The organism is Kiritimatiellia bacterium (assembly GCA_028715905.1).
In the GTDB taxonomy this organism is placed as follows: domain Bacteria; phylum Verrucomicrobiota; class Kiritimatiellia; order JAAZAB01; family JAAZAB01; genus JAQUQV01.
Genome location: JAQUQV010000018.1, coordinates 1 through 41,674 on the forward strand (window position 1 = coordinate 1; position 41,674 = coordinate 41,674).

Here is a 41,674-nt window from a genome sequence, read left to right on the forward strand (position 1 = left end):
TCCCGCCTTCCGGGCCTGCCCGTAGCGGGCAAAGCCTTCCAAATCTTGCTTCTGTTGCCCTCTAAACCGCACTCCTCTCGCCTTTTATCACTCTCCGGCTTTCTTGACGCGGCCCTGAGGGGCGCGCAAATATTCGCCATTAATTCTTGACAGCCGGCGGCAACTTGTATTGAAATATCGGAATTTGCGCGCCACCGGCGCAATTTCCGCAATGCTTATGAATATGACCGGAAACAACAAACTGAATGCCTGGATTGAACAGATAGCCGCGCTTTGCGCGCCGCGTTCCATTCACGTGTGCGACGGTTCGCAGGAAGAATACAACCGCCTCTGCGCCGAGATGGTCAACAACGGAACGTTTATCCGGCTGAATGAAAAACTGCGCGCAAACAGTTACCTCTGCCGCTCCGACCCCGGCGACGTGGCGCGCACCGAGGACCGCACTTTCATCTGCGCGCGTTCCCGGGACGAGGCCGGCCCCACCAACAACTGGCGCGACCCGGCCGAGATGAAAACCTTTTTATCCGGATTATTCCGCAACTGCATGCGCGGACGCGCCATGTTCGTCATCCCCTACAGCATGGGACCGATCGGTTCGCCCATTTCCCATATCGGCATAGAGATCACCGATTCGCTTTACGTTGTCGCCAATATGCGCATTATGACCCGCATGGGACGCGAAGTGCTTGCGGCGCTCGGCAACGGCGATTTTATCCCCTGCCTGCATTCGGTCGGCGCGCCCCTTCAGCAAGGCGACGCCGATGTTCCCTGGCCGTGCAATGCCGAAAACAAGTATATTGCCCATTTTCCGGATGAAAGGTCCGTCTGGTCCTATGGCAGCGGTTACGGAGGCAACGCCCTGCTCGGGAAAAAATGTTTCGCGCTGAGAATAGCCTCGGTCATGGCCCGCGCCGAAGGCTGGCTCGCGGAACACATGCTGATCCTGGGGCTGACCCCCCCCGCGGGCAAAACCATTTATATCGCCGCCGCCTTCCCGAGCGCCTGTGGAAAAACCAACCTGGCCATGATGAATCCCTCCCTGCCGGGATGGAAAATAACCTGTGTGGGCGATGACATCGCCTGGATGAAGTTCGGCCAGGACGGCCGGCTCTACGCCATCAACCCCGAATCCGGATTCTTCGGCGTGGCGCCCGGCACTTCCCTTCAGTCCAATCCGAATGCGATCAAGACCATGACGGCCAACAGTATTTTTACCAACGTCGCTCTGAGCCCTGACGGCAATGTCTGGTGGGAAGGCCTTACCGGCGAGCCGCCGCCGGGCCTCCTGGACTGGCAGGGAAAACCATGGGAAGCGGATTCCGGCCGAAAAGCTGCCAATCCAAACGGCCGTTTCACCGCCCCGATTGCCCAGTGTCCCGCCGCGGACGCCGCATGGAATGACCCGCGCGGCGTGCCGATTTCCGCCATCCTCTTCGGCGGCCGGCGGCCGGCGGTGATCCCGCTCGTTTTTGAGGCGTTTGACTGGAAGCACGGGACTTTCCTTGGTTCAATCCAGTCTTCGGAAACAACGGCCGCGCAAGCCGGCGCGGTCGGCATTGTCCGCCGCGATCCCATGGCCATGCTGCCGTTCTGCGGATACAACATGGGCGATTACTTCGCCCACTGGCTTGACATAGGACGCAAAACAAGTTCCGCCAGCCTGCCAAAAATTTTCTACGTCAACTGGTTCCGCAAGTCAAAAGAAGGCAAATGGCTCTGGCCGGGCTTCGGCGAAAACAGCCGGGTGCTGAAATGGATTTACGAACGCGTAACCGGAACGGGGCGGGCGGTTGAAACGCCCCTCGGCCTGCTCCCTCATCCTTCCGCGATTGACACAAACGGCCTTGATATCCCCGCCGAAGACCTCGGCGAGCTCCTGCGCGTGGACCGCGCCGGCTGGATGGGGGAAATTCCCGACATCCGCGCCCACTACGCCCGGTTCGGCGCGCGTCTGCCGCAAGAACTGTCGGACGAGCTCGCGCGCCTTGAGCGCCGGTTTTCCGGCGAAAAATACATTGCCTGACACGTCCTTTTCCCGGCCCGGAACCCGCCGCCGGAATAACATTTCGTCAAGCATACATATTCAGCACGTCCGTCCGTTGCACGCGCTCAAAGAGCGCCGGGCTGGATGGGGGATGAAACGGGAGCACGTCCGAGTAGCCTGGAATAACGACCTGGACCACCGCAAAACCTGTTGCGGGATCGGAGATGTCCACCACGATGTAATCCCTGCCCAGCGTTCTGCAGATGCTCCGCGCGCGATTGATATCCCCAAGGCAGTCGCCATATCCCCGGGAAGGACGGAACGGCCCCCGTTCCCCCTCTTCAAGAAAGGCCGCGTCGCGGTACGGCACAAACCCGAACATGAACGCTGACAGGAAATTGTCGCAAGCATTATCCTGCGCCGGCAACGCCCGGAAATCGGGCTTCAGTATGCGCGCGAGCGCTTCGGGCGCGCGCGGGCGGAATTCGTCCCGGCGGCGGCCCTGCACGTACTCGGTAAAAACCCGGACGAGCGCCTCGCCGGTATTGAAGGCGGCCCCGACCTTGAAGGCGTGGTGAAACTGGTATTCGGGAGGAACGGCGCGGTCTTTGAAATATGCCCCCACGCACGGCATGACCCCGCCGAAAGACAAGTCCTTTATCGTAACTTCAATATCCTGCGCGCGCATGAATTCCAGCTGGCCGCGGACCAGCGGGCTGGGAATCGTTTCCGGAATGATCGTGGGCATGATCATTCTGTTTCTGAGGATTGTCGCGTGAACGCGCCGCTCAAACACCTCGTTCGTGGCGTGCACCACGGCCTCCTCCAGGCAGTTGCCGGCGGCCCGGCCGTTGGGACCGTGAATCAACCTCAGGTATTTTATCGGAACTTTCAGCCGCCGGCCGTCAAGCAGGGAATACCCATCCACCCAGTGCCGCGCGCAATCCAACGACTTGATGCGCTCCAGCACCGGCGGCGTGGCGTTGGCGATATGGGGCAACAAGTTTTCAATTGGAAGGGGGCGCTCCAGCTCATCCTGCCGGGCCGCCACATAACCCGGCAACTTCTCAACCGGCAGGGAAATGAGCCATTCCGCCGTTTCGGCCAGCGCGCCGGCGCGGCTCTGCATCGCATCCACGCCTTTCCCCATGGCGCGAAAATCCATGTTATCAATGAACAACGCAGACCAAAACAGTCCGGGCGCAACCTGTTCCTCGTGAATCCAGTAATCGTATTTTTTCCCCAGAATGGATTCAAGGCGGCGCACGGTGAGGGCGGGCTCAACACACCGGCCGTATCTGTTTTTTTTGCGTCTTCTCAGTTTCATGGCAGGGCCGTCAGGGCACGGTGAATTTCCTCGGCGGCGCCCATTCCTTCGGCCACGCATTGCGGCACCGAAGCGCCGCCGTTAACAAGCGCGCCGGCCGCGTACACGCCTTCCCGGTCCGTTTGAAAAATTCCTGCGCGCCTGGTGGCCAGCAGACCGTTTTCAAGGAACCGCAGGCCGGGCAGGGCGGATACCAGCGAAGCCGCCGGTCTGAGCCCCGCCGCCTCAAACACCGCGTCAACCGCGATCGTGTACCGGCTCCCGGGAACGTCCCGCCATGATCCGTCCGGTGCGGCAACCAAAGGACAGACCCGCAGGCCGGTGAGTTTGCCTTTTGCGTTCGTTTCGTACCCGAGCGGCCGCGTAAGCATCAGCGCATGCACGCCCGGCCGTTTAAAGAAAATTTCCTCTGCGCACCAATGCATTTCCGCGCGCGGCCCCGGGAAAATAATATACAATTTCCGCGCGCCGAGCGCAAGGGCCGCGGCCGAAGAATCCATCGCGCAATCGCCCCCGCTCAATACGGCCGCGGAATCCAGCCTTGCGGTCCAGCGGCCGGCCTTCGCCCGCTCCAGAAAACACGCGGCGTCCGCCACCCCGTCCGCATCGCCCAGGGACAGGTTCCGCCAAAGCCCCGCGGCCAGCAGAACGGCGTCAAATGAACGTTGCAAGCGGTCAAGGTCCGGGCCGGTGCGGCCGAATTCCGCGCCAAACCGAATATCCAGGCGTCTCTTCTCAAGCGCGGGCTTAAACAGGGCGCGGATTTCATGCGCGGCCCCGGGAAAACGCGCCGCCGGAATCAATATTTCGGGCACTCCGCCGAGCCGTTTCCGGCTTTCAAATATGGTAACGGCATGGCCGCGTTCAAGGAGGACCGCCGCGGCCGCCAGGCCGGAAGGTCCGCCGCCTACCACGGCCACCCGGCGGCCGGACAAAGGTTCCGGCGGCAAACGAACGCCGGTCCAACCCCGGGCGCGCGCCGATTGAGAGACCGCGATCATGATGTCGCGAATCGCCACCGGGCGGCCCGAAAATATCGTCTCCACGCAGTTGGCTTCGCCCGCGCGCTGCGGCGGGGCGTATGCAAGCATGGCGCCCATTTCGGGCAGAACGTTCGCGCGGCGAATGACGGTAAAAGCGGCGCGCAAACTATCCTGCTCAAAGGCCCTGATGAAGGCGGGTATATCCAGATTACCCGGCACGGAAATGCGGCACGCGGCCTCTTCGCAATTGCGGCATTTCCGCGCTTCATCCAGCAGCCGCGGCATGGAAAAGCGCCGCGCGCGGCGGTATTCCGGACCGTAAACAAGGGCATCGCGCGGAACACAACCCGCGCGCGCGCCGGCGCGCGCCAGGCACAGGCAGGCCTGGCAGAGACTGCAGCATTTATGAAAATCCAATTTACCGGCACGCCGGAGATCGCCGGGAAGCTCCGGATATGCCAGCGCGGCGCGCCCCAATCCGATAAAATCCGCGTTCCCCGCCCGCAATGCGCCGGCGGCCGCCGCCGGTATGAATTGCCGGAGCCAGGTCCATCCTCCGATAACAACGGGCAAGCCGGGCGCCGCCGCGCGCAACGCCCCGGCTATGGCCAGATTCCGGGAAAGTATCGCCAGGGGATGCTCGTCGCCGATATCACAATCCGCGAAAGGAAGCCGGGCCCGCTCCGCGGGCGCCGCCCTGAGATTCGGACTGTTCGCCGTGATGTTAAGCAGCGCCGCGCCATCCTCACGCAAAAATTTCGCCAGTTTTCCAGGCTCGCGCAAATCCGGCTCGCGGTAATTGCCGCCGGCAACCCCGAAACCGGGCGGGCAAGCGCAAGCGGCGTAGGCGTTCAGACGAACCGCGATCAGCAGTTCCGGGCGTTTCGCCCGGACGCCCCGCACCAATTCACGCAGGAAACGCGCCCGATTTTCAAACGGCCCGCCGTATTTGCCGGGCCGCTCAAAAGCCGCCAGCATTTTTGCGGGAAGACTGTTCCCGCAACACTGGATATCCACTCCGTCAAAGCCGGCCCGGGCGGCGAAATCCGCCGCGGCGATGATTTGCCCGCGCGCCTTTACCAGGTCGCGATCGCTGAAAGCCCTGCCGCCGGCGTGGGCGAGTTGCAGGATAAGGACCGGGGCGCGGAACCGGGAATCCCGCGCGGCGCGGCGCACCGCGCGCGTAAAATCCGCAAATGCGCCGAGGTTCCTGCGTGTGATTGCCAGCCCGCCGCCGGGGCGCGAGCGCGCACGGGGATTCACAACAACGCGTTCCACCCAGATCAACCCGAACCCGCCCGCCGCGCAACGGGTATAACGCCGCAACGTCAATGGCGAGGGAGCGCCGCCGGGCAAGGCGTCGTTGCCCGCTACCGGCTGCGCGCACCAGCGGTTGGGTATCCGCCTGCTTTTCAAAACAAGCTCTTTCCAGAGCGGTTTGCTTTCTTCGGAAAGCGGCAAGGCGAGGCCAAGGCGTTCCGTCTCGGCGCGCAGTTGGGCGATATCCTGAATATAGAAGGGCCAGCAAGAGGGGCGGGGAACGGCGCCGGAATAAACGGAAGACCCGGTATGATCAGAGGGATTCATTCAACAATTTATAGTAATCCGCCACGGCGTTTCTGTACCGCTGCGGAGCGAGTTCGGGTCCGCCTCCGATAAACGAATCTATAACGCCCGGCTTTTCGTCAACGTCCATGGGCCCGGCGGGACCGGCCGCAAGCTCAATACGGGCTTTCTGCAAGGCCGTCGCCGCAAGGTTTTGAAATTCTTTCATCTGTTCTATGCGCCCCTTCGCGATCGCGTCGCCGGATTGGCGCAGATGGCGCGCGGCTTCCTGAAGCGAGTTGACCCTCACTTTCTGCAGGGATGCCTGCGCGTAGATTGCGTCGGCGCGGCGCGCCATCATGGCGGCCATACCCGCCCATGAACCCTGTTCGGTTGAATCCATGCGCTCAGCGCCCCCGCCCATCCCGTGTTCATCGGCCTTGCCCGTGGCAAGTTTCCCGCCGCCGGTGGCCGCGGTCTGGCCTTCGCCGTCCACGTCCACCTGGCCGCTCTGGGTCGCCTCCTCGGTCCGGCGCGCCTCAATATTCTTGTCGCCTTCGCTGAGCGTGCCCGAGCCGGCCGCCGTTTCGCCAACGGACATGCCCTCGCGGCCGACGAGGGAACGTCCGTCCTGTTCCTTATGGTCCGGGGTCGTGTTCCCGGACACGCCGTCCGCGGAAAAGGAGGATATATCGCCTTCCATCACGTCCCATCCGGCCGGGGTATCCGGCATGGCGTGCGTGGTGGCGCCGTCGTCGGCCTCATCGGACATTACTTTGGATTCCTTCAGCAATTCGCCTATCAAATCCTCCAACTGGCTGGCGAGAGGCCCCATGGCAATGCCGGACTCGGGCATTTCCTCCCGGTCAAATGCCTCGGTTTCAACTTTCCGGTTGTCCGGATTGCTCATCAGCCATTTTTCCATGTCCTCCACTTTTTCAAGTATTTCTTCCATCTGTTCAACCAGCTGCTGTTCCTTGGCGTACGCGAATTCAACGATGTCGTCCGCCTTCATTTTTTCACTGCCTTCAACCTGTTCTATTTCTTCAAAAACCGAAAAGACGTCTTCCACCAGGTCGTTGGCCGGGTTCAGGTCGGTAAAGACATGCAGGTCGGCAGGGACGGCCAGCATGACTTCTTTCGTGTTTTCCGCCAGTTCCTTGTATTCTTCAAGGAAAGCGTCAAACATCTCGTCGTTTTTCGCAACCTGTCCGCGCACAGCGTCCATGGCCTCAAGCATGCGCCGGTGAAGCTCCTTCGTCCTTTCAACTTTCTGCCGGGCCTGTTCCAGCGATTCAATCATAACGCTCCGGTCTTCCTCAATCTGCTGCGCGCGCACGCCCTCCAGGAGTTCCTGCAATGCCTGCAGGCTGCCGAGCGCCTTCCGGGCGAAGGGAACGGCTTCGGAGGCGGCATTGCGTTCAAGCCGCTCGGCGGCCATCAGCATATCGTTGCGAACAGCTCGTTTTTCGGCCTCGCTTGTCAGCTTGACAAGGATGTCCGCAAAATCCGGGTCATTGGCGCGCACCGCTTCGGCATCCTTTTTGCAGGTTTTGACGAATTCAACCATGTCCGAGGCAAGCGCATCCTGTTGTTCCACAAGAAGCGGGCTTACCTTGGCGCCGCCGCCCGCGAAAGACTTCGTTTTCTTCAGCACATCCCGCTGATTGCCTATCAATGCCTGGAGTATGGCGGAAAGCCCGGAAATTCTCTGGCTGACCGCCGCCTGTTCCGCGGCAACCTGGGCGGCCGTGAAACCGCGCAAAATGGCCTCCTGCAGGCGCAGGGCTTCCGCTACCGCGGCAGGCTTGACCGCGGGCGCCGCGGCCGCGATTCTATCCAGAACGTCTATGGCCAGCGGCATTTCATTAAGAAACAATTTCTTGACGGTTTCCGTCTGTCCGCCCAGCGGGCGAATAGGGTTATGCAGCAATTCGCGGGTTAAAGATTGGATTTGCGCCTGTTTGTCCAGGGTCCCCCGCCAGTCGGCGGAAGACACTACCGCAAGGTTAGCGCGCCGGGCGCGGGTCTGCTCAATGTTCGCCTTCTGCAGCCCAATCAGCAGGGTGAGGCCGGCTAGGGCGCTTTTTTCAAGATTTTCACGCGATTCGGCCTCCTGTTCCCGGGCCGGCGAATTAAAAATGATCGGCCGCGAGCGGGTGATGTTTTTAAGGAAGGGATTATTGTCGCGGGCCGCGATGCGGAAAGCCATGACCTCCCCGCCGCGCTCTTGTTCCGCGCTCCAGACCTTGTTGAACTCGCGCGCATGGCCGGTCCGCCAGGCCTGAAGGGACTCGCCGGCGGCCGCGCCGGGTTGATCCGGATTGATCCGCTCAACCTGCACTTCCGCCAGACCGTAATCATCGGCGATATGGAATACGATTTTCGGCTGTTCGCCCTTCGGCAGGACGCCGCGTCCGGCCGGCGAAATAATCTCAATGACCGGCGGCTGGTCCGGCTCAAGCTGATAAGCGACCTCCTCGCAAAGAGACTCGCCGAACGAGTCCTCGGCGTTGAACGCCAGAATGCCGGGTTCGGTCAACTGCAGGCTGCCGAGCCATACGCCCCGGTCCTGCTGGCGGCGCAGTTCCAGCTTGTCACAGCCGGGCGCCGCCACGTTTATGAGCTTCATCTTGTCGCTGCCGGTTATCAGAAATTTTACCGTGGAGCCGGCGGGCCAACGCAAATCATTGGTGCGAGCATCCAGAAATTGCGGAGCGCGCCCCGTGTATTCGGGCGCAACCACCTCCATCCGGATGCGTGTCAGCGCCGGCGGGGGACGCACAGCAAGGGTGTACCAGGGGGAGGCCGGGGCGTCGCCGGCCCTGAACCGGTAACGCAGGCGCGTATTCACGCGCGGCAAAGAATAGGTGAATTCCTGCACGCCGCTCTTGACAATCTTTCCAAGGTCATATGTTGTCTGGACGGCGTCGCCGGGATGCACATCAACAAGCGCCCTGTGTCCGGGATGGCCGTCCACGCGCGCCGCAAGGACGGCCGCGGAACCCTGGAGAATTGTTTTGTCACCCGGCGAAACATCCAGCAGCCGGGTGAGCGTGACGGGTTGCACCCGTGTGAAAGGATTGACCATGCGCCAGACGGCGGCCGGCCATGCTTTGCCGACAAACACCGCTGGCAGAACAAGAAAAACCGCCAGCGCCGCCAGCATAAGCAGTCCCCGGTTATGGGCGCGCCGGCTTTTCATCCGGGCGTAATCAAGCGTTTTTAAATCCGGCGCTCCGGCTGCAACATACGCCGCCTTGAAGGGGTCCGCCGCGGAACCGCGGGCAAACTGGATATAATTGATCAGGCGGTTGTCCAGTTCCGGAAAGGCCTTTTCCATCGCCGCCGCGACGCCCTCGGTCGTCAGCCTGCGGCGCAATGTCCTGATGATGAGCCATGCGGTGAAGCAGGCCGCGGCCAGCAGCAACCCTCCGGCGCACAGGCGGGCAGGCATATTCAGCCTGAACAAGAGATCCGCCGCGCTGAAAATCAGGAGGGCGGCCAGGAGGCATGCGGCGCCGCGGATCAGGCGCAATTGCGCCCGCCACCAGAGCAAGCCGTCCCCGATTTCCTGCAACACGCCCGCAATGTCAATCATGGCAGACATTACTCTATTCTTTCAACCAGCACGCCGTCAATGAAACCGGCGCAGAGGTCATGAACGGCTTCGTCCGAATTGTAAACATACACGTAAAGCCGGATAAACCGCACGCGGCCGAGGTGCTGGAGGCTTGCGCTGGAAGCCTTGGCGCCAGGGATTTCAAGCGAGACGCTCTGCCATGATTTTGCCGTGCCCGTCTCCGTCTTGCTGCGGTAAATCATGCGCAGTTCTTCCGGTTTTGGATTATCGTGGGGGCGAATCCCGGGCTTCCACTGGTAACCCGCGAAATAAATGCGGTACGGTCCGCCTTTCACGAACAGCGTCGCCCGGTATTTCTGCTTGATGTCAAACGGGATGACGGACGATTCAACCTTGGTGCCGGCCCCGGTCAGGCCGTCCAGGCGCATTACGTTTTTTCGGCCGGATTCATTCGGAACAATGGAAACTCTTTGGGCGTTATCAATGTAATATTCGTTGCCGCTCCAGGCGTAATCCACAACCCAGCCGCGCAGGGGATCGCCCGGAACATCAAAGTTTCCGTTTTCAATAAGGTTTTTTTCTGCGGCGAGCGCCGCGTTTAAACCGATGACAAGCAAGGCCGCAGCCATATATCCGCTGTTCATGCGCATACCCCGCCTCCGTTCATTATCACCTCAAAAGTAACTCCGGAACAACGTTTTTGCAAGGCAAAATTCACGGCATGTTCCGGCTTTTCCGCAGCGCCCACGCCCCGGAAAGGAGCGCCATGAGCAGCAGGATCAGGGGCCAGCGCTGCCACAGACTGTAAAACCGCGACTGTTCTTCCTGGATGGCCGCCGTCTTCATGGTTGACAATTCTTCGTTCATCCGGTCCAGTGTTTCAAAAAAGCGCCCGCCGCCCGCGGCGGCCAGCGTTTTCAGAATTTCCGCGTCTATAGGCCGGGGAACTGTTTCCTGGGAATGATGCCGCACGAAAAATGAAATGGGATCGCTTTTTATTTTCTGAGTCCCCCCGCCCGCCGCCGCCACGGCGGTATAATGGCCGGGGACGGGCGGCTCAAAATCCAGCGCATAGCCGTCAAAAGTTTCGCCGGCGGGCGCAACGATCTGCCGCGAACTCATGGTATAAGGAACTTCGCGGCCGTCGGGAAATGAAATCGTGGCTTCCACGGGACCGGCCGGCTTTTCGCCTGAACCGGACACGCGGGCGCTGATTTCCATCCCCTCGCCCAGGAAGAGGCGGTCGCGGCCCGCGAACAAATAAATACGGCGCGTTTCCGCCGCGTCGTCTTCCGGCAGCATCCAGGCCGTAAGCTGGGTCCAGAAACGCTGATAAGGCTGATCCCGGTCGGCGGTCGCAGACAACTGCCATCGCCAGAGCGAATCCGTGAAAATAGCGGCTACCTTTCCTTTCCCGTAACGATGGCTTAACACCATCGCCTGAGCTCCGCGCGGAGTATTGGCCTCGGCCAGAACCTCCGCGCCCAGCGAAGGAACCACATCCGGAAACACGGAAAGCACGCCCGGCAGCGAAGCCCAGTACGCCTCGTCGCCCGCAAAGGCGGGATGCGCGCGGGCGCTGTCCGTGAGACGCACGGCGAAAGGCGGGCCGGAGAGGGCGGCTTCCGCCGGTTTTGTGCCGTGGGCGGTAACCGGCATGATCTTGCGCAGGGAAGTTTTTGAAAGCCCGTTTTCGCCCCAGGCCTTGTTTCCGCCAAGCAGAATAACGCTGCCGCCGGTTTCAACAAACCGCACCAGGTTCAGCGCCCTTGCCTCGGTCAGCTCTCCGGCATCCAGATTTCCCAGCACAACCACCTTGAAATGGGCGAGGTCGGATTCGGTCATGTTGGCCGTCACGTTGCCGACGGCGTTTCCAGAGCGGGGCTTGCCGTCCGGGCCGGTATAGAACATGGCGGCCGACACATTCGGGCTGGCCAGCAGCGCGCGGCGCAGAAACCGGTATTCCCAGCGCGGAACACCCTCCACGTAAAGGAGGCGGTTCTTATCCTCGGCCACATGCACCGTGACGAGATACTCGTTATCATTCGTGTTGGCTTCTCCCGGCAGCGGCGGCAGGAACACGCGATAGGTAAAAACGCCGGGATCCGGGTGCTGCAAAGTGAAGACAAGCTCCCGCTGGCCGCCCTCCGCGGAAAACCTGGCGGGAAGCTCTTCGCCCAAGACGTTATCCTTGAAGAGCCGCACGGTTACCGTTTGCGCATTGGCGCCCTGCCCGTAGAGGAGAGCCTTCAGCTCTGTGGTCCAGTTGCGGGTTACGCGCTGGGGAGTGGTAACGGCGTCAATCCGCAGGTCGGGCGGCAGTTCCCATTTCGTCTCCGCCTCCAGACGGACGGTGTAGAGAGGAAAGGGGCGTTCTTCGCGCGCCCAATCGCCGGAGGCCTCGCGCGTATCCAGGCCGTCGCTCATGAGCAGCAAGCCGGCCACATTCAGGCCGGCATAACGTTCCGCGATTTCGCGCAGGCTTCCGCGTAACATGGTCGCGGCGCCGGCCGGACGCAATTGTCCCGCCCCGTTCAAGTCCGTAACCTGTCCCACCTGCGCGTCAAACGGCAGAACATCAATTCGGCATTCCGCATCCACGATGCGCGTCCAGGGCATGGCGAGAGCGCTCCGGGCAGTCTCCCAACGGTTGGAAACGTCTTTGTCCGGAGCTATGGACATGCTCTGCGAAGTGTCCAGCGCGACCAGAAAATAAGGCTTAATCAGCTCCGTGACAACATCGCGTTTGCCCGGCTGGAGAAGCGCCCAGAACACCAGCAGCAAAACCGGCAAAAACAGCGCGTAAAAAACCGCGGCCTGCCGGCGCGAGGGCAGAAACCGCCGCGCGCTGTACAACCCGCCCGCCGCCGCCGCCGCAAGGGCCAGCAGGAGCCAGAGCAATGGAATTGAATGTTCAAATAATATCACTTCCGGCCTCCCCCCTGCGCGCCTTGGCGCCGGCCGCGCTCTTTCCGTTCAGCTTGCCGGCGCTGGTCAGTCCCAGCAGACCGCTCAAATCCGGTTTCTTGCGCGAGAGCATGTTGGCATAGAAAAATTCAATGCCGATCAAAAGCAACGCGATAAAGAGCAAATGCTCGCCGTAAGTCCTGCCGACCCTGTGCTCCCGTATCGCGCGCTGTAATGTTTCGCGGTCGGTAACAGTGTAAAGGTTTTTTATTCCGAGAAGGGAGGCAAGACGGCCTGGGTCTACGGGGGTCAGGTCGGATTCGGCGCGCGAAAAATTCGCCGCCAGGGCGGGCGCGGACGATTCGCGGCCGCCGGAAGGGGCCAGCCGGTATATTCCCGGCAGTTCAAGCGCCGCCGCGTAGACGGCTGCGCGCCCGGCCTGCGTCACGCCGCGTATTGAAACGGGGCGGCCCTCCGGATCCAGCAGCGCCGTATCGGCGGCCGCGCCCGGCAGGATTTCATCAAGCGCCAGGGATTCGCCGCACCACACAAAAGGAGACTGAGCGCCCACTCCGCCGCTGTATTCAACAATCTGCATCACCAGCGGCAGGAAAAAAGGCGAAAGCGGGAAATTGCTCCAGGCGCGGTCCGCGCCGACGCTGAACATCAGCACGCTGCCCTGGCTGTAATCGCGCTGGAGGAGAAAAGGCCGCCCGGGTCCCGCCGAGATCAGCGCTTGTGCGCCGGAATGCGTTTTTTTCCAGGCCAGAGCGCGCTGAACGCTCAATCGCGGGGAGGCCATGCTCTCGCGCAGAGTGTGCAGAAGAGGATGCTGGGCCTGCCCCCAGTTCAGCGTCCGGCCGCTTTCCGAACTGGAAAAACTCATGATTTCCGACGGGACGCCCGGCAGGCAGTCCCATGCCCGGTAATCCTCAAGACTGCCGCGCGAACCCGGGAAAAAAACAAGGAGGCCCCCGCCGGAAACATAACGCTCAAGCGCGGTTATAATCTGGCCGGACAGCGGCAGGGCATTGACCAGGAAAATGCAGGAGTAAGCGCCGAGATTTTTTTCTTCGGCAAGTTGTTCCGGCAAGATCCGGCGCGGCGGCGTGCCGCCCGCCCCGGCCTGGAGCGCGGCGCGCAGAAATACCGTATCGCGCTCATGGCCCACGCAAAGCGCGGGCAATTGGTCCATGACGCGGATCAGGAAATGAAAGACATTGTCTATCGGAAGGTTATCGGCCGGCGATTCAACGCGCGCGGCGTGCACGCCGGCGGGCAGCGGCGGAACAACAAACGAGGTCGTTGCGAGACCGGCCCCGCCGGTCCGGCCGGTCCGGCGGGCAATTTCTTTTTCATTGATACAAAGCGACAAGGTCGTCTCCGGCGCGTCACCGCTGCATCCAATCCGCGCGATAAGCCGCGCCGGCGAGCCGGCGAAGGTTGCCGGGGGGACCAGCGCAATGTCGCGGGGCGCGATATTGGCGGGCGATGCCGCTCCCAGCAGGCCCACGAAACACGCGGTGCGTTTATCCACGGCGCCTGGGTCCCAGCGCCCGGAACGGCGCGGGGCGGAGACGGCCGCGGCCATTTGGCCCGTGGTCGTTTCCCCCGCGGCCTGCTCCGTAAACCCCTTCCAGGCCAGAGCCTGATTATCGGTAAGAATGTGCAGTTCTCGCTCGCGGCGGCGCGGAACCTTCTTCAACGCGTCATGGGCAGCCGCGAGGGCGGCGGCCAGGCAGGATGTGTCATAGCCGGGCTTCAGGCCCTCAAGTTGGGCGAGGCCGCGCGCCCGGTCACCCACGGGCTCGGCGATCAGGGCGCCGGGATTTTCCAAGGCCAGATAAATACAAAACCTGTCGTTCGCGTCCAACCCCTTGATTATGTCGGCGGCCGCCTCCAGCGCCCGCTCCCAGACCGTCTTCTGGCCGACCTGATAAAGCATGCTGTAGGAAGCGTCAAGGACAATGGCGACATCCCGCGCCGTGCGTCCGAGAAAGCCGAGTCCTCCGGCCCGCAGCATCGGCATGGCAAAAGCCAGACCGAGCAGAACCATGATAAGCGTGCGCAAAAGCCACAGGAGCAGATTCTCCATCCGGATCCGGCGTGAAGAATGCCGGTCGGCGATTTTCAGAAAGCGGAGCGTGGGAAACACCTGGGAAACCGTTTTTTTCTTCTGCAACAGATGCAGTATCAGGGGAACAAAGGCGCCGGCCAAGGCCGCGATCAGAAATAACGGTGCCCCGAACATGAATAAAGCTCCTATTTGGAGAGTTTACGGCGTTCCTGGAGGTATGCCCTGACAAAAATGTCAAGGGGCTGGTCCGTTCTGACCAGACGGTAATCAATGCGCAGCGAAGCGCAGGCTTGCCGGTGCCGTTCCAGGAAGGCGCCGAAAACCTCCCTGTAAGAAGGGGCGAGGCTCCGCGGATTCACATTGAGCTTCTCGCCCGTTTCCAGATCAATAAATTCGCAGTTTTGCTTGAAGGAAAGGTCTATTTCCGCCGGATCCAGCACGTGCAGGACGATGACGTCGTGATGCTGCTTGCGCAAGCGGGCCAGGGCGGCATGCAACGTTTTCTCGTCCCCGAGCAAATCGGATATGACAACGATCAGCGCCCGGCGACGGACGGAAGCGGCGATTTCGTGGAGAGTCTCGCCGACGGCCGTGCCGGAAGCGGGCGGATGCGCCTGCACCTGCTTGAGCAGGTCGTTCAGGTGGCGCAGTGAATTTCTGGCGCCCAGGCGGACATCCACTTTTTCGGCATGCAGAAACAGCCCGACCGAATCCCGGGACTTGACCACCACATAGCCGAGCGCCGCGGCCAGCCGGCAGGCATAGTCAAATTTTGTCAGGCCCGCGCTGCCGTAGTTCATGGAGGCGCTTCTATCCAGGGAAATGTACACGCGCAGGTTTGTTTCATCGTCGTAGCGCTTGATATAAAAACGGTCGGTGCGGGCGAGCACGCGCCAATCAATGTGTTTCGGGTCGTCTCCAAGGGCATAGGCCTTGTGATCGGCGAATTCGGAGCTCGGTCCGCGGAGCGGACTGCGGTGGGCGCCGGCCAGGTTTCCTTCCACAACATAACGGGAAAGCAACATGAGGCGGCTGAGCTTGTGCCTTTCCTCGGGACTCAGAAAGCGGGCGATACCCGCGGAGGCAGAGGGCGGCTCGCGTTTGCGGTCCTTCGCGGAGAACTTTGACATTCCGGTCGGCATCTTATCCAAGGCGGCCGGGCCGCCATCCAAAACAGACAACTCGCGGTTTATTGTTGCCCTGATTTTGCAATTTTCAATTTTCTTCGCAAAATCATCATGTTTTTAATAGTTGGAACGATCCAAAACAGGCGTTAGCTCCTTTCCCTTTTATCGGCGCGGGGTCTTCCACGCCCGCCAATGGAGCAGATCGCAGACCAAGATCAGACCGGGGCCGGCATGGGCAAGGTAAAAACCCTCCGTAAAGGCCCCCTGTTGAATCACCAAAACCTCGTTCGCTTTAGCGCCGGCCGCCGGCAAGCGGCGGAATTGAACAACCATCGGCGTTCCATCCGGTCCGGCCAGCGCGCGCACCGGCTCTATGCGGATCAGGTCCGCGTAGGGAACCTTGAGCGCGGCGACCAGGCGCGAATAATCGCCGAGTTTCCGGCTCGCGACCAGACAGCGTTGTCCTCTAAAGCCGGACATGATTTTGAAATCCGCCGGTTGATAAGTCCAGGCCTGTCCCCAACGGTCGGCCATGACCGGCCGCTGGGATGCGGGAATGCCGCGATGCGCGGCGATATCCGCGATTTTTTCCGGGTAGCGCACTTCCCTGCGGTAATATTGCTGCAGAGATTCCCGAACCTGCTCAATGTCCATGCAGGTTAGCCAGGCGCGGGCAAGTTCCCTGGCTCCCGCGAGAACCGGATCGGCGGAATCCTTGAGCCAAGGAGTCAACGCCGCGCGCGCCTCCTCCATGCGTCCGGTTTTCAGGAAATGCCAGGCGGCAATGGTTTGCGCCACGGCCGCGAAAGAATCGGACGGATGATTTTTGATAAAATTTTCGCAGGCGGCCAGGGCCGCCTCGTGGTTTTCCGGCTCGCCGGAATGCCGCTGCCACAGCGTCCAAAGCCCCCCCTCGTCGGCCGCTGCGGCGGACGTTGAAACCATAATGAAAAGCAGGCCGGCCCGAATCGCCGCAGACACCTTCCAGGTTTGCCATGAATTAAATGCGCCCGTCCTCTTCATTTCGCAATCCGCTCCCCCCGCGCGCGCGCGGCCAGTTCGCGTTCCAGAAACTCAAACCATGCCTGCGCGCCCTGTTCCTTCAGTATCCTCCCGCGGTGCCGGAGCAGGTCGCGGTCGCGGCAGCTCAAATTGATCGGCCGGGGGCCCTCGGTGAAAGAGTAAAAGGTTCCCCCGGGCTGCACTTCGCACAACATTTCCCTGCCGGCGGCCGGGCTGAGCCGGTCCTTGTGTCTTACGATCACGGGGTCAAGCGTGAGCGCGTGCGGGGCGGGATTTGTCGCGACAATCCGGCCGGTAACGGCGATGGCGTCGCCGGGCCGGGAGACCGGATTTTCGCGCAGGATGGACAACGAGACCGGCTGGGTTACATTGAAGCTTACGTCCATCAGGGAAGACGGCTCAAAAGCGGTGATGGCAATGCGCGCGCGACCGAGTTCATCAGCCGTCTCTTTCATTTCCATGATCTGGAGATAGCGGAAAAAATACTGCTGATCCGCGGCTTCCTTTAACAAGGCCCCGCGCTCCGCTTCGCTGGCGGCCTCTGAATAATAGAGGGCGAATTCGTTGCCGTTGCGCGTGCGCGCCACGGACGGCTGCGCAAGAACGGCCAGCAGGAGCGGCAGAAGGCATGCGCGCCGGAACCGGGACGGCATTAAAAAACAACGGTTCAAGATCATTTTCTGTTCCTTTCGCGGAAAAACATCCCCCGCGCGCGGCTTGAACGGGCAGTCATTTTTTTGGGCCGCGGGCATGGCCCGCGCTAGTGCGTAACGGAATACATCAAGATGTTCTGCCCTATTCTTATCGCGCTTTCGTCGTTATAGCCGCGGGCATAAGGACTTTGGGACATTTCCCACCCCCCGGCCAGCGCAAACGGGCTGTAAATCACGGCATAATAACCGTCAAGCTCAATGCCTTCAAGCCGCGGCATGATGCTGGCCGCGCCCGTTTCCTGCATCAAAGCCGGCGTGACGCCCGCCTGCTGCGCATTATTCGGCTCTTTCAGAATGCCGGCTTCGCCCGGAATCGGCTGCAAGAAATGCCGGGGCAGGACGGATTTCATCATCTTGCGAAACGCAAGGTCAAATCCGCGGCGGCCGCAACACGCCTCGCCGAACAGAAAACCGCCGTTTTGCAGGTACTTGCGCAATGCCGTTATTTCCGCCGGTTTGAGCTCAAAGTGTTCGTGGCCGGTGATGTACAACAGCGGCGCCGAAAAAATATCGGGATCAGTCAGGCGCATTTCCCTCAGGCCGAACCGCACGGGAATGCCGGTGCGCCGGTTAAAGGTCTGCAGGAGAACCGACAGTCCCGCATGGCGCGTTTTCCATACGCCATCATATTGAACCTGCGCGACCGCCACCGTATCGCTCAAGGGCTCGTCCTTGTTGATGAATTTCATGGACTGCGCGGCGTTCTTTGCCCAGGCGCGCATTGAGGATGCGTAGGTGAGAATATTAACGCCCAGTTTAAAAGCGGATTCCGGCAGATAGGCCTGATAATCTTTCTGCACATTGCCTTCCCAACCCACCGCCATACCCCAGCGGGAAACCAGGGCGACCACGCGGCAGTTTATTTCAACGGCGTCAAACCAGGGCGCAAAGCCTTGATAACCCGCCGCGGACACGGCCGGCGCATATTGCACGCGGTCCACGTCATAATAGGAGTGAAAAACAGGATGGTCCGCGGTAAGGCGCTGCAGGGGCTGTTCCGGGAAAATTTCACCGAGTTCCTTGACCGCCGACTGATAAAAGGGCAGCGAGCCCAGCCCCGTATTGAAGATCATCATGCCGCCGGCCAGCAGATAACGGCGGAGGCGTTGCCGCTCGGCGCGGGTGAATTCAAAACGGTAATGCCCGGTCCTGTAAAGTACCGGGTTTTGTTCGGGATCAACGCTGATTTCGTCCAGCGTCCGCACATCCATATGAAAATGCGCGTCCACCTGGTCTTTCATGCTGCGCAACAGGTTGTTGATATCGTTGGGCGTGGCGTTCCAGTAGATGTCCCGGCCGTATAACTCCGCGCCGGTCTGGGCCCGCGCGGCCGCGCACAGGCAGAAACAGATTATTGCCGAAGCGAAGCGCTGATATGCGCAAAGGCGAAACACCGGCGGACAAGTTTTTAATAACTTTGCCATATTTTCATCCCCCGACCGGATGCCGCCCGATGCATTGGTTGAGCGGGATGACCGGCCGGGATCAAGCAAATTACGGCGGGCCGGCCCGGATAATCGGCTTATATTTTCATAATATCCAGCGCCGAGGATACAACCCGGCGTACGGTGAAGCCGTCCAGCCTTTCCGCGCCGCCCTTTTCGCGGCTATCGGCCGCGTCGGTGGTGGCGCATTCCAGCTTGATTTCAACTGGCGTTTTGATTTTATACGGCTTGATTTTCCCGATTTTGCCGAGCGAGCATTTGGCCGCGGCGCGGATCAATTCGCGCGCTTTTTTGGGGGCCAGGCAGATGGCCGAGGTGCGCGAGCGTCCCTCTTTCACCGCGGCCGTCTCAATATCGCCCAGCAGGGCTTTTGCTTCCAGGGTGGCGGCCAGATCGCCGGTAACGCAAATGACCGGCGCGTTGAAGTGCCCGGCAATAACGGACATCTGCCCGATTTCGCCCATTTCAATACCGTTGAGAAAATAGCGGTGCCAAACAGCAGAAGACTGGGTATGATCCATAACCGCGCCCCTGGTGCCGGACATGGCATGAAAGCCGACCAGCATTACGGCGTCGGTGCTTTCATCCAGGCCGTCCAGCGCCTTTATGCGGCCGGAGCCGCTGAAGTATCTGGCGCCGGGATGGAGATTTGCCATGACAAAGTTACTGCCTCCGCCGTGGCCGTCATTGACGATAATTTCCCCCGCGCCGCCGTCCAAAGCGCCCTGTACCGCGGCGTTGACGTCTTCGGTCAGCAGGAGCCGCGCGGCCTCGTAGCGCGGTCCGGAGCGGTTGGTGTCCCGGCCGGTGTCGGTGAACGTCAGCACGCCGCTTATGCCTTCCAGGTCGGTTACGATGTATATTTTCTTTTTTTTGTTTTTCGGCATTTTTTTTCCTTTGGTTATTTTTTCAGCCTGAATTTTTAACCGGGTCATTCTTCCGCGGGGATTCCAGAACGGCGCGGATGCGGCGGACGCCGGCGCTGGAGGATTCTTCCTTCACGATTTTGAATTGGCCGAGTTCGCCGGTCATTTTGACGTGGGGTCCCCCGCACACTTCCTTTGAAAAATCACCGACTGAAAAAACCTTGACCTGCTCGCCGTATCTGGCGGTGAAGAGCGCGGTGGCTTTGGCCCGTTTCGCTTCCTCCAAACCCATGATTTCCATGGTAACCGGCAGATTTTTACCGATGATTTCATTGACCATCACTTCCGTCTTCGCGATTTCCTCGGCCGTCATTTTGGCAGGATGCGCGAAGTCAAAACGCAGTCTTTCGGCGGTGATATTGGAGCCCTTCTGCTGGACGTGCGGCCCGAGGATAATCTGCAGGGCGCGGTGCAGAAGGTGGGTGGCGGTATGAAACCGCGTCGTGGCCTCGGAATGGTCCGCCAGGCCGCCCTTAAAGGCCTTGTCGGCGCCCTGGCGGGATATCTCCTGATGTTTTGCGAAAGCCTTTTCAAAACCGGGTTTGTCAACGGCCAATCCCTGTTCGCGGCAGATTTCAGCGGTGAATTCCAGCGGAAAACCGTAAGTGTCGTAAAGCCGGAAGGCGACCCGCCCCGCAAGGCACTGCTGGTTATGTTCCCTCATTTTTGCCAGGGTTTTTTCAAGCTCCTGCAATCCCTGGCCGAGCGTTTTTTCAAATTTTTCCTCCTCGGCGTTCAGTTCGCGGATAATGCGCTCCCGGTTCTGCTTCAGTTCCGGATAATTTCCTTCATAACCGCCGACAATGCTCACGGCGATTTTTCCGGCGAAGCCGGGGTTCAGGCCGATCTGCTTCGCATGCCGCACCGCCCGGCGGATGAGCCGGCGCAGGACATATCCCTGCCCGAGATTGCCGGGCGCAATGCCGTGTTCGTCGCCGATGATGAAAACCGCGCTGCGCAAATGGTCGGCGATCACCCGGAAGGCTTTTTGGATTTCATTGTTTTCTTCCGGCCGCCGGCCGCAGGCGGCGGCGATGGCTTCCATCGCGGGGATGAAGAGCTCGGTTTCGTAGACTGATTTTTTTCCCTGCAGCATGGCGGCGGTCCGCTCCACGCCCATGCCGGTGTCAACATTGTGCTGTTTCAGCGGCGCGTAAGAACCCCCGGCCTGTTTGTCGTACTGCATGAAGACATCGTTCCATATTTCAAAATATTTTCCGCAGGAGCATCCCGGGCGGCAGGCGGCGCCGCAAGGAGGCCGGCCGGTGTCCACGAACATTTCGGTGTCGGGCCCGCACGGGCCGGTCTGCCCGGCCGGTCCCCACCAGTTGTCTTCCATCGGCAGGAACAATATGTGGGAGGCGGCGACGCCGGCGCTTTTCCAGATGGCGGCGGATTCTTCGTCGCGGGCAACCGATTCGTTGCCGGCAAAGACGGTGATGAAAATCTGCTCGGGCCGGAAATCCAGGCCCTGCGGAGAGGTTAAAAATTCAAAAGACCAGGCAATGGCTTCTTCCTTGAAATAATCGCCGAGCGACCAGTTGCCGAGCATTTCAAAAAAGGTGAGGTGGGAAGAATCTCCGACCGCATCAATGTCGCCGGTGCGGATGCATTTCTGGACGTTGCACAGCCGCTTGCCGGCCGGGTGCGGCTCGCCCAGCAGGTAAGGAACAAGCGGGTGCATGCCGGCGGTGGTGAAAAGGACTGTGGGATCGTTCTGGGGGATCAGCGAGCTGCCGGAAATCAGGGCGTGTCCCTTGCCCTTGAAAAAATCAAAAAAAAGATTTCTTAATTCGTTGGCGGTTAAAGCGCGCATAGTTAGGGGGGGCAGCCGGAAGCCGGAACTATTCTTACAGCGGCATGGCTTTTATTTTTGCCTGCACCAGTGAAACCAGTTTCTTTTCAAGGTCCGGATTGGTTTTGACCAGCTCCACGGCCGCGTCGCGCCCCTGCCCGAGGTGTTCGCCTTCCAGCGAAAGCCATGAGCCGCGTTTATCCAGAACGTTGTGTTGAATGGCGGCGTCCACCACGGAGCCGGCCCAGGAAATTCCCTCGGCGTAAAGAATGTCAAATTCGGCTTCCATGAACGGCGGGGCCACTTTGTTCTTGACCACTTTCACCTTGGTGTGATTGCCGATGATTTTCCCGACGGCATCCTTGATCAATCCTATTTTACGGATGTCAAGCCGGACCGAGGCGTAAAATTTAAGGGCTTTGCCGCCGGGAGTCGTTTCCGGGTTGCCGAACATCACCCCGATCTTTTCGCGCAGCTGGTTGGTGAAAACACAGCAGGTCTTTGAGCTGGAAATGACGGCTGTCAGCTTGCGCATGGCCTGTGACATGAGCCGCGCCTGCAATCCCATCTGCGGGTCGCCCATTTCGCCCTCAATTTCGGCGCGGGGCGTCAGGGCGGCGACCGAATCAATCACAACCACGTCCATGGCGTTGCTGCGGATAAGCGTTTCGGCGATGGTCAGGGCCTCTTCGCCCGAGGAGGGCTGGGAAACCAGCAGGTCGTCAATGTTGACCCCGATTTTTTTCGCGTAGAGTGGGTCCATGGCGTGCTCGGCGTCAATGAAGGCCGCGACCCCTCCGTTTTTCTGGGCGTTGGCGATGACGTGCAGGGTCAGCGTGGTTTTACCGGAGGATTCCGGCCCGAATATTTCTACAACCCGCCCGCGCGGCAGACCGCCGACGCCCAGGGCAAGGTCCAGGGAAAAAGAGCCGGTGGAAATGCACTGCACGGCGACTTTCGTGCTGGCGTCGCCCAAACGCATGATGGCGCCTTCGCCAAATTCCTTTTGAATCTGGGCGAGCACGCCATCCAGGATGGCGGACGTTTTTTTAACGGCACCGGTGTCTTCCGTCTTAGTCTTTTTTTCAGCCATGTTTTGCCTCTTTCGGTTTGTCAGCCGTTTTCTTTTGCATCAGGATTTTTATGCCGTCGCCTTCCATGAGGATTGACTCCGTCCGGTAGATTTCAAGGTTGTCAGCATTATACTCGGGTTTAAGTTTCACTTTTAAAAACCAGAGATCTGCTATTTTCACTCTTTTTGAAAGACCAATATCCATTCCCTCTGCATCACATTGTATAAACCATAAATCAATTTATCCACATTGATTATCAACCTCATGCCAAGCTTGCCCATTGTTTTTATGCAATTATCAACGGTGCGGACTTCGGCGCCGTTAGAGGTAACGTTTCCAAGGACAATACACGCTTTGGATGCAGGTTTTAAAACCCGGGCCATTTCGGAATACGCATTCCGCATGTCTTCTTCATAAATCTCAAACCTTTTCATGCCGGAACCTCTTACCCCGATAAAATCTTCCTTGATTCGGTTTAAATCATAACCAAGCGCCTCAAGCGAATGAGAGTCATTTTCCACATAGTTCAGCGCGATGGAATAAGGGGGGGAGGTGATAATTCCATTAACGGAAGAGTCCGGCAACGGCAATTTTCTTGCATCGGCAATGCTAACTTCCGCCGGCGTCGGCGTCAATCCGATTTCATCGCAGCCTTCTTTCATCAGGCGGATGCTTTGTAACATCTTATTGCGGTTTTGAGCTATTTTCTCAAAATAATTTTCGCCGCGCCTTTTCTCGTCGCTTTTAGCAATCATCCTTGACAGAAGTTCAAAGGATTTACACGGATTCTTATAAATTTTTTGAATATCCTCCTCGCGGGTTAACAGCTCGTCAGGAGGCTCGCTTGCGAGAGCAAATCCCCCATATTGTTCCTCAAGTTCCTCCAAGTGGTGAATAGAGTTGGCTTTTACTTTCCCGATCAGAACGCAGAGCGGGGAAATATCGTAACATATGGTTTTCAGATTCAGTAAGGCTCCCTCGACCGCGGTTGTTCCGCTCCCTGAAAAAGGGTCTAAAAGTGTATCGTCTTTTTCCAAGCCGATTATATTAGCCATAGCTCTGACCAACTGCGGGTGATACTTGCCCTTGTAAGGATAAAACCAGTGAGTTATATATTGATTGAAAGCCCGGGTAATATTTTTTTTTGTCAGAATTGAATAATCCGATTTTTTTTCACCGGCAGAGGCAACATAAGCCGTCCTGCTCAAGAGGCGATCTATATCGGTATTGCTATTCACGCTGAAAGACCGGTAATCTTCAAGCAGTTTAAAATTTCCTGAAAGTTTCCCGATTTCCAGCGAGGCCAAATGCAGTTCATAAACGAACTGCATATTGTTCATGAGCCTTAAAATATGTTCTTTCATGAGAAAAAAATTATTCCTGTCATCATTCCGCAATCGTAACCGGCGTGCCGGCGGGCACAATGAGGAACAGTTCCTCCACGTCGGTATTGATCATGCGGATACAACCATCGCTGAGCTGTTTGCCGATGGTATCCGGCTCCCATGTGCCGTGGATGCCGTAACCGCGCACCTTGGGGGTTTCGCCGGTGGGGATCAGCGACATCCACCGGGTGCCCAGCACGTTTTCCTTGTCGCCGAAGGGGATCATTCTGCCGTCCGGCCGCCACCAGGGCGGTTCCGCTATTTTATCCGAAATTACAAAAGTACCCGCCGGCGTGGTTCCGAATTTGCCGGTGCCGACCGGGTAACGCTTTAAGAAACGGTCATTGGCCGTCAGCAGGAGATTGTTTTTTGTTTTACTGACGACAATCGCAAGTCTGGCATGGAATATCCGCAGCCGGTCGCCGGGATGGATCATTTTACCCCGGAGCGAGTTGCATTTTTGGATGAGCTGCACGGTTGTCCCGTTCTTCTTCGCCAGCCTTTCCAGGGTGTCGCCGCTTTGAACGACATATTCGGTTTTTTCCGGCATCGGCGCGGGCGAGAGGAGCAGGCCGATGTTGATCCGGCCGAGCATTTCTTCCGCCTCGCCGATTGTTTCCGGACCGGCGGCATTCTGCAACAGTTCATAGCACGTTTCCCGCGCCAGCGCGAAGTTGTTGCTGGCAAGCATGGTTTTAACGGCCCCCAGTATGCCGGCCGCCGCCTGATCGCCGGCGTTTGGCTGCGCGGGCTGGATGGTTGCTGTTGTCCTGGCCGACGGACGGAAGGGAACAACGGCATAATAAACTACGACAGCAATAATCGCCACGGCCAAAAGCGCCAACAGCGGCATTAAATAGCGGGGACGGTCCTGACTGCCCATGAGGGTCAAATTGTCTTTAAAATTCGGATCAAGCGCCATGTTTTCACCCTGTAAATAAATCGCGCTTCCGGGCCGCGCGGAATGTTTAAGACGCGGGTTGCATCACAACGCGGAATATTACAAATACCAGTCCGGATTTGCAATAAGAAAGCGTTCCCTGCCGCGTTTGCGGCCCGGATGCGGACGTTTCCCGGCGGCGTTTTCCGAATTGATCGGGCTGCGGGGGAGAAAAAAACGCGCCACGGAAAACCGTGGCGCGTTTTGCATGTGCCTTGAACCTGGCGCATAATTCGCCCGGCCGCGGCAAAAAGATTTATCCGCCAATAAGCTTTTTGGCGATATCGGCGGCGGATGCGGCGTCCGGAGCATAGCCGTCAGCGCCGATTTCATCCGCGAAGGCCTGGGTCACCGGCGCGCCGCCGACGATGACTTTCACCTTGCCGGCCAGGCCGCCCGCCTTGACCGATTCAACCACTGTTTTCATATTCGTCATGGTGGTCGTGAGGAGCGCCGAGGCGCCGATCACGTTGGCGTCGTTTTCCCTGGCCAACTGCACCATTTTATCCGGCTCAACGTTGATGCCGGCGTCCACGACCTTGAAACCCGCGCCTTCCAGCATCATGCAGACGAGGTTTTTGCCGATGTCGTGCAGGTCGCCCTTGACGGTTCCCATGACAACGGTGCCGATGGGTTTTACCCCGGCTTGTATGAGGAGAGGTTTCAGCGTTTCCATGCCGGCTTTCATGGCCCGGGCGGCGATGAGCACCTCCGGAACATAAACTTCATTTTTTTTGAAGCGTTCGCCGATGTTCCCCATGCCTGCCAGCAGTCCCTTGTTAAGGATGTCAGCCGGGTTGACGTTTTCCTTGATCGCCTTTTCAACGAGTTCCTTCACTTCCTTGGCCTTGCCTTTGATCAGATTTTCGCTGATTTGCTCTAAAATGGCCATGTCATCTCCTTATGTTATTGGTTAAGCGTTGGACATGCCCAGCGCTTGCATTGGAAAAGAGCATATACATCCGCGCTTTAAGTTCTAGACAAATAATGCTTTCTTTATAACAATATTGCTGTATTTTTTTAAAACGACGGCAATATTCCGCTTTTTACCGTTTTTTGGAATATAATTTTATGACAATGCTACCATGGGAAATTGCGCGGCGGGTTTCCGCCCGCTATTTCAAAGCCTTTAAACTGCGCCCCCTTTTTATCAATGTTAACGGAGAAATTATTTCTGAAGCCCGGAAAAAGAGAATAACCGCGGACCGCCTGCCGGTTTCGCCCCAGACCAACGCCTTCAGCCTGCAGGAAGCAATCCGCTGGGGCGAGCCGTTCGTTTTTTATCCCGTCCGGGGCGTCGTCAACTGGGTCGCGGCGCTGGTGGACCAGCGCCATGTCCGCGGCGGACTGCTCGGAGGCGAAGTTCTGACCGCCGGGGTTAACCGGAAAGAAATCAGCAGCCATCTGATTGCGCAGGGGCTTGCCCCGGCGCTGGCAGAAAATATTACGGCGCGCCTGAAAGTCTGGCCGGCCGCCCGCATCAAGCAGGCCGCTATTTTTCTGCAGGAAACTTTTTACCGGACCAGCGGCTGGAAGCCGGTCCTGCTTGAAGAAAACCGGCTCAAGGCCCTCCAGCAGCGCCATATCTCCGAGGCGATGGATGAATATAAAAAAAACGGCCAGACCGGATACTCCGTTGACAAAGAGCGCATGTTGCTGGCGCTTATCAGGGCCGGAGACCAGAACGGCGCCCGCAAGGTATTGAATGAAATGCTGGGCGCCATGTACCTGCTTTCCACGAAACTGGCCGTTCTGCGCGCCCGGGCGATTGAGCTGATGGGCTATCTCACCCGGGCGGCGGTTGAAGACAGTCCCACCCTTGAGCCGCTCATTGAGCGCAATCACCGGTGGATGCGGAAACTTATCGTGGCGCCTGATTTTGAGACCCTTTCGCACGTTCTCATGCAGGCCCTGGACGATTTCATGCACGGCATTTACGCCCGCGGTTTCAACTGTTATCATCCGCACGTCGGCCGCATTCTTGATTATGTGGCCCTGCATTACAGCGAGGATTTGTCGCTGAAACAGGTCGCCGCCGGGGCCGGCATAAGCGTTTCGCGCGCCGCGCACCTTGTGAAACAGCACACCGGCAAAACGATCTGGCAGCATTTGATGCGCATGCGCATCGCCCGGGCGCGCCAGATGCTTGAAAACACAAACGAACAGTGCGACCAGATCGCGCTCTCCGTCGGGTTCTGCGACCAGAGCTATTTTACCAAACATTTCCGGCGCCTGACCGGCACCACGCCCGTCCATTACCGCCGCTCGCTTTCCGGCGTAACGCCGGAAAAGAATCAGCGCATCTCCGTCGCGCAGGCGCCGCCGGCCGGGCGGTAGTTGCAACGAACGTTCGGGCGGGCGGTAACGACATCGGCACGGACAAATCCGGGAGACGCTTGGAAATCATCAGCGTGGCCATGCGGCCGCCGGCTTACCTTACGAGTCCGGCCCAAGCAGCCGTATTTTTCAGGTTTTTATCACGATCCGGCGCCGATTCATGTCCAGAAATTCAAAAAAAACATGAATGGCGCCTTCCGGCAGGAGTTGACAGATTTTTTCCGGCCATTCAATCGCCGCGACGCCATCCCCTTTTATAAATTCTTCCAAGCCGATCTCTTCCGCCTCTGAGGCGGAATTCAGGCGGTAAAGATCAACATGATAGAGCGGATAACGCCCGCGGTATTCATTGATGATGGTAAAAGTGGGGCTGTTGACAATGGTTTGCACTCCCAGCGCTTCGGCCAAACCCTGCACAAAACAGGTCTTGCCGCTCCCCAGATCGCCATGCAAAGCCAGGACGGCTCCGGGAGAGAGCTCGCCGGCCAGGCGGCGGGCAGACGCCCTGGTTTCTTCCGGTGAATTTGTCAGAATATCCAGAATTGTTTTCAAAACCGTATCACGCCGGACATTTTTTGTGTCCGCCCGGAGCGCGGGCGTGGCAGAAGGACCGTTATCCGCGCAATCCGCGCTTTCCGCTCCGCGTTGTTTGGCCCGGATTTTCCGGCGCCCTTTGTCCAACAAAATGTTCAAAGCCGTTTTCCTGAAGTTGAATTCTTTTGCCGGCCGCATCAAGCCCTTCCAAGAGCCCCGCGCGGCGCGTTGTGCGGCCGATCTGGACACAGGCCAGCCGGAATTTACGGCGCCAGGCCCTGCGAAAAGCATCTTTCTTTTTCTCCGGCACGGTGAACAACAATTCATAATCCTCGCCGTCGGTCAGGGCCCGCCCGAGGGCGCGTCTCCGGCCGGCCAGCCGGCGGCGGGCCGCTGGCGATATGGGAATGGCTTCAAGCTTGAGCAGAACGCCGATGCCGCTTGCCCGCATGATATGCCCAAGATCGCGCAGCAATCCATCGCTGATATCAATCATGGCGGTGGCCCATTTACCGGCGGCCAGCCACCGGCCCTCGCGCAAACGCGGCTGAAAAGCGAGGTGTTTGCCGGCAAAACTGCCGCCGAGCGCGCCGGTAACAAACAACGCTTCGCCCGCTTTGGCGCCGGACCTGAGAATTGCCCTTTTTTTCGCCGCACGGCCCGCGGCGAAAACATGCAATTGCAGATCGCTTCCGGATGAAACGTCTCCGCCGACTATTGAAACTTTGAATTGTCGCGCCATTTTTCTCAAGCCGGCGTATATTCTTTCAATCCGTTTTATGGAAACTGTCGCCGGCGCGGTCAGGTCAACCAGGACCCAAAGGGGCTCGCCGCCCATCGCGGCGATATCGCTCAGGGCTCTCCCCAACGCCTTGCGGCCAACCAGCATTCCTGCGGTTTGGGGGGTAAAGTGCGCGCCTTCAACGGAGGCGTCCGATGTGAGCAGATAGTCGTACCGGCCGGACGCCGCGCCTTTTACCACGGCGCAGTCGTCTCCGGGACCGACGAGCACGCCGCCGCGCAAAGGCAGCGCCCGGGTCAGCCGCCGGATCAGGGCCAGTTCGCCGGTCGCGGAAATGGTTTCGTGTTTTTTCATCGGACAAACCGGAAGGTTTTTATTCGGCTTGTTATTTTGTCATTTAACGTTTTGGCGCACAATCAAAAAATGAAGAACCCGCAATCGGCGCACGCAGGACATTTCCGTTTCCGCTTTACGAAACGCGTCTTTGTTTTATAATGTCCGGCGGCTTGAAAATGGATTCAGGCGGGGTAATGAAAAAGTTGACCCGCGGGGCGGCCGCTTGCATTTAAAGTTGCCTGCCCGCATGATTTGCATTATAAATAAACGTCGCTGTTGAATTTAATTCGGGTTGCGGGCAAAACCCCGCCTTGCAAAGGAGGATTACAACGAGCAATGCCGACTTATGAATATGAATGCGCAAAATGCAAGCACGTCTTTGAAAAATTTCAGAATATAACAGAGAAACCTCTCCGGCAGTGTCCGCAGTGCAAAGGCCGGGTGCGGCGGCTCATCGGACGGGGCGCGGGCATTATTTTCAAAGGAAGCGGTTTTTATCAGACCGATTACCGCAGCGATCATTACCGGCAACGGGCGGCCGCAGACAAGACAAGCAGCGCCGCGCCGGCCGCCGGCGCGGAGGCCAAAAAAGGCGCCGCCCGAAAGGAAAAAAGCGCGGGTCATGAAAAACACGCAAAGTAAACGATGATAAAATGCGCACAATGCGGTGTTGACAATCCCATCGGGAGTCTTTACTGCGTTCAATGCAAGGCGCGACTTAATCTGGCGCAGATTACCGCGGAATCTTTTTTGAAAACCGGCAAAGGCCGCGTTTGCCGCCGGTTAACATTGCAACTGGCTTTTCTGGCGGCCATAGCCTGCGGCGCCCTGGCGCTGTGGCCGGCCCGGGTCGGATTTCTTGACATCACCGGGGACGCATTCGCGCAAGTCCGGCATAAGCTGGCGCCCCTGCAATCCGGCGCCGCCGCCGGTCCGGTTGAATTTTCCGAAAACGAGGCCAGCCTCCTTTTAAACTATCTTATCCTGCAAAACCGGCCCCCGCCTTTCAATGCCGGGCGTTTTGCCGTTACCGCCGGCCGGGTGGTTATCAATCCGGAAACAATAACCGTTTACCTGAGGGGCCGTCTCAAACCGTGGAGGTCTGCCCCTGATTTCATCGCGCCTTTCCCGTTTACATGCCGGATAACCGGCCGGCCGGAACGAAAGAACGGCGGCCTTTGTTTTACCGTGCAGCGCGGCGCGGTCGGCCATCTGCCCTTGCCGGCGCTGGGACGCCTGCTCGGGAAAAGGTGTTTAAAACAATTCTTTTCCCCGTTTAAAAACGCGCGTTCTTTTCTTGAAAGCCTTGAAATAACCGCGATGAAAAAAGAAAGCATTGCCGTTTTCCGTGAATGAGCCGGCGGACGGAATTCTGATAGAACGATTTTCACGAAGAAAGAAAGGGAAATTAACTTGAAACAGGCATACAAAACAACGGTGGGAACAATTGATGCCGATGCGCTCGCTTTTACCGTCGGCAAAGACCCCGCGCTTGACCGGCGGCTGGTGGCCGCCGATTGCATCGGCTCGGCCGCGCATGTTACCATGCTGGCCGCCCTGCCGGCCAGGCCGCGCGTGATGACGCTCGCGGAAAGCAAACGCGTGATAAAAGAACTGGCCGGCATAATCCGCCGGGCGCAAAAACGCGCTTTTCGGATTTCGTTTAACGACCAGGATGTGCATCTCGCCGTTGAGCGCGTCCTGACGGAACGGCTCGGCGAGACCGGCAAAAGAATCCACACCGCCCGCAGCCGCAACGACCAGGTTGCCGTGGACCTGCGCCTTTACGGCAAGGAACGGATGCTGGCGCTGGCGGAAAACGTTTGCCGGCTCGGCGCGGCGCTTATGCGGCTGGCTGCCCGCCACAAGATGACGCCCATGGTCGGCCGCACCCACATGCAACCCGGCATGCCGAGCAGCGTTGGATTATGGGCTTCGGCGTACGCGGAAGGACTGTTGGATGATATTGCATTGCTGAAAAACGCCTACGCCTTGAACGACCGTTGTCCGCTCGGCTCCGCCGCCGGTTACGGCGTTCCGCTCCCCATTGACCGCCGGCTGACGGCCGCTCTTTTGGGATTCAGCCGGCCGATCCACAATGTGCTCCACGCCGGCAACAGCCGGGGGAAAAACGAAAGCATTATTCTTGCCGCCGCCAGCCAGCTGATGGCAACGCTCTCGCGTCTGGCCCAGGATTTGATTATCTTTTCCATGCCTGAATTCAATTATTTTGCTTTGCCCGAAAGCATGTGCACCGGCAGCAGCATCATGCCCCAGAAAAAAAACCCCGATATCCTTGAGTTAATCCGCGCCAAAGCCGCGCGGGTTTTTGCCCATGCGTTCAGCGCGCTGGAAATCACCCGGGCCATGCCCTCGGGGTACAACCGCGATTTGCAGGAGATCAAGGAGCCTTTCATTGACGGACTGGACCTGACCGAGGCAAGCCTGCGCGCCATGTCTTCCCTGGTTGAAAACATCCGCGTCAACCGCCCCGCCCTGCTGGCCGCTTTCAAGCCCGATGTTTTTGCCGCGGATCATGCGCTTTTCCTGGCCGGCCAGGGCCTGCCATTCCGCGACGCCTACCGCCATGTAAAGGAACATCTGAAAGAACTGAAAAACATTGATCCCATGACGGCCTTCCGGCGGCCGCCTTGTCCCGGAACAATCACGGACCTGGGACTGAAAACGCTCCAGGCCCGCCTGACAAACGAGCGTAAATTTTTCAGCAACGAAAAAAAACGTTATTACCGGCGCATTTCCCGCTTGCTGGGAATGAAATATCCGGTCCATGAAAGGCAGAATGCGGAATAAAGACGGCGGGCCGGAAAACCAGGATAACGCCCGCCGCTCATCTTTCGTTCCGCCTCTGAATGTTTTATAACCGCAGCCATAGACATAAACGATCTGACCGTTGAATTCCGGTCGGGCCGTAAAATCGTCCCGGCCCTCAGGCAACTGAACCTGAAGGTGGCGCCGGGCGAAGTGTACGGATTTATCGGACCGAACGGCGCCGGGAAAACGACGACCATGCACGTTCTCCTGGGATTCGTCGCGGCCGCCGCGGGAACGGCGGCGATTTTCGGCGAGGACGTCCGCCGCGAACCAGCCCGCCGCCGCATCGGCTACATGAGCGAGCATCCGCAATTGTATCGTTTCCTGACCGGCCGCGAACTGCTGATTACGACCGGCCGCCTGTTTGGCATGCGCGGCCGCCAACTGGCCGCCAAAGCCGCCGGGCTCATTGAGCTGCTGCAACTTTCCGCGGCGGCCGACCGCCGGATCGCGGAGTATTCGCGCGGCATGATGCAGCGTATCGCACTGGCGCAGGCCCTGATTAACGACCCGGATTTGATTATTCTGGACGAGCCGACCGCCGGTTTTGACCCCATCGGCCGCGTTGAAATCCGCGCAATAATCGCCGGGCTCAAGCGCGCCGGCAAAACGGTGTTTTTTTCCTCCCACGAACTTTCCGAGGTTGAACGGCTCTGCGACCGGATCGGCATCATCGCCGGCGGGCGCCTGGCGGCCGAGGGCAGGCTTGACCAGCTGATCAAGACGGGCGAAAGCCTGGAACAGTATTTTTTAAGGGTTTTGCAATGATCCGCGTTCTGATAATCGCTCAAATCGTCTGGCGCGAAACCATCCGGCGCAAGGACCTTTACGTCCTGTTTATTCTCCTCCTTTCCTTTCTCCTGGTTCTCATGACGCTTAATATTTTCGGACTCAGGAGCATGACCGGTTATATCAAGGAAACCGGCCTGCTCATGGCCTGGATTTTCGCCTGGATTCTGGCCGTCGGCGGCGGCGCGCGCCAGTTGCCGCAGGAGGAAAGAAACGGGACCATTTTCCCGCTGCTTGCAAAACCGGTGAAACGTTCCGAGCTGATCATCGGCAAATGGCTCGGGGTATGGGGCGTTACGGGGGCGGCGACGGCTTGTTTTTACATCATCCTGGCCGTAATCGTTGCCGCGCGCGCCGGCCGTTTCAGCCCGGTTTTGATGCTGGAGGCGTGGATGCTGCATTTTTGTTTTATCGGGATTCTGTCGGCTTTTGTCATCCTTTTTTCCACCCGGATGAACAGCGACGCCGCGGCGACCGCCGCGGCCGTTTTGAGCGTTGCCTCTTTTCTGTTCCTGCCGCAGATTCCGCACCTGGCGGGCATCGCAAGCGGATGGAGGCGGGAAGTTCTGCTGGTGGTCTATTATGCCCTGCCGCACCTGGAACTCTTTGACTTGCGCCAGAGAGTGATCCACAACTGGGACCCGGTGGGACCGGCATCCTTTCTCATGATTGTTTTGTACGGCTTGCTGACGGCGGCTGTTTTCATTCTGCTCGCCTGGCTGGCCTATCGCCGTAAAAAATTTTCCAGGGATGTTATCTGAAAACGCTTCCGCCGCAACAACCGCGGCGGAAGCGCAACGCGGAATAAAAAAGGAGATGAGGGGAGGCGCAGAAGTGCTTGACGAACGGCGTTTCGCAGGCGATGTTTCACGCCATGCGGGCCGGCGGGCGTTGCTGCTGGTCTTGTTGCTTTGGACGGCAGCGTTTGCGCTGGCCTGCCGGCTGGCCGGCCTGCCGGAAACGGAGGGGGAACAGGGTAAGGCTTTTTTTGCCAGGTTGTTCGGAAACGTGCGGTTTGAAATCAGCGCGCAGTTTTACGAGCAGGCCGACCGCGTTTTTCACAAAGGCATCGGCCATTATAAACCGGTTGCCTTTCAGGACTGGTTTGTCCGGATGAGAAAGGAAGTTGCGCCGGGCGGCCATCTTCATTTGCACGGCGAGAACGTCCTGGAAATCATGCCCTGGTTGTATTTCGCGGCGCGCGCCAATCCCGGCAATGCGGAAGCCTGGATCGTGGCTTCCTATTGGCTGGCAAAGGAAGGAGGCCGGCCCGACCTGGCCGAAAGGGTCATGAATGAAGCCTTGCGGCATAATCCAGCCGATTACCGCCTTTACCTGGAAAAGGGATGCCTCTTTCTGAAGACGGAACAATACCGGAAGGCGGAGCGTTTTCTGGATAAGGCCCTTGCGGTCCTGCCGGCGGCAGACCAGCCGGACAAGGAACAGACGCGCATAGACCTTGCTCAAATATTGACTTATCGCGGATTTTTGTATGAAATCAACCGCGCGCCGGAAAACGCTTTGCTTTGTTACGCCGAAGTAACGCGCATGTTCCCGGGAAGGACACAGCTCAAGGAGAGAATGGCCGCGCTGGAAAAACACGGCCGCGCGCCGGTCCCGCCGGAAGAGCTTGTCAGAACCATTCTCCTGCAGCCCCGGCATGTTTGCACCGAAGAGGAACACGCCGAAACCGGCCATTGAGGTTTGCATTCATGTATCTTGAATATTACGGATTGAAAGAGGCCCCGTTTAATCTGACGCCGGACCCGAAGTTCCTTTTCTTCACGCCTAACCACCGCGAAGCTTTTAACCATTTGATCTACGGCATCAGAAACCGGAAAGGTTTTGTAGAGCTGACCGGCGAGGTCGGGTCGGGAAAAACAACCATCTGCCGCGCCGTCCTGGCCAGTCTGGCCCCCGGTATTAAAACTTCGCTGATTTTGAACCCCTTTCTGACCGAAAACCAGCTCTTACGCTCAATTTTGAATGATTTCGGACTCAAGGTAAAGGGACGGGACCGCCTTACGAACATTGAGACGCTCAATTCGTTCCTCCTGGAGAATCTGCAGTCCGGCAATAATGTGGCCTTGATTATTGACGAAGCCCAAAACCTGAGCCCGGCCGTGCTGGAACAGGTGCGCCTGCTCTCCAACCTGGAGACGGATCAGAACAAACTGCTCCAGATAGTGCTTTGCGGCCAACCCGAATTGAGACAGAGACTGGCTTCTCCCGATTTGCGCCAGTTGCGCCAGAGGATAACCGTGCGTTACCATCTTTTGCCCTTGAACGAATCGGAGACAATCCGTTATATTGAATACCGCCTGAAAATGGCGGGTTGGAGCGAGGGCCGATTATTTCTGGAAAAAGCCGTGCGCCGGATTCATAATTACGCGCGCGGCATACCGAGGCTGATTAACTCGGTCTGCGACATAGCCTTGCTGGCCGGATACGTGGCCAGTTCGGCGGCAATTGACGTTGATTGTGTCAAGAAAGCCATCAAGCAATTGGAAGGGCAGCCATGAGTCTGTTGCAGGAAGCTTTAAAAAGAAAAGAGAATGAAGAATCCCGGAACGTCCCCGCGGCGGCCGGCGCGGAAACAGCCCCGGAAAACCCGCCGGTCGGCGGCGTGAATCTGTCCCTCAAAAAATACGCAACCGGCGGCAAACCGGCCGCGGCCCAGCCCGATGCGCCGCCCCAGTCAATGCCCGCAACGGCTTCCACACAAGAAGTTGCCGCCCCTCTGCCCGCCGCTCCGGACGAAAACAAACAAGCGGCCGCGGCCATGCACCGCAAAACATCCTTTTTGTGGCTGGTTGTGGCACTGATTGCGGTCCTGGCCGGAATCGCGGTTACGGCCGGAGTCGCGTTTCTGATCAAACGCGGGGTATCCGCGCGACAAGTCGTCGTTAACCCGCCGGCGCCGACACCGGAACAAGCCGCCGCCATCCCCGCCGCGAACGCGAACATTGCGGACATTCCTCCCCCGCCGGCGGAACGGACGGTCACCGCGCCAGCCGCCGAACCAATGCCGCAACAGATAACCGCAACGGCTGGAAAGGAGTCTCCTCCCGTCGCCGCCGAACCCAAACCGGTTGCCGTTAAGCCGCCGCCAGTCATGGCGAAAAAGCCGCCAGCGCCTCCCGTTCGCCCGCCCCTCAAATGGCCGGTGTTAAAATTAACTGGCATATTGCGCGGAATGGGGCCGAATGAAAGCACCGCGCTTATCAATGGCCGCATGATCGGCACAGGACAGACGATAGAGGGCGCGACCGTTGTTGAAGTCCAGACCGACGGTGTATTTCTCAAATACGGAGATGAAAAGAGATTTTTGAGGGTCGGCACAACCCTCTATTAAACCGTTCCGTTCAAAGAGATGACAGTTTTGCGGAGAAGTTCACGCCCGGATTGGCCTCTTTTTCAGCGCCATACGTTCAGACGATTTGCTTGCTCGCCGTCATGGCGCGGGTTCTGCCAGTAATTTTTTGATTTTGAGGAGATACTCGTCAAAATCATCCGGCGCGGCAATAAAGTAATGGCAATTTTTGCCGGTCAAACCTTCAATGTCCATTTTGAGTTGATCGTCGTATGGGTTGAGAATTACCACCAGCGCGTCATCGCCGATGGTTTCAAAAATAATGGCGCCGCGGTTTGTCATGAATTCCCACGAGAGCAGCGCGCAGACCTCTTTCTGGATTTCAAAACTGGCCAGGCAGATCATGGGCGTATTGCGGGCGGTGGCAACAAACGACATAATTCCGTTTATGTCCGCGTAATGACGGTCGTGCAACGCATGGAGCGTGGAAACGGGCATATCGCCGGCCCGGCCGGAATTTTCCGAGAGATCGTGCACGATCATTGAATACTCTTCCTGGCTGAGTTTCTTTGCCTGCAGGAGATTCCAGGCCATGGAAATCTCGGCGGAAATATGGCCGTGGCGGCTCGCGGCGGTCTGCCCGCTGTCAATGACTTCCGCCATCACTTTCCGGGACTGCAGGTTTTCCAGACGGGCGATGGCCTCCTGCACTTTCTGTTCCGACTGGTCAAGCGGTTTAAGTTTCTGCAGGACGTCCGGCGCGGCGTCTTCATCTCCTTCATCAGCCAGCACATTGGCAAGCCGCAGAAGATAATCTTGGGCCCGGGTATGGTCGCCTATTTTTTCATAGGCGTCGGCCAGCGTCTCCAGCGAAAAGCGGTCGTTGGGCATCACCTCCAGGATTTTTTCAAACTGCCCGATCGCGTTCCAGACATCCGCTTCGGTCTGGCTTAATCCTTTGGCGGAATTTTTAGTCATTTTTTTGAACGTTCCGTGAAGAGATACGGATATCATGCCGCGGTAAAAGACAAAGCTATGACATCCTGCCGGCCGCAGGACGGCGGCATTCACAAATCAATAACATTGCTTTCCGCCCCGCACGTTGTATATTTTCATCCCGAACATAGATATCATAAAACAAAGAAAGACCGGCAGGCAAGCAGAATCTTGCCGGAAAAGCTTCCCCGGAAAAATCATGTTGAATTTCCAGAGATATTTAAGAAAACAAAACAGGCTGATTGAACGGGCCCTGGACCGTTTTCTGCCGGCGGAGCGGCAGCCTCCGCAAATGCTTCACAAGGCTATGCGTTACAGCGTTTTGGCCGGCGGAAAACGACTCCGGCCGATTCTTTGCCTGGCCGCCGCGGAAGCGGTCGGCGGAAAGGAAAAAGACGCTCTCCTGCCCGCGCTGGCGGTGGAAATTCTCCATACTTATACCATGATTCACGACGACCTCCCCTGCATGGATGACGACGATTTGCGGCGCGGCAAGCCGACCGCGCACGTTGCTTTCGGCGAAGCTAACGCCGTCCTGGCCGGCGATGCGCTTCTGACGCTGGCCTTTGAATGGATCGCCGCCGCCGCGCCGCCGCCGCCATATGCTCCCCGCCGGTTGATTTTGGAGCTCGCCCGCGCCGCCGGCAACCGGGGCGTCATCGCCGGCCAGGTTGAAGATTTGGCCTGCGAAGGGAAAAAGCCGAGCGCGGCCAAGGTGTTCCGGATCCATTTTCATAAAACGGCCGCCCTGATCCGCGCCGCCGCGCGGATCGGCGCCATTTGCGGCGGGGCGGATAAAACCGAATTGGCGGCCATCAGCCGTTACGGCGAAAAGGGCGGGCTGGCCTTTCAGATCGCCGATGATATTCTCAACGAAACTTCATCGCCGGAAAGCATCGGCAAGGCCGCGGGCAGCGACCGCGCGCGCGGTAAAATGACTTATGTGGCGGTTTACGGCCTCAGCGGAGCCAAACAAACAGCGCGCCAACTGGCCGCAGAAGCGCGCAAACACCTGCGTCCTTTGCGCGGCAAAACCGAACCCCTGGCGGCCCTGGTGGATTTCATCGTGACGCGGAAAGTATAATTGCAACCGCCGGCGGGATTTTCCGGGCGGCAGAAAAAATGTTGAGCAAAATCATATTGATTTATAAATGGCTGGCGGCCCACAACCTGACGCGTTTTACGGCCGGCGCCGGACTGGGCGTCATCATTTGGACTTTTTCTTCCAACACGCTGCAGGACATTATCGTTTTCAGCGCATTTGTATATGCGCTCTTTTTCGCGGAGCGCGGAAAAGCCGCCTGGCGGCAGCCGGCCGGCATCGCGTTTGTTGTGCTCCTCTTCCACCACCTTGCCAGCCTGCCTTTCTCCGTTTCTCCGGAAATATCCGTGCATGATACCGGCCGCCTCTTTGAAGTTCTGGCGGGCGCTTTTGCCGTTCCGGTTGTTTTCAACACCGACCGTAAAATTGCGCGCGCCCTTTTTTACAGCGCCGCGGCCATTGCCCTGACGCTGGGCTGGGATTTGATCCGGATGAGTTATTATCTCGGGCCGGATATTTTTGCCAAGGCGCATTCATTCCAACCCTTCATTCTGAATCATTCCAATGTCGCCAGCATGATGGCCGGACTGGCGTTTTTTGTGTTTTTAAGCTTCGCATGGCGGTGGCGCGGAGACTTCCGCCCGGCCCTGGGCTGTCTGGCGGGAAGCGCCGTCTGTCTGGCTTATTTGATTATCGCCACTTCCCGCGGGCCGCAGATCGCGTTTGCGATTGCCTTCGCCTCCATCGGCGTGATTTTACCCGGCCGGCAGAGCAGGCTGGTTTGGTTTATCTGTTTGTTCAGCGCGGGAGTTTTGCTGTTTCTGAATTATGATCGGGTCAACCCGCGTTTCGCGGAAAAGAGCACCATGACCGGGTTCAGCGAGAGGGACAAGGTCTGGAAACACACCTGGGACCTGGCCGGGAACAAAAAATGGTTCGGACACGGTTACGGCAAACGCAACTTTGAAATGCACTATTACGCATCGTCTCCCCGGCCGGCAAAATATCATTTCCCGCATTGTCATCAATACTGGCTAAAACTGCTTTTTGAATACGGCCGGGTCGGGGTTGGGCTTTACGCCGCCGCCTGGCTCATCCTTGCCGTCAGCCTTTTGCGCAAGACCTTCATGGCAAGCACATTGGATGAACGCCTGCTGCCGGGCACGATTGCCTTGATGCTTCTCTTTATTCATCTCTACGGCTTGGGCGATTATCCCGACAATATCGTGCAAACGGCCCAGATCTGGCTTGTCCCCGCCGCGCTGGTGGCGCTTGCCGGCCGGTCCGCAACCGGGCGCGACAAATATTACCGGGCAAAAACAAGGCGACACTTGCCGACCGGCATAAAAATGGCGCCCTGCGGCGCGGCCTTGTCCGGATAGACCATGCGCCTGCATTGGAACCCCCGGCGGAACTTTGACGGCCTATCCGACGCCATCCAGCACCGCGCCCTGTGATTTAAGCCGTCTGCGCAGCATGGGCACATCCAACCGGCGCGGTTCGGGAATCTGTTCAACGGCAAGGATACCCGCGGCCGTTCCGGCGGCCTGACCAACGGCCAGGCATGTCCCCATAACCCGGCAGGAGCCGTTCGCGGCGCGGTCTGAAGAAAGACAACGTCCCGCCACCAGCAGATTGTTCAATCCGCGCGGAATCAGGCATCCAAATGGAATATCATAGGAGCCGCCGCCCGGCACGGGGATGCGCGTTTGGGCGGTGCCCGCGCCGTGAAGATCAATATGATGCGCGCCGCGGGCAATGCCGTCATCATGGCGGAGCGCCTCGCGCACGTCTTCTTCGCGCAACACGGCTTCGCCGCGGATCCGCCGCGTCTCGCGCACGCCGACGCTATAGGCCGTATCGGCGAGCGCCGCATTGCCAAAACCCGGGACGCTGTCTTTCAGGAATCTGATCCCTTTTTCAACCTGGCCGGATAGTTCCGCCAGAGATAAGCTCCAGGCGGCGTTATCGGTGGCGTCAACGCCGGCCAGCCGCGTCATGTTCAGCCCGATTTCGGCGCGGGCCAGCGATGTAGGCCACATGAAAACGGCCGTGCATGGAGCCACAGCGCCGCCGGCAATCGCCGCGCCGAGCAGGCGGCCCTTGGCGCTGAGCGGCACAAAGGGCAGGCCCCCTTCGTACAGTGCGCGCGCGCATTCATGGGGTGTTTTGCCGATAATCGGATTTTCGGCAAGCATAAACTCATCGGGATTATCGCGGATAAATATCATCAGATCCGGCATGTTCACGTTGCCAAGGCGAAAGATAAGGCTTACCGGCTGCAGTTCGGCAGCCTCTGCCTGCTCGTATTCCGCCCCCGCCAAAACGGCTAAAACGCCATCGCCGCTGGCATCCACGCACACATCCGCCGCGAACTCTTCATATCCCTGGCGCCGGGCAACGGTAACCTTTGTAATGCGGCGGGCATTGACCACGGCGGCGCACACTGTATTGCCAAGCATGAGCCGGACGCGCCGGCGGGATAACTCTTCAATAATGGCCAGGCGCATGGCAACCGGATCAATGCAGACCCCGTAATTCAACCGCCAGTCAAAGAGCGGGCCAATGTAACCGTTGCGTTTCCGGCAACCGTCAAATAAAGCCTGCGCCGGTCCTCCCACCAGCCACTCGCCCCGCGCGTTGAGACATCCATCCACGGGCAGACCGCTGACCAGCTCGCCGCCCAAGAACGGGCTGGCTTCCGCCAAAACAACTTCCGCCCCGTTGTCCGCTGCGGAACAGGCCGCAGCAACGCCGGCGGGACCGCTGCCGACAACCAGAACATCCGCGCGTATCGTCATACCTTGTCTCCCATGCCTGCTATTCCCGGTCTCTATTAATTATTGTTGCCATTATTTTGGTTTTTCAAAAAACCGATCAAAACGCGCGTCCCAGAACATTTCCTCATATTGTTTGATAATGGCGTCATATTCCCGATAACAGGCAATTAAATCCAGGCCGGGTAATAGTCATATTCCGTGAATTTCGGCTCCAGGAGGTTGCCGGCGGGAGCGGGCGTTAACGCCTGCAAGACAGGAACATGATACCCTTTTAACAGCAGTATCTTGCCTTTGCCGAATACGGCATAATCAATCGTGGCGTCAACCAAGGCCGGCGCATCTTTGTGCTTCGCAAAGGCCGGAAGTCCCTTGAAGGGAACCAAGGCCGCCAAATCCAGCTTTTCTTTTTTTTCCATGGCCCGTTGCAGGTATTTATCCGGATTGGAAACAACCCCGACCAGCGGCGTCCCGTCATACGCTTTTTGAAACAACTTGTAACGCAGATTGAGGGGGAAAGAACTCCAGTCAATATTTCCCAGGACAATGACGTCGTAAGCGCCATCAAGCTTCGCATCAAGATCGTCCGCGAGCGCTTCCTTGTCGCGGGCAATGGCCGGATCGTGCTTGTAAACCGAACTAAATCCGCTGGGGTTATTGCTATATGAATGAGTTGTTGCGCCGCCGGCGGCAAAAACCGTATATTTTATATCCATCCGCTGGGCCAGCTCAATCACCTCGCGCATCCCCGCCCGCCAGACGATAAACAAAACCTTTAACGGCCCATGGGCGTCCGGTTTCGCCCATTTGATGTGCGGCGTCGCCACTTCTTCCGTGGGCGCCAGGTATTTCGGCCCATAATCAGGAAACATCGGCGCCGCAAGCGCGTTTGCCGCCGCCATGATAATCGCCGCCATGCAAGAAACCATTGCGTTAGTCTTCATCACATCTTCCTCCGGTTTGATTTATTGTCAGTCTGGGTTAAGCTATGATTACAAAACCACGCAAACCGCCCGGCACAAACAAGCCTGCCGCGCGGCCGGGGTGGATGCTTTTCCGCAGATGCGGTGTTGTTATTCAATCGGCACCTTGCGCCAGCCGTCGCTTTCGGTGAATTCCCGGGCCGCAAAACACCAAATGACG

General features: G+C 58.5%; 35 protein-coding genes. 13 read left to right on the plus strand and 22 right to left on the minus strand.

All coding sequences use genetic code 11. The annotated features are described in order from the left end of the window. The first annotated feature begins 217 nt into the window (after positions 1 to 217). Positions 218 to 2,023 (plus strand): phosphoenolpyruvate carboxykinase (GTP), encoded by a 1,806-nt coding sequence (locus PHP98_05255; GenBank protein ID MDD5483040.1) that lies wholly within the window; start codon positions 218 to 220, stop codon positions 2,021 to 2,023. Positions 2,024 to 2,069: 46 nt separating this feature from the next. Here PHP98_05255 and PHP98_05260 read toward each other — a convergent pair whose 3' ends face one another. From PHP98_05260 to PHP98_05340, 17 genes are all read right to left on the minus strand, one after another. Beyond that, positions 2,070 to 3,311, minus strand: a complete 1,242-nt coding sequence (locus PHP98_05260) for a YcaO-like family protein (protein MDD5483041.1) — start codon at positions 3,309 to 3,311, stop codon at positions 2,070 to 2,072. Further along, the gene (locus tag PHP98_05265; protein ID MDD5483042.1) at positions 3,308 to 5,881 is read right to left on the minus strand and encodes an FAD-dependent oxidoreductase; all 2,574 of its coding nucleotides are present in this window, start codon (positions 5,879 to 5,881) and stop codon (positions 3,308 to 3,310) included. Before PHP98_05265 ends, PHP98_05260 begins: the two co-directional genes overlap by 4 nt. Continuing rightward, positions 5,868 to 9,449, minus strand: coding sequence for a hypothetical protein (locus tag PHP98_05270; protein ID MDD5483043.1), 3,582 nt, complete (start codon positions 9,447 to 9,449; stop codon positions 5,868 to 5,870). The genes PHP98_05265 and PHP98_05270 overlap by 14 nt, the downstream gene beginning before the upstream one ends. Beyond that, positions 9,449 to 10,066 (minus strand): hypothetical protein, encoded by a 618-nt coding sequence (locus PHP98_05275; protein MDD5483044.1) that lies wholly within the window; start codon positions 10,064 to 10,066, stop codon positions 9,449 to 9,451. Before PHP98_05275 ends, PHP98_05270 begins: the two co-directional genes overlap by 1 nt. A 70-nt stretch (positions 10,067 to 10,136) precedes the next feature. Next, positions 10,137 to 12,350, minus strand: a complete 2,214-nt coding sequence (locus PHP98_05280) for a hypothetical protein (GenBank protein MDD5483045.1) — start codon at positions 12,348 to 12,350, stop codon at positions 10,137 to 10,139. Next, positions 12,337 to 14,580 carry a VWA domain-containing protein gene (locus PHP98_05285; protein MDD5483046.1) on the minus strand — a complete coding sequence of 748 codons (2,244 nt, stop codon included), beginning with the start codon at positions 14,578 to 14,580 and terminating at the stop codon, positions 12,337 to 12,339. Before PHP98_05285 ends, PHP98_05280 begins: the two co-directional genes overlap by 14 nt. Before the next feature lie 11 nt (positions 14,581 to 14,591). Further along, on the minus strand, positions 14,592 to 15,548 hold the full coding sequence (locus PHP98_05290) for a DUF58 domain-containing protein (protein MDD5483047.1): 957 nt from the start codon (positions 15,546 to 15,548) through the stop codon (positions 14,592 to 14,594). Positions 15,549 to 15,695: 147 nt separating this feature from the next. After that, positions 15,696 to 16,556, minus strand: a complete 861-nt coding sequence (locus tag PHP98_05295; GenBank protein ID MDD5483048.1) for a hypothetical protein — start codon at positions 16,554 to 16,556, stop codon at positions 15,696 to 15,698. Further along, entirely contained in the window at positions 16,553 to 17,233 is a 681-nt protein-coding gene (locus PHP98_05300) for a hypothetical protein (protein MDD5483049.1), read from the minus strand. Before PHP98_05300 ends, PHP98_05295 begins: the two co-directional genes overlap by 4 nt. An 83-nt stretch (positions 17,234 to 17,316) precedes the next feature. Continuing rightward, the gene (locus PHP98_05305; GenBank protein MDD5483050.1) at positions 17,317 to 18,693 is read right to left on the minus strand and encodes a DUF4159 domain-containing protein; all 1,377 of its coding nucleotides are present in this window, start codon (positions 18,691 to 18,693) and stop codon (positions 17,317 to 17,319) included. 98 nt (positions 18,694 to 18,791) lie between these two features. Next, the gene (locus PHP98_05310) at positions 18,792 to 19,601 is read right to left on the minus strand and encodes a M55 family metallopeptidase (GenBank protein MDD5483051.1); all 810 of its coding nucleotides are present in this window, start codon (positions 19,599 to 19,601) and stop codon (positions 18,792 to 18,794) included. A gap of 22 nt (positions 19,602 to 19,623) precedes the next feature. After that, positions 19,624 to 21,456, minus strand: a complete 1,833-nt coding sequence (locus tag PHP98_05315; GenBank protein ID MDD5483052.1) for an alanine--tRNA ligase — start codon at positions 21,454 to 21,456, stop codon at positions 19,624 to 19,626. Positions 21,457 to 21,490: 34 nt separating this feature from the next. Next, complete coding sequence (gene recA / locus PHP98_05320; GenBank protein ID MDD5483053.1) at positions 21,491 to 22,528, minus strand: recombinase RecA; 1,038 nt, start codon at positions 22,526 to 22,528, stop codon at positions 21,491 to 21,493. Then, entirely contained in the window at positions 22,521 to 22,688 is a 168-nt protein-coding gene (locus PHP98_05325) for a hypothetical protein (protein ID MDD5483054.1), read from the minus strand. Before PHP98_05325 ends, recA begins: the two co-directional genes overlap by 8 nt. Further along, on the minus strand, positions 22,685 to 23,716 hold the full coding sequence (locus PHP98_05330; protein ID MDD5483055.1) for a DNA methyltransferase: 1,032 nt from the start codon (positions 23,714 to 23,716) through the stop codon (positions 22,685 to 22,687). The genes PHP98_05325 and PHP98_05330 overlap by 4 nt, the downstream gene beginning before the upstream one ends. A gap of 178 nt (positions 23,717 to 23,894) precedes the next feature. Further along, the gene (locus tag PHP98_05335; GenBank protein ID MDD5483056.1) at positions 23,895 to 24,815 is read right to left on the minus strand and encodes a L,D-transpeptidase family protein; all 921 of its coding nucleotides are present in this window, start codon (positions 24,813 to 24,815) and stop codon (positions 23,895 to 23,897) included. A gap of 274 nt (positions 24,816 to 25,089) precedes the next feature. Further along, complete coding sequence (locus tag PHP98_05340) at positions 25,090 to 25,725, minus strand: corrinoid protein (protein ID MDD5483057.1); 636 nt, start codon at positions 25,723 to 25,725, stop codon at positions 25,090 to 25,092. Positions 25,726 to 25,904: 179 nt separating this feature from the next. Between PHP98_05340 and PHP98_05345 the strand changes: the two genes are divergently transcribed. Beyond that, entirely contained in the window at positions 25,905 to 27,170 is a 1,266-nt protein-coding gene (locus PHP98_05345; protein ID MDD5483058.1) for an AraC family transcriptional regulator, read from the plus strand. Between the two features lie 129 nt (positions 27,171 to 27,299). On the opposite strand, the gene tsaE is transcribed toward PHP98_05345, so the two are convergent. Together tsaE and PHP98_05355 are read right to left on the minus strand one after the other, a co-directional pair. Then, positions 27,300 to 27,722 carry a tRNA (adenosine(37)-N6)-threonylcarbamoyltransferase complex ATPase subunit type 1 TsaE gene (gene tsaE, locus PHP98_05350; GenBank protein MDD5483059.1) on the minus strand — a complete coding sequence of 141 codons (423 nt, stop codon included), beginning with the start codon at positions 27,720 to 27,722 and terminating at the stop codon, positions 27,300 to 27,302. Positions 27,723 to 27,783: 61 nt separating this feature from the next. Beyond that, a complete protein-coding gene (locus PHP98_05355; GenBank protein ID MDD5483060.1) occupies positions 27,784 to 28,800 on the minus strand; it encodes a thiamine-phosphate kinase in 1,017 nt (338 codons plus the stop codon). Positions 28,801 to 29,118: 318 nt separating this feature from the next. On the opposite strand from PHP98_05355, the gene PHP98_05360 reads away from it, so the two are divergent. The 8 genes from PHP98_05360 (at position 29,119) to PHP98_05395 (ending at position 35,758) form a co-directional block, all read left to right on the plus strand. Then, positions 29,119 to 29,424 (plus strand): zinc ribbon domain-containing protein, encoded by a 306-nt coding sequence (locus PHP98_05360; GenBank protein ID MDD5483061.1) that lies wholly within the window; start codon positions 29,119 to 29,121, stop codon positions 29,422 to 29,424. Positions 29,425 to 29,532: 108 nt separating this feature from the next. Next, positions 29,533 to 30,138 carry a hypothetical protein gene (locus PHP98_05365; GenBank protein ID MDD5483062.1) on the plus strand — a complete coding sequence of 202 codons (606 nt, stop codon included), beginning with the start codon at positions 29,533 to 29,535 and terminating at the stop codon, positions 30,136 to 30,138. 57 nt (positions 30,139 to 30,195) lie between these two features. Then, on the plus strand, positions 30,196 to 31,593 hold the full coding sequence (argH, locus tag PHP98_05370) for an argininosuccinate lyase (protein ID MDD5483063.1): 1,398 nt from the start codon (positions 30,196 to 30,198) through the stop codon (positions 31,591 to 31,593). 123 nt (positions 31,594 to 31,716) lie between these two features. Next, positions 31,717 to 32,382 (plus strand): ABC transporter ATP-binding protein, encoded by a 666-nt coding sequence (locus PHP98_05375; protein ID MDD5483064.1) that lies wholly within the window; start codon positions 31,717 to 31,719, stop codon positions 32,380 to 32,382. Beyond that, complete coding sequence (locus tag PHP98_05380) at positions 32,379 to 33,164, plus strand: ABC transporter permease subunit (protein MDD5483065.1); 786 nt, start codon at positions 32,379 to 32,381, stop codon at positions 33,162 to 33,164. The genes PHP98_05375 and PHP98_05380 overlap by 4 nt, the downstream gene beginning before the upstream one ends. Before the next feature lie 55 nt (positions 33,165 to 33,219). Beyond that, positions 33,220 to 34,104: a hypothetical protein gene (locus PHP98_05385; GenBank protein ID MDD5483066.1), complete on the plus strand. Its 885-nt coding sequence runs from the start codon at positions 33,220 to 33,222 to the stop codon at positions 34,102 to 34,104. An 11-nt stretch (positions 34,105 to 34,115) separates the two neighbouring features. Continuing rightward, complete coding sequence (locus PHP98_05390; protein ID MDD5483067.1) at positions 34,116 to 34,925, plus strand: AAA family ATPase; 810 nt, start codon at positions 34,116 to 34,118, stop codon at positions 34,923 to 34,925. Further along, on the plus strand, positions 34,922 to 35,758 hold the full coding sequence (locus PHP98_05395; protein ID MDD5483068.1) for a hypothetical protein: 837 nt from the start codon (positions 34,922 to 34,924) through the stop codon (positions 35,756 to 35,758). Before PHP98_05390 ends, PHP98_05395 begins: the two co-directional genes overlap by 4 nt. Before the next feature lie 99 nt (positions 35,759 to 35,857). Here PHP98_05395 and PHP98_05400 read toward each other — a convergent pair whose 3' ends face one another. Continuing rightward, positions 35,858 to 36,694, minus strand: coding sequence for a hypothetical protein (locus PHP98_05400; GenBank protein ID MDD5483069.1), 837 nt, complete (start codon positions 36,692 to 36,694; stop codon positions 35,858 to 35,860). 220 nt (positions 36,695 to 36,914) lie between these two features. Here PHP98_05400 and PHP98_05405 point away from each other — a divergent pair, with 220 nt between their 5' ends. Both PHP98_05405 and PHP98_05410 read left to right on the plus strand, forming a co-directional pair. Beyond that, positions 36,915 to 37,796 (plus strand): polyprenyl synthetase family protein, encoded by an 882-nt coding sequence (locus PHP98_05405; protein ID MDD5483070.1) that lies wholly within the window; start codon positions 36,915 to 36,917, stop codon positions 37,794 to 37,796. 38 nt (positions 37,797 to 37,834) lie between these two features. Further along, positions 37,835 to 39,136, plus strand: a complete 1,302-nt coding sequence (locus PHP98_05410; protein ID MDD5483071.1) for an O-antigen ligase family protein — start codon at positions 37,835 to 37,837, stop codon at positions 39,134 to 39,136. 42 nt (positions 39,137 to 39,178) lie between these two features. On the opposite strand, the gene PHP98_05415 is transcribed toward PHP98_05410, so the two are convergent. Further along, entirely contained in the window at positions 39,179 to 40,555 is a 1,377-nt protein-coding gene (locus PHP98_05415; GenBank protein MDD5483072.1) for an FAD-dependent oxidoreductase, read from the minus strand. A 146-nt stretch (positions 40,556 to 40,701) separates the two neighbouring features. Continuing rightward, on the minus strand, positions 40,702 to 41,475 hold the full coding sequence (locus PHP98_05420; protein MDD5483073.1) for a hypothetical protein: 774 nt from the start codon (positions 41,473 to 41,475) through the stop codon (positions 40,702 to 40,704). Here PHP98_05420 and PHP98_05425 point away from each other — a divergent pair. Beyond that, the coding region (locus tag PHP98_05425; GenBank protein ID MDD5483074.1) for a hypothetical protein at positions 41,447 to 41,674 on the plus strand (228 nt) is incomplete at its 3' end. The two genes, PHP98_05420 and PHP98_05425, sit on opposite strands and share 29 nt — an antisense overlap.

Coding starts and splice junctions, on each gene's coding strand:
- PHP98_05255 (MDD5483040.1), top strand. CDS start 218: ATGAATATGACCGGAAACAACAAACTGAATGCCTGGATTGAACAGATA.
- PHP98_05260 (MDD5483041.1), bottom strand. CDS start 3,311: ATGAAACTGAGAAGACGCAAAAAAAACAGATACGGCCGGTGTGTTGAG.
- PHP98_05265 (MDD5483042.1), bottom strand. CDS start 5,881: ATGAATCCCTCTGATCATACCGGGTCTTCCGTTTATTCCGGCGCCGTT.
- PHP98_05270 (MDD5483043.1), bottom strand. CDS start 9,449: ATGTCTGCCATGATTGACATTGCGGGCGTGTTGCAGGAAATCGGGGAC.
- PHP98_05275 (MDD5483044.1), bottom strand. CDS start 10,066: ATGAACAGCGGATATATGGCTGCGGCCTTGCTTGTCATCGGTTTAAAC.
- PHP98_05285 (MDD5483046.1), bottom strand. CDS start 14,580: ATGTTCGGGGCACCGTTATTTCTGATCGCGGCCTTGGCCGGCGCCTTT.
- PHP98_05290 (MDD5483047.1), bottom strand. CDS start 15,548: ATGCCGACCGGAATGTCAAAGTTCTCCGCGAAGGACCGCAAACGCGAG.
- PHP98_05295 (MDD5483048.1), bottom strand. CDS start 16,556: ATGAAGAGGACGGGCGCATTTAATTCATGGCAAACCTGGAAGGTGTCT.
- PHP98_05300 (MDD5483049.1), bottom strand. CDS start 17,233: ATGATCTTGAACCGTTGTTTTTTAATGCCGTCCCGGTTCCGGCGCGCA.
- PHP98_05305 (MDD5483050.1), bottom strand. CDS start 18,693: ATGGCAAAGTTATTAAAAACTTGTCCGCCGGTGTTTCGCCTTTGCGCA.
- PHP98_05310 (MDD5483051.1), bottom strand. CDS start 19,601: ATGCCGAAAAACAAAAAAAAGAAAATATACATCGTAACCGACCTGGAA.
- PHP98_05315 (MDD5483052.1), bottom strand. CDS start 21,456: ATGCGCGCTTTAACCGCCAACGAATTAAGAAATCTTTTTTTTGATTTT.
- recA (MDD5483053.1), bottom strand. CDS start 22,528: ATGGCTGAAAAAAAGACTAAGACGGAAGACACCGGTGCCGTTAAAAAA.
- PHP98_05335 (MDD5483056.1), bottom strand. CDS start 24,815: ATGGCGCTTGATCCGAATTTTAAAGACAATTTGACCCTCATGGGCAGT.
- PHP98_05340 (MDD5483057.1), bottom strand. CDS start 25,725: ATGGCCATTTTAGAGCAAATCAGCGAAAATCTGATCAAAGGCAAGGCC.
- PHP98_05345 (MDD5483058.1), top strand. CDS start 25,905: ATGACAATGCTACCATGGGAAATTGCGCGGCGGGTTTCCGCCCGCTAT.
- PHP98_05355 (MDD5483060.1), bottom strand. CDS start 28,800: ATGAAAAAACACGAAACCATTTCCGCGACCGGCGAACTGGCCCTGATC.
- PHP98_05360 (MDD5483061.1), top strand. CDS start 29,119: ATGCCGACTTATGAATATGAATGCGCAAAATGCAAGCACGTCTTTGAA.
- PHP98_05380 (MDD5483065.1), top strand. CDS start 32,379: ATGATCCGCGTTCTGATAATCGCTCAAATCGTCTGGCGCGAAACCATC.
- PHP98_05385 (MDD5483066.1), top strand. CDS start 33,220: ATGAGGGGAGGCGCAGAAGTGCTTGACGAACGGCGTTTCGCAGGCGAT.
- PHP98_05390 (MDD5483067.1), top strand. CDS start 34,116: ATGTATCTTGAATATTACGGATTGAAAGAGGCCCCGTTTAATCTGACG.
- PHP98_05395 (MDD5483068.1), top strand. CDS start 34,922: ATGAGTCTGTTGCAGGAAGCTTTAAAAAGAAAAGAGAATGAAGAATCC.
- PHP98_05400 (MDD5483069.1), bottom strand. CDS start 36,694: ATGACTAAAAATTCCGCCAAAGGATTAAGCCAGACCGAAGCGGATGTC.
- PHP98_05410 (MDD5483071.1), top strand. CDS start 37,835: ATGTTGAGCAAAATCATATTGATTTATAAATGGCTGGCGGCCCACAAC.
- PHP98_05415 (MDD5483072.1), bottom strand. CDS start 40,555: ATGACGATACGCGCGGATGTTCTGGTTGTCGGCAGCGGTCCCGCCGGC.
- PHP98_05420 (MDD5483073.1), bottom strand. CDS start 41,475: ATGAAGACTAACGCAATGGTTTCTTGCATGGCGGCGATTATCATGGCG.